This window comes from Stenotrophomonas sp. (genome assembly GCF_036662295.1).
GTDB lineage: Bacteria > Pseudomonadota > Gammaproteobacteria > Xanthomonadales > Xanthomonadaceae > Stenotrophomonas.
Genome location: NZ_JAVWXA010000010.1, coordinates 1 through 54,139, shown reverse-complemented (window position 1 = coordinate 54,139; position 54,139 = coordinate 1). Strand labels below are relative to the sequence as shown.

The following is a 54,139-nucleotide window of genomic DNA, read 5'->3' as shown; positions in this document are numbered from 1 at the left end:
AGGCCGGCGCAAGGCCAGCCGGCACGGCCCGTTGCAGACGGCCGCGCGCGACGTCAACGCCCATGGAAAGGCGGTGGATTCCCCGGGCCGGAATACGCGTTCCAGTGCCGTCCGGCCGGGCAGGGGTGCCGTGCGTCGGGTGGCCGTCCTAGCCGATGGCGCGCAGCACTTCTTCGATCAGGATCACGTAGCAGGCCACGAAGTAGAACTTCAGCAGGGCCGGGTGTTGCTTGGTGATAAGCGCGCGCATGGGCGTGTGCAAGTGGAGTGGACGCCTCGATTGTGACGGAGGTGTGAATTTGAGGCAATGGTCACAAAGTAAATGTACTTAGCGAAGTGATGGACGCTGATGTGGAGCCATCAAACCGTCAGTAAGTTGTTGATTTAACTGAAAAGGATGGATTGATGAATGCTCGATAAAGCCCCTTCCGAGGTGCTCCAAGGTGCTCGCATGACCGCTCCGATGCTTCCGACGCCCTCACCCCAGCCCACTCAGGCGCCGCAACAGGTCCCGCACCGGCACCGCCACCGCCGTGAGCGGCACGATGATCGGCCATTGCAGCAGGAACAGGCCCACGGTGATTTCGCCCTGGGTCCAGGTGGTCCCGAATACCTGCGCATCCGGCGGTCCGAGCCGGATCACCACCAGGGTGGCCAGCGCGAAGCACGCGGCCTGCAGGCGCGGCGACGCTTGCACGCGTGCGAGTCGTCCCATCAGCAGCAGGGCGGGCATGACCACCACGCTGGCCAACACGGCGTGCACCACCACATCAACGCGCGTGTAGTCGTAAGCAATCAACGGCCACATCCAGCCCAGGCGTTCGGCACTGAGCAGGGAAGTCAGCACACCTGCAAATGCGAATGAGGTGGCGCACAGCACGAGAAGATCAAGGCCGATGCAGCAGGCGCCACGCGCGGCGCGCACGGCACGGGAGGCAGGCGGAACAGCAGGAAGGGACATGGCGGGCAGTCTGATGCGGCCGGCCATCTCAGCAGATTCGGCCGGGCCTGTCGCCTGCGTCCGCGATCATCGCGTGGGCATCGTTTAGAGTGTTCTGTTAGGCGAGCGATCCACACAAGGAGAACCGGATGATCAGGACACTGCGCGACACCGACCTGGAGCAGGCCAGCGCGGTCTGCATGCGCGCGTTCCTGCAGGCGGTGGCACCGTCGCTGTCCACGCGTGGCGTGGAAACCTTCAGCGCGATCGCCGCGCCCGCCGCCTTTGCAGCGCGCGGCCAACAGGACAACCTGCAGCAGGTGTTCGACGTGGGCGGGGTGATCAAGGGCGTGGCCGAACTGAAGCAACGTCGCCACGTGGCGATGCTGTTCGTGGACCCGGACGGCCAGCGCGAAGGGATCGGCGAGGCCTTGCTGGCCGCACTGGTGCAACAGGCGCGCACCGAGGTGCTCACCGTGAGTGCGTCGTTGTCGTCGGTCGCGTTCTATGCGCGCCATGGCTTCCGCACCGACGGCGCGGTGGCCGAGTCGGCGGGGCTGGTTTACCAGCCGATGACACGCGCGTTGATCGCCAACGCAGGCTGATCTACTCCGTCAACGTTCACGTGCTTCACGCGCGCCGTTCACGAGCGCGGGACGGCGGCGCGACTATGTTCAATGCCTGTCAGTCATCCCGGTTGCGGGTAAGGATCAACATGATCAAGTGGGCCATCATCTTCGCCGTCATCGGCCTCATCGCCGGTGCGCTGGGCTTCGGCGGTATCGGCGGCGCCGCCATCGGCGTGGCCAAGTTCCTGTTCTGGGCGGGCATCATCATTGCGGTGGTGCTGTTCCTGCTTGGCATGACCATCGCCAAGAAAGTGACCTGACGCTCACAACCAACGACGGTTACTGACGAAGGCCTGCGCCGTGATGCGCAGGCCTTTGTCGTTACTGGAACAGGAACGACACGCCCAACCCGGCCTGCAGGTCGGGGCTGTCGTGGTCCAGGCCGAGGTCGAAGGATGCATCCAGCTGCAAAGCGCGCGACACGCGCCAGGTGAGGCCGGCACCGGCCAGGGCAGTGCCTGGCTCGCCGCGGGTGTGGGTGAAACCGGCTTCGAGGTAGCCGCTGACCCGCTCGGTCATGGCCAGGCTCAGGCTGGGCGACCAGGTGACGCTGTCCGGGCCGGCGCCGCGCGTGGCATTGGCGTACAAGGCGCCGCTCCAGCGATCGTCGAAGGCGTATTCGTAGCTGGCGCCGAGCGCGTACTGCGTGCCGCCTTCGCTGAAATCGCGTGACCCGGTGGCGAACGTGCTGCTGGCCAGCAGTGCGAGCGCGTGCCTGTCCGAGGCGGTGGGCAGCGCGATCTTTACTGCCAGTCCGCTGTCGCCGGCACCCTGCGTGCGTTGCGAGGGCGCGCCACGCGGGCGCACCCGCAGCTGGTTCCAGGGCGTGCTGAAGGCCTGCAGTTCGACCTGCTCGGCCAGGCCGATGCGCAGGGTGAGGTCGCTGCTGTACTGCTCGGTGCGGCTGCCTGCATCATCGCGGTCGCGCTCCAGGCTGGGCAGGCCCCATTCCAGCGCCACGCTGCCGCGCGGCAACGTGGTGGGCGCAAACCCGAGGCCGGGGCGGTCGAATGCGGGCGGTTCCCCGCCCTCGTCCTGGGCCAGGGCGGGCGCGGCAATCAACAGCAGGGCAAGCGTGGCAGGCAAACGCATCGTGCAATCTCCGGTCAGCGGCGCAGCTTGGGAGAGCGCGTGCCAAGGGATCGTGAGGGTGCGTGCGCGCCGGGCTCAGGGCTGCGGGTGGGTCAGGGCCAGCAGGCCATCCAGCAGGCGGTTGGCGCGGGGCCGGCCATCGGCATCGACCGGGTCGGCCAGTGACTGCAGCCAGAAGCCGTGCGCGGCGCGGCGTGCAGCGGTGAGGCGGGGGTCGCTGCCTTCGCCGGGATACTGCAGCAGCTGGCCCTGGATCCACTGCTTGAGCGCCTGGGCGATCTGCGGGTCCGGCCGGCCGCGCGGTGCGCCGGGGCCGGGGGCGGCCGGGGCGAGGCAGGCGCGGAAGATCGCGGTGACATAGGCGCGCGAGAAGCGCCCATGCACGCGCGGATCGGCGGCGATCAGGCCCTGCACCGCGCGGTCGAAATCCACCAGCGCCTCGGCCAGCAGGGGATCGTGCGGGCTGTCCTCGGTGCTCATCATCGGGAAGGGGCGGCTCATGCGGGCTCCGTGGGGCGGGCGAAAAGATCGCGCGGCGTGGCTCAGGCCATCGCCGCGACCGGGGGCTGCGGCAGCCGCGGCGCGCTGTTGCCGGGCTGCAGCAACAGGTCGTTCAACAAGGCGATGACCCGCTCGCCTTCGCCGTTGCAGGCCAGTTCGAAGGTGGTCTGCATGCCCAGCGACGGCAGCGGGGTGTGCAGGATCCAGGCCAGCACCGCGGCGCGGTCCGGCTCGATGCGCAGGGCCATCTCGGCAACACGGCGGACGATTCCCTGGCGCATGTCAGAACCCGTAGCTGAGCGAGAGCGCGGCCGAATCCATGTGGTCGCCGCGGGTCATCGGGCTGTCCTTGATCGCATCGGACAGGCGTGCGCGGCGCAGCGACGCCGTGGCGGTCCAGTGCGGACCCAGCGGCAGCACCGCCGTCGCCTCCAGGTAGGGCGACACGCCGCCGCCCGCGCGATAGCGGGCCAGGCCGCTGCGCTGGGCCTCGGCGCTGCGCACCCCGAAGTAGTAATCGTTGAGCGCGCGCCCGGCGTAGTTGGCGCCCACGGCGGGCACCAGCGTGACCTTGCCCACCGGCAACGGATAGGCGTATTTGGCATCGGCCGCCAGGCCACCGCCGTGGCCGCTGACCTCGGCCTGCACGTTGGCCTGCACCAGGCCCCAGCTGGCGCTGTGGCGGACCGCCACGCCGGCCATCGCCGAAAACCCCCGGTTGGACAGCTGCCGCATCTGCAGGTCGTCGCTGTCCTTGCGCTTGAAACGCATCATGTACGGCGAGGCCAGCAGCGAGACTTCGGTGGTGGGATTGTCGAGCAGCTTGAAGCCGAGGCTGCCGCCGCGCAGGTGGAACCGCTGCCCTTCGTAACTGATGATCGGCGCGCCGAGGGTATCGGTCTTGTAGCCGGCATACGGCGACTTCAGCGCCACCGCCGCCATGCCCAAGCTGCTGCGCGGCTTGGCGCCGGGCGCCTGGGCCATCGCGCTGCCGGCGGCCAGCCAGGCCACGGTGACCAGGGCCAGGGCCAGCAGATAGCGGCCGCTGGTGAAGGGGGCGCCGTCGATGGCGTCGGAACGGCAGCAGCCTGCCTGGGGGAAATCTTCCTTGGAACGCACGCGCATGTACCTGCCACACTGGGAATGCCAAGCAGGCATGGTGCCGTGGCTACATTGTCGGAACGTTGCGCCGGGCCGCGCGGTACCATCGGCAGCCGTTACCCCGCCTGCCACGCCCATGCGCATCCTGCTGCTCGAAGACGATCCGGAACTGGCCAACGCCATCCAGGCCAGCCTGGGCCGGCACGGCATGGTGGTGGACGTGGTGGGCAGCATGGCCCAGGCCGCGCAGGCGCTGAAGGCCGAGGTGCACCAGATCCTGCTGCTGGACCGGCAATTGCCCGACGGCGATGGCGCCAACTTCGTGCGCACCGCGCGCAGCCTGGTGCCCAACCTGCCGGTGATCATGCTGACCGCGCGCGATTCGGTGGCCGACCGCGTGGTCGGCCTGGACGTGGGCGCCGATGACTACCTGACCAAACCGTTCGCGGTGGAAGAGCTGCTGGCGCGGATCCGCGCGATCTCCCGGCGGCCGTCGCAGATTGCCTTGCCGGTGCTGCAGCTGGGGCGGCTGCAGTTCGATTTCGTGGCGCGCGAGGCCAGCGTGGAGGGCGTGCTGCTGGCGTTGCCGCGCCGCCAGTTGCTGGTGCTCGAAGCGCTGGCCGTGCGCCAGGGGCGTACCGTGGCGCGCGCGGCGCTGCTGGAGGCGGTGTACGGGTTCGACGATGCGATCCAGTCCAATGCGCTGGATGCGCACGTGTCCAAGCTGCGCAAGGCGCTGGCCGAGGCCGACGCGCGGGTGGAGATCCACGTCATGCGTGGCATCGGCTATCTGTTGAAGGAGGTGGCATGAAGTTCCTCAAGCCCGGGTCGCTGTCGTTCAGCCTGGCCTGGAAGATCATCCTCATCCAGGTGACCATGGTGGCGATGGGCCTGGTCGGCATGGTGCTGGTATATGGCGACAGCGGTGCGGGCTACATCGACTGGCAGATGAGCGAGTCGATCGCAAAGTCGATCCGTGTCGAGGGCGATACGCTGCAGGTGGACTGGGCCGCGCTGGACCAGGCCGCGCAGGATCGCCCGGCCACGTTCTGGTTTGCCGCCAGCGACGAGGACGGCCGCCAGGTGAGCCATGGCGCGGTGCCTGCGGTGTATCGCCCGCTGGTGGACCAGCTGCGGTACCTGGAGCCGACCGACATGCGCACGCGTTCGCGCGCGGCCGAGCTGGCGATGCGCATCTGGGTCAACGAGGTGGCCGAAGGCCGCGTGCACGTGATGATCGGCGGCATGCCGCACCGCGGCTTGTGGCGGCAGATGCTGGTCATCATCGGCTACCTCGGCGGCTGGATCACCGTGCCGCTGATCGTGATCACGCTGGTGGTGGCGCCGTGGGCGATCCATCGCTCGCTGCGCGGGGTGAACCGGGTGGCGGCGCAGGCGGCGGCGATCCAGATCAACGAGCGTGGTGGTGGCCTGGACACGCACGCGGTGCCGGCCGAAATCTTCCCGCTGGTGGATGCGTTCAACGCGGCGGTGCGCCGCATCGGCGAAAGCTACGATGCCCAGGACCGCTTCCTGGTCGGGGCCGCGCACGAGCTGCGCATGCCGATCGCGATCCTGGCCACGCGCATCGACGACCTGCCGCCGGGTCCGTCACGTTCGCGCCTGCAGCGCGACCTGAGCCGGCTCAGCAACATCGCCGAGCAGCTGCTGGACCTGCAGCGGCTGGACCACCATCGCAGCCAGAGCCAGCGCGTGGACCTGGCCGCCTTGACCCGCGAGGTGGCCGCCGACGTGGCGCCGCTGGTGCTCGATGCCGGCTACACCTTCTCGGTGGATGCACCGGACGCGCCGATCTGGGTGCGCGGCGATCCGCATGCGCTGCATCGGGTGGTGGCCAGCCTGCTGCAGAACGCCATCGCCCATGGCGGCGAGCGCGGCATGATCGCCGTGGCCTTGCAGCCCGACGGCGTGCTGGCGGTGACCGACGAAGGCTCCGGCGTGCCCGAGCAGGAACGGCAGGCGATCTTCGAGCCCTTCCATCGCCTGCGCCCCAGCGGCAGTGGCAGTGGCCTGGGCCTGTACCTGGCCCGCGAGATCATGCTGCGCCACGCCGGCAGCATCGCCGCCGAGAGTGCGCCCGGCGGCGGCGCGCGCTTCGTGGTGGCCTTGCCGGTGGACCGCGACGGCACGCCGGCCGGCTGAGCGGCGGCGTTCCCTGGCGCAGGGGTGCGCGTAAGGGGTGGTGCTGCGTGCTTGCAGCGCCGCGCTATCTGCCGGCAGGCGCTGCCGCGCAGTAGGCGTCGAAGGCGGCGGCGGTGTTCTCGAACTGCTGGGCCTTGGCCAGCTCCCAGGGGCGCTCGCACTGCTGCACACGCGCGCACCAGCGATACCCGGCCGAGCCGATGCAGCCGTGCGCATCGCGGTCGGCGCCCGGCAGGCTGGCGGGGGCTGGCACCGGGGCTGGAGCGGGAGCGGGGCTGCTGCACGCAGTCAGCAGGCCGATCAACATCACGGTGGGGATCGTTCGCCGCATTGCCGGATTCTCCTGTGCAGGAGCGGGCAGGGTAGCGCGAGGCCGTGGCAAGGGTGGGTGAGCGCAGCGCGGTCGCACTGCGGGATGCCCCGCAGCAGCAGGGGAGGCGGGCCGGGGCGGCCCGGCGGTTGGGCGAGGACGCCATCGGCAAACGCCGCCATTGGCGGTCGGCCAACCCCAGTTTCAGACGAATCCGATATCCCCCATCTGGCCGCGTCCGTATCGTGCAGGTCGAGCGCTGGCGCGCTTGCACGTTACTTTTTCCCACGCGGGAGGGTCGTTAGCCGTCTCCTCGCCGCCCCGTCCGCAGGCACGGCCTGCAGGAGCGATCCGCATGATGATCACCGTGAAATGCGAAGACCGCCGCTGGCGCGTCATCCATCCCACCCACCCCGAACCGATCGGCTTTGCCAACGGTGCGGTGGCCTTCGACTTCGCCGATGCCCTGGCCCGCGAGCACCATGCCGAGACCGGCCTGGCCAGCGCCGTGCGGGTGGAGGCACTGGATGCGTTCGTGGATGCGGTGCGTTACGACTGAGCGGGCTGCCCACCGGTGATGGCCGGTGGGCAGTGCCGTGCCGTTGATTACCGGCAGGGCTTGGGCAGCAGGTTATCGACGTCGTCATTGCCCAATGTGGCGCTGCATTCCCACAACAGGGAAGACGACAGCCGCGATACCACCAGCTCGCCACCGCCGTAGACAGAATCCTCGTTCAGGCTGCAGGTAATGCTGGCAGAACCGTCGCCGACATCCGTCTCCACCTCGATGGTGTTGCAGCGCTCGGTCCCCTGGGCCAGGCCGATGTCGATGGGATTGTCCACATCCACGCCTTCTGCGATGGCCGCTTCGACGCCGATCTTGCCCGCCGAAATTTCGGCGAACGCAGCAGACAGTTTCGATTTGGCGATGAACTTCTGGTACTGCGGAAACGAGACGGCCGCAAGGATGGAGACGATGGCGATCACGATCATCAGCTCGATCAGGGTGAAGCCACGCTGCGAGCGCCGTGTGCCGGCGTTGGTGGCGTGTCCGTGATGGGTAGTTTCCATGGGTAGGTGTCCTGCTTTTCATGAGTGGGTCGATGCATTGCGTCATCCCGCCGTGGTGTGTCGGGACTGCGTCCATGGAAACACCACGGCCACCGATGGGATATGCAAGGACTGGGAAAGTGCGGCCGCTTACATCGACAGCGACCCTTCCACTTCCAGCACCATGCGCCGTGCCAAGGCCAGATTGGCCTTCTGCCGGTCCAACACCACGTAGAAGAACAGACCTTTCTTGGCCGCCACCGGGCGCAGCACGTGGTACGCACGGCCGAGGGTGATCAGCACGTCTTCGATGACATCGTTGAGGTTGAGAGCTTCGGCGGTTTTCATCTTCGCCCGCAGCACTTCGGTGTTGCCGGCCGCGGCCAGTTCCATGTCAACGCCGGCCCCGGCCTGGCCCAGCAGCATGCCGCTTTCATAGTCGACCAGGGCAACGGCCTGGGCGCCGTTGATCTGCATCAGGGAGTCCAGGCAGCGGGTGATTGAGTTGTTCATGGCAGTCTCTCGAGGGGGAATGGGGCGGTTGAAGAATCGGCGCAGCAGGGCTGCTGCGTTCATTGCGGTGGTGCGTCGGCGATGGCGCGCACGCATTGTTTGGCGTGCCACAACACCGTGCCGATGACGCCGCGGGTATCGCAGGCCACCATCAGCAGGCGCACCGGGTCACCGGGGATGGCCAGCATCAGCACCTTGCCGTGCTCGGCATCGAGGATGAGGGTGTCCAGTTCGCCAAAGCGCAGCTCGCGGCCAAGGGCGCCGGCGAGGGCGAGCATCGAGCTGGTCATCGCGGCCAGGCGGTCCACCGTGTCGGCCTGGCGGCCGAGTTGGGCCAATGCAAAGCCGTCGGTGCTGGCCACCACCGCGCCCTGCAGGCCGGTGACCTCCTTTGCCAAGGCGGCCAGGGCGCGTGCCAGGTGCGGCGCTTCGGCCTGCGGTTGTGGGGCACTACTCATCGGCATGCACCAGCGCCTGGCATTCGATCTGGCTCATCAGCACATCCATGAGGGTGATTACCTGGCGCGGGCTGCGCGGATCGAGCGGGATCGCCGGCAGTGTCGGGGCATGGCGTTGCAGCCAGGCATCGCAGGTGTCGCGCATGAAGGCGCTGGTTGCATCGCAGCGGGTGATGCCGATGACCAGCGGCAGGGTGGGATTGCAGCGGTGGATCGCCTGCAGGTGGTGCAGGGCATCGTCGTGCGCGTCGCCGGCGCTGGCATCCACCAGCACGATGGCGCCGCGCGCGCCCTTGAGCAAAATCGGCCACAGGAAGGCGAACCGCGCCTGGCCGGGCGTGCCATACAGGCGCAGGCGGTCGCCGCCGGGCAGCCGGATGTCGGCGTAGTCCATGGCCACGGTGGTGAACTCCTTGGCGGCGGCCGGATCGGTGTTGCGCGCTTCGGTCACGATCGCCGTGCCTTGCGCCAGGGTCTGCACGAGCGTGGATTTGCCGGCGCCCATCGGGCCCAGTACCACCACTTTGTGTTCCTGCATGGTCAGTGACTCCAGTGCACGCGGATCTGCCGCCACAGGCCGGCCAGCCGACTCTGCGCGCCGGTGCGCACGGCGCGCGCGGTGTCGCGGGCAGGGAAGGCATAGCCGCTGAGATAGGCCGCGTTGAAGAACGCCTGCACGTGCTGCTGCGACAGACCAAGCACCGATCCGCAGGTCGCCACGTCCAGCCCGTGCTTGATCAGCAGCGCGCAGAGGCGGAAGTCGTCGTGGCGATTGCCCAGGATGCGGAAGTCCGGCCAACGGCTCAATTTCAGGCGCGTTTCCAGCGCCAGCGGCGGCAGCGGACTGCCCTCGACGCTGGCCTCCAGGCCCAGCGTCCACAGCGTCGGGCCAATGGACAGGGCACGGCCGGCCGCTACCTTCTGTTCGAAATCTTCGCGCGACAACGGGTGCAGCGAGACCGGTGCGTGGGTGTCCTGCAGCAACCTCCGCAGGCAGGCGACACTGCGACTGGCCGGTTCGGCATAGAGCATGCGGTTGCGGCTGGCGTCGAGCCAGCACAGCGCGTCCTGGCCCAGCAGCACGGCGATGCAGTATGGCCGGCCGCCCTGCTGCGTCTCCGCGCCGAGGTACAGGCGAAGTTGCTGCACGAAGGGGATGCGCCCGGGAATCGCCGCGTGCAGTTCGGCAACCGAGGCGACGGGGAACGGGGTAAATCGACCAGGCCGGTTCATGGATCGCACCTTGCAGTGAGGAGAGCGCCGGCGGCGTCCGTTGCGTGCACGCACGGCTGAACGATCGGGCGAGCGGATCGGAAGGGAGGAGGTGTCCATCGGGAATCGGGGGAGGGTTCGCGCCAGGCGTAGTGGCTACATAGAAGACCAGCGCGGTGCGCAGGCGTCCATGCAAGAACTGGAAAATGCCGCGTGTTTGCATCACTGCGTTTGCTGCGATTTCAACGCGGGAAACTGCGATCGCCTGCGAGGAACGCCGCAACTTCAAGCGCCTACGATGCCTGCATGCGATGCGCTGGCATCGCCCGTGCGACGTGGGCACGCATCCCATGAAGAAGGACTCCCGCAGGGAGTCCAACGCAAGGACGTTCAATGGAAATTCGAGTCGTGGTCGCCGACGATCACCCCGTGGTGCTGCAGGGCGTGCGCGCCATCCTGCACGCGGACAACCGCTATCGGGTGGTGGGCGAAGCCACCAGCCCCGGCGAACTGGCCGCGGTGCTGGAGCAGACCCCGGCCGACGTGCTGCTGACGGACTTCTCCATGCCCGGTGGCCCGCTGCCGGACGGACAGGCCATGCTCGCGGCGGTGCGCCGCCGCCACCCGGAGCTGCCGATCCTGGTCATGACCATGTTCAACAGCCTGCCATCGCTGCGCGCGGCGCTGCGCCTGGGCGTGCGCGGCATCCTGGACAAGTCCGCTGCGTTCGACCGGATCGCCCATGCGATTTCGCGGGTGAGTGCCGGCGGCACGCACATCGACGAGGGCCTGCGCCTCCAGCTGGAGGAGGTCGACGCGGCCCCGCATGCACTGCATGCCCTCACCCCGTGCGAGTTCGAGGTGCTGCGCCTGTACGTCTCGGGCCCGTCGCTGACCGAGATCGCGACCCGCTTCAACCGCACCATCAGCACGGTCAGCCGGCAGCGCGCCTCGGCCATGAAGAAGCTGGGCATCCGCACCGATGCGGAATTGTTCGTCTATTCCATCGCGCACGGCATCTGCCAGGTGCCCGGTGTGCCCCCTCCGTCCGACACGGGCTGATGTGACCGGCGGCGGGGCGGGTCAGTCAGCCGCGCGTCGGGAAGCTAAATAGGGGATGAAATCAGCGACTTTCGGCCTATGTCACCGGCGCCCGCTTTGCCACATCCTTGCCGCACCACCAACACAGGGTCGAGGCAGGCATGAGGAGCAAGGGAATGAAGCAGGGAACGCGGGCATGGGCGTGGGCGTTGTTGCCGTCGATGCTGGTGCTGGCGGCCTCGGTGCAGGCGCAGCATTACGATCGCGGTTATGACGACGGCTACAACAGTGGGCCGGTGCGCTGCGAGTCGAACAAGAATCGCACCCAGCAGTGCCCGCTGCAGGGCCGTGCGCGGCTGGTGCGGCAGCTCTCGGGCTCGCCGTGCGTGGAAGGCCAGACCTGGGGCCAGGCCCGTGACGGGGTGTGGGTGACCCAGGGCTGCCGCGCCGAATTCATTGCCGAAGGCGGTCGTCGCGGCGGCGGCCATGGCGGAAACGGGGGCGGCTGGGGTGGCGGACGGGGGCAGGTGATCACCTGCGACTCCAACGACCGTCGCCTGCGCCGCTGCAACGTGAGCATCCGGCGCGATGCGCGCCTGATCCGGCAGACCTCGCGCACCGCGTGCGTGGAAGGCAGCAGCTGGGGCTGGGACCGTGACGGCGTGTGGGTGAACGGCGGCTGCCGCGGCGAGTTCCAGGTCAACTGACCCGGTTCATCGGCGCGGCACGAGGCTCAGAAAAATCTGATACAGGTCACAGTTTGAATCGGGTACTGTCCGGGGCGGGAAGCCCCGGCTTTACCCGCCGGCCCGGCGTGACGGGCCTTCGCTGATCGACCGCCTCAAGGAGAGAGCGCCGCATGTTGATTCGCCTGCAACTGGAACACCGCCTGTGGCGGGTGCTGCACCCGGACAAGCTGGAATCCTTCCGCTTCCACGACAGCGCCAAGGCGTTCGATTTCGCCAACGCCCTGGCGCGCCTGCACCATACCGAAACCGGCCACCGCAGCTCGGTGCGGGTGGAGGCCAGCGGGGCCTATGTGGAAGCGGTGCGTTACGGCTAGCGCATGGCGGGCGCCGACCGTGGGTCGGCGCTCCGGATGCATCAGCCCGCGGCGCTCAGCGGGTGGTCGTTGCCGGCCAGCGCCGGCCAACGCTTCAACACGGCCGCGCGGATGCCGGCCGCATCGATGCCGGCCTCGGCCAGCAGGTCTTCGCGGCTGGCGTGGTGCTGGAAGCTGTCGGGCAGGCCCAGGTGCAGGATCGACTTGAGCACGTCTTCGGCATTGAACAGTTCGGCCACGCCCGAGCCGGCGCCGCCGGCCACCACGTTGTCCTCGATGGTGACAAACCCGTCGTGGGTGCGCGCCAGTTCCAGCAGCAGGGCACGATCCAGCGGCTTGATGAAACGCATGTTGACCACGCTCAGGCCCAGCTCGCGGCCCACCGCCTCGGCGGCCGGCACGGTGCTGCCAAAGGCCAGCAGGGCCACGCGGCTGCCCGGCACGCGCAGCTCGGCCTTGCCGATCTCCAGCGTGGCCAGATCGGTGCCGGCGGCCACGCCGGTGCCGCTGCCGCGCGGGTAGCGCACGGCGGCCGGGCCGGCATGGCGCAGGCCGGTGGTCAACATCTGGCGGCACTCGGCCTCGTCGGCCGGCGCCATCACCACCATGTGCGGCACGCAGCGCAGGAAGCTCAGGTCCAGGTTGCCGGCATGGGTGGCGCCGTCCGGGCCGACCACGCCGGCGCGGTCGATCGCAAACAGCACGTCCAGCTCCTGCACGGCCACGTCATGCACCAGCTGGTCGTAGGCGCGCTGCAGGAAGGTGGAGTAGATCGCCACCACCGGCTTGGCGCCCTGGGTGGCCATGCCGGCGGCCAGGGTCACCGCGTGCTGCTCGGCGATGGCCACGTCGAAGTAACGTTCCGGGTATTCCTTGCTGAAACGCACCAGCCCGGAGCCTTCGCGCATGGCCGGGGTAATGCCCAGCAGGCGCGGCTCGGCGGCGGCGGCATCGCACAGCCAGTCGCTGAACACGTCGGTGTAGGTGGGCTTCTTGGCGCCGCCCTTGGAGACCAGGCCCTTGTCCGGGTCGAAGGGGGCCACGGCGTGGTAGCCGATCTGGTCGCCCTCGGCGCGCTCGTAGCCCTTGCCCTTGGTGGTCATCACGTGCAGCAGCTTCAGGCCCTTGAGGCCCTTGAGCGTCTTCAGCGTGGCCACCAGCGCGGGGATGTCGTGCCCGTCGATCGGACCGGTGTAGTGGAAACCCATTTCCTCGAAGAACGTGGACGGCACGAACATGCCCTTCCAGTGTTCTTCCCAGCGCTTGACGAAGCGCGCCGACGGCGACTTCTTCTTGTCGCCCAGGATCTTCTTGCCCCCTTCGCGCAGCGCGTTGAGCGTGCGGCTGCCGGTGGCGCGGCCCAGCATCTTGGTCAGCCCGCCGACGGCCTCGGAGATGGACATGTTGTTGTCGTTGAGGATCACCAGCAGGTTCGGTTCGCTGTCCATGCCACCGGCATGGTTGAGCGCCTCGTAGGCCATGCCGGCGGTCATCGCGCCATCGCCGATGACGGCCACCACCTTGCGCTCATCGCCCTGCTGCTGGCGGGCGATGGCCATGCCGAGCGCGGCCGAGATCGAGGTGGAGGAATGGCCGACGCCGAAGGTGTCGAACTCGCTTTCCTCGCGCTTGGGGAACGGCGCCACGCCATCCTTCTGCTTGACCGTGTGGATCTCGTCGCGACGCCCGGTGAGGATCTTGTGCGGGTAGGTCTGGTGGCCCACGTCCCACACCAGCTGGTCCACCGGGGTCTGGTAGAGGTAGTGCAGGGCCACGGTCAGCTCGATCACGCCCAGCCCGGCCCCGAAGTGGCCGCCACTGCGGCCGACCGATTCGATCAGGTAGGCGCGCAGTTCATCGGCGATGGCAGGCAGTTCGGACTCGTCGAACCGACGCAGGTCATCCGGTGACTGGATGCGCGACAGGCGGGGATAGCGGGCGGAATCGATCATGTTTATCGCGCTTGTTCTGAGCGCCTATTTTCCCCCCCAAACACGGGTGGGGCAAGCAAACGGCTGCCATCCACGACAAACAGCGCCGATGCCTGCGACAGTGTGTCGCAGTTCAGGCGGCCAGCTTGGAGCGTTTGGGCAGCTGCGCCTTCAGGAACGCCATCTGGTCGGCCAGGATGTGGCGGTTGGACAGGATCATGTGTTCGATCCAGCTGGGCCGGTAGGGCACCGCCAGCAGGGGCATGCCGGCCTGCTGCGGGGTGCGGTCGCTCTTGCGCGAATTGCAGTGGAAGCAGGCGCTGACCACGTTTTCCCAGACATCCAGGCCGCCCTTGGAGATCGGCATGACGTGGTCGCGGGTCAGTTGCGGGCGGTTGAACTGCTGGCCGCAATACAGGCACAGGTGCGCGTCGCGCGCGAACAGCGCCTGGTTGGACAGGTTGGGCGTGGGGTCCAGCGCGCGCGAGCGGGCGTGGCCGCGGGCGGCGATGATCGGGTGCAGGTCCATGCCGCTGCGCAGGCCGGTCATGCGGCTGGTGCCGCCGTGGATGTGCAGGCACGGGTCGCCCAGGGTCCAGGCGACGGCATCACGGGCGTAGAGGCAGGCTGCGTCCTGCCAGTTGATCCAGTCCAGCACGCGGCCATGTGCGTCCAGCGACAGCAGGCGCACGCTGCCGGGGCGGTGCAGGGTGGCGATGGGCGACACTTCGTCGACCGGGGCGGACGAGGCTCCGGTATCGATCAGACCTAAGCGAGTAGTGTCTGTCTCCATCGGGAAAACAGCTTATACCGGAATGATGGCCATTTGGGTATCGCCAGCGACGGCGAGACCCAAATGGCCATCATTCCGGTTCGGGCACGCCTCGTGTACCCCGGCGTCCCGGGCGGCCGGGGGGGGGGGCGGTCAACACCGCCACCCGGTCGGTGCCGACCGTTGGTCGGCACGAATGCCAAGCCGACGCCCTGGGCGGCCTTATTCGCCGAAGTGCGCGTCTTCCATCGCCATCAACGATTCGGCACCGGCCTGGATCGCGGCGGCGTGGCTGAGGGTGCGCGGCAGCACACGGGCGAAATAGAAGCGCGCGGTCTCGCGCTTGGCCTGCTTGAAGGCCGCGCCCTGTGCCGAGGCCTCGGCCGCGGCAACACTGCGCGCCCACCAGTAGGCCAGCACCACGTAGCCGGAATAGAACAGGTAGTCGAAGCTGGCCGCGCCCAGTTCATCCGGGTTGCCGGCCGCGCGCTGCAGGGTGGCCATGGTCAGCTTGCCCCACTCGGCGGCCTTGGCGCGCAGCGGTGCGATGAACTCGGCCAGTGCCTCGTCGCCCTCGTGGGCCTGGGCGAAGGCCTCGATCTCGGCCAGCATCAGCTTCAGCCCGGCGCCCTGGCTGGAGGCGGTCTTGCGCCCGATCAGGTCCAGCGCCTGGATGCCGGTGGTGCCTTCATAGAGGGTGGTGATGCGGGCGTCGCGGGCCAGCTGCTCCATGCCGTGCTCGCGGATGTAGCCGTGGCCACCGAAGCACTGCAGGGCGTTGTAGGTGTTCTCGATGCCCCACTCGGTCTGGCAGGCCTTGGAGATCGGGGTGAGGAAGCTGACCAGGGTGTCGGCGCGCTCGCGCTCGGCGGCATCCTCGGCGTGGTGGGCCACGTCCACCAGGGTGGCCGCGTGCAGGGCCAGCAGGCGGCTGCCTTCCACCAGCGACTTGATGATCAGCAGCATGCGGCGCACGTCCGGATGGACCAGGATCGGGTCGGCCGGCTTCTCCGGGTTCTTCGGGCCGCTCAGCGAGCGCGACTGCAGGCGCTCGCGGGCGTAGTGGAGGGCATTCTGGTAGGCGCGCTCGGACAGGCCGATGCCCTGCAGGCCAACCCCCAGGCGCGCGGTGTTCATCATGGTGAACATCGCCTGCAGGCCCTTGTGCGGCTGGCCCACCAGGTAACCCTCGGCGCCGTCGAAGTTCATCACGCAGGTGACCGAGCCCTTGATGCCCATCTTGTGCTCGATCGAGCCGCAGCGCAGCGCGTTGCGCTCGCCGACCGCACCGCTGCGGTCCACCTTGAACTTGGGGGTGACAAACAGCGAGATGCCCTTGGCGCCGGCCGGGGCGTCGGGCAGCTTGGCCAGTACCAGGTGGACGATGTTGTCGGTGAGGTCGTGCTCGCCGGCGGTGATGAAGATCTTGGTGCCGGTGATGGCGTAGCTGCCGTCGGCGTTGGGTTCGGCCTTGGTCTTGAGCAGGCCCAGGTCGGTGCCGCAGTGCGGTTCGGTCAGGCACATGGTGCCGGTCCAGCGGCCTTCGATCAGCGGCTTGAGGAAGGCCTCCTGCTGCCAGGCTTCGCCGTGCTGCTTGAGCGCTTCGATGGCACCGTGGGAGAGCAGCGGGAAGTTGCCCCACGCCAGGTTGGCGGCATTGATCATCTCGTTGAGCGGCACGCCCAGGGTGTGCGGCAGGCCCTGGCCACCCAGCTCCGGTGCGGCGGTCAGGCCGGTCCAGCCGCCCTCGACGAACTGCGCATAGGCCTGCTTGAAGCCCGGCGGGGTGGTGACCTCGCCGCTGGCCTGGTCGAGCACGCAGCCGATCTCGTCGCCCACGCTGTTGAGCGGCGCCAGCACGGTGGCGCTGAAGCGGCCGGCTTCTTCCAGCACGGCATCGACCACGTCGGGGGTGGCGTCGGCAAAGCCGAGGCGGGCGAACAGCGGTTCGACCTTGAGCACGTCATGCAGGGCGAAACGGATATCGGAAAGCGGGGCGGTGTAGCGGCTCATCGTCAGGTCTCGATCAGGTGCAAAGGGGGGGCGGTGGGGCGGACGGTCAGCGCAGCACGCCGGGCAGGCCGGGGGCCTGGTTGAGGGTGCTGCGGCTGTCCACCTCGAAGCTGCGTTGTTTCTTTTCCTGCGGCGTGGCGCTGACCGTGCCCTTCAGCGCGTAGGCCAGGGTGCGGTTGCCGGCCAGCGCATCGGCCATGACCAGGCGCGCGCCGGAGGCCGGCTTGAGCTGCAGGGTGATCACGTCGGCGGAGACGCCGCCGATGGACAGGTCCGGCCGGGTGGCCAGCGTGCCTGCGGTTTCATCGCCCACGGTGAGGGTCAGGTTGACGTCCTCGAAGCGCATCGGCATCGAGCTGAAGTTCTGCAGGCGCAGCGCGATGTCCCAGCCGCCGTCGGCGCGCACGGTGAGCTGCTGGACGCTGGCCGCAGGCGGTGAGACGCGCTTGACCACGCCGCTGTTGCAGGCGGCCAGGGCCAGGGTGGTGCCGGCCACCAGGGCGATCATCAGGACGGTACGAAAACGGTGGTGCATAGGCGCAATCCTCGTGCGGGTGCTGCGTGGGCCAAAGCATACTACGGCGTATGGTGATTTGGCTGGGTTGGGATGGGTGCTGCAAGGGTAGTGCCTGGCGCGCCCCTGCCGCGCGCGCCGGACCGGTGCGGGGCCGGTGCGGGCGGCAGGTGGGCGAGGGTGTGCGGTGGGGTGCGAACCGCGTGCAGGATCGGGCGCGCAAGGGCAGGCCGGCGACGTGGTCAGTCTGGCGTGGCCTCAATCGACCGGGGCCATCACCCGCAGCGGCGCCAGGTCGTAGCCCATCGCTTCGGCACGCGCCTTGAGCTGGGCGAACAGGGCGCTGTCCATGCGCGGGGAGCGCGAGAGGATCCACAGGTACTTGTGCGCCGGATCGCCGACCACGGCCCATTGGTAATCCGGGTCGAGGGCGATCACCCAGTAGTCGGCCCACACCAGTGGCACCCAGCTCAGCCAGTCCGGCGCGAAGCGCACCTGCAGGCGACCGGGATGGCCCTCCACCGGGCGCGCCACGCCTTCGGCGGCGATGCGCTCGCCTTCGGCAACGCGGCAGGCGTTGTACACGCTGATGCGCCCGTCTCCGCGCAGCGCATAGGTGGCGGTGATATCGCCCACGCACTTTTTCTGGAACGACACCGGCAGGTGCGCGATCTCGTGCCATTGGCCGGCGTAGCGGCCCATGTCCAGGGCCGGCACGGAGGTGACCGGGGCCGCCCACGCACTGGCGCTGGCCGACAGGGCCAGCAACGCGGCAATCAAGGACTCACGGATACGCATCGACGGCACTCCCGGCAGGACCCGCCCGAGCTTAGGCGCGGGGCAGGGGCGGTGTGTGAAGTTTCCGTCATGCGCGCCGCCGCTGCCGCTACCGGCGTATTACGGCGCCAGGCGCAGGTGGCGGGCGTCGTCCACGCGCACCTGGGTCTGGAAGTAATACTTGCCGCTGGGCTGGCCGTCGTGGGTGAACTGGATCGTGTTCCGGCGCGCGGTGCCCTGGACCAGCAGGCGGCGGTTGACCAGGCGCTCCAAGGGCAGGCCCAGTTGCGCCTGCAGGGCCTCGGCCTGTGCTGCATCCAGCGATACGCTGAGCGCAACCTGGTGGCGATAGTCGCGCTCGCTGTTGAGGTAGATGCGGTGCTCGGTCTGGTCCACGTTCTGCACGGTCAGCACGAAGGTGCCGCTGATGCCGCGCTTGGGATCATCGTTGGCCGCCTGCACGGCTTCCACCGGAGTGATCCAGCCGGCGGTCGGCGGCGCGATCATGGCGGTGCGGTGCGCACAGCCCACGCTCAACAGCAGGGCAGGCAACAGCAAGGCAACACGCATGGGACATCCTTGTTCAATGGCGGTGTGCCAGTGTGCCTGCGGCGTGGTGCGCTGCCAACTTGGTGGCGCAGATGCACGCGGGTGATCGCGTTGACTTCTGTATTGCGGCGCATGAAGCCCTGCGCATGACAGCTTCGTCACCCCCGACAGTTGATCGGTGGCCGCCAGGAGATCTAAAGCCAAAGCACTGGCCGTTGGGAACAAGGGTAGCTGTGGGATGCCGGCCAGCGGCCGGCACTACCGCTTCGGTCTTTTTGGTGCGTGCCGATGGGTGAGGAACAAAAAAAAAGACCTGCATTTCTGCAGGTCTTTTCAAATAGTGGTGGCCGAGGACGGAATCGAACCGCCGACACGGGGATTTTCAATCCCCTGCTCTACCAACTGAGCTACTCGGCCACTTCATCGCTGCGTTGCCGCTGGCGAGGACGCGAATAATACGGAGGTATGCAGGGTTCGGCAAGGGTTTCGCGAAAAAAATTTCACATTTGTTGCTGCGCGGTGCGCAGGCAGCGGCAAGTGCTTGATCCAGCGTGCCTGCACGCCCGATGCGCGCGCGTGGCCATCGATGCGATCCGTGCGCGGCTCAGTGCGTGTCCTCGGGCATGGTCCACAGCAGCACGATGCCGATGGCCATGATCACCGCCGCCAACAGCAGCGATGCCTGGTAGGAGCCACTGTCGCGCGCGAGGGTGCCGGCCAGCGCCGGTGCCACGATCTGCGCCACGCCATAGCTGAGGGTGAGGTTGGCCATGGCCTTGGCCGGGTTGTGCGGATAGTGGCGGCCGACCACGGTCAGGGTGAGGCTGACGATGCCGGCGAAGGTCAGGCCGAACAGCAGCGCGCTGCCCAACCCCGCCGCCAACCCGTCATCCAGCAGCGGCAGCACGAAGGACAGCGCCTGCAGGGCGAAGGCCAGCATCAGTGCGCGGATCAGGCCGAGCCGCGCGGCCAGCCGGTCCCAGCCGAAGGTGGAGGGCACCGCGGCCAGCCCGACCAGCACCCACACCGCGCTGCCGTGGCCGGCAAAGGCCGGGGTCTGTTCGAGGATGGCCACGATGAAGGTGGCGCTGACCACGAAGCCGAAACCGGCGCAGAAGTACGCGGCCACCAGGTGCCGCCGCCAGCGAATGCCGGGGGGCGCGGGGGCAGTGGCGGCCGTCTGCGGGCTGGCCGCTGCCGGCGCCGGCATCCAGCGCCAGGCCGGCACCAGGAACAGCAGGCCCAGCCCGCCCAGCCACAGCCACTGGCCACTGGAGCTGGCGTGCCCGGCCAAGGCGGCCGTGGCCAGCCCGGAGACCGCGATGCCCAGCCCCAACCCGGCAAAATGCAGGCCCAGGCGCGGCCGCTGGTGGTGGGCCAGCAGCCAGTTGAGCACCAACCCCGAGGCCAGCAGCAGGCCGGCGGTGCTGGACAGCCCGGCCACGAAGCGCAACACGCTCCACAGCACGATGTGCGAGGTGACGCCCATCAGCGCGGTGGCCAGCACGGCCAGCACCAGCCCGACCCGGTAGAAACGGAACTTCTGCCGCATGTCGCCCACCCGTGCCACCAGCAGCGTGCCCAGCAGGTAGCCCAGGTAGTTGAAGGTGGCCAGCCAGCCACCCTGCGCCGCGCTGAGCCCGGCGTCCACGCGCATCAGCGGCAGCAGCGGGGTGTAGGCGAAGCGGGCCAGGCCCACGGTGAGCACCAGCGCGCCGATGCCGGCGGCAATGACCTGCCAGGGGCGCAGGGCGGACGGGGGAGGGCTGGCAGGCGGCATCAGGCGCGGCGAGGTGGTGGGAGGTCCGCTGATCCTGGGCGATCGGGGGCCGGCTGTCTTTCGATAGAATGACCCATCATGTCGACCACACGACAATCCCGCCCCCGCACGCTGGCCGCCCCGGGCCGCGAGCTGGTGGTGCCGCCGCTGTCCGGCCTGCCCTGGCCGGTGGTCGCGCACAGCCGGCAGATGGCCGCCGATGATCACTTCCCGCCGCACGTGCATGGCTGGAATCAACTGGCCTTCGCCACCGATGGCGTGCTGCAGGTGAGCGCGGCCAACGCGCGTTACGTGATCTCCCCGCAGCAGGCGTTGTGGGTGCCCACCGGCACGCTGCACCATACCCGCGCGCTGGGCGCGGCGGCGTTCCGCAATTTGTACGTGACCGACGCGGTGGCCACCGGCATGCCCGGCCACTGCACGGTGCTGGAGGTGTCGCCGCTGCTGCGCGCACTGATCATCGAGCTGGGGGCGATCCGCGCCGAGGACGATGCGCGTTACTACACCGACCTGTGCGCGGTGATCGCCGCGCAACTGCAGCGCCAGCCGCGCCATGCGCGGCACCTGCCGTGGCCGAAGGACGCGCGCCTGCAGCGCTGGTGCCAGGCGCTGTACGACCAGCCCGATGATGACCGTGACATGCGCGCCTGGGCCACCCAGATGGGCGCATCGGCACGCACGTTGGCCCGCCATTTCGAACGCGAGACCGGCATGAGCGTGCGCGCCTGGCGGACCCGGCTGCGCCTGCTGCGTGCGATCGAATGGCTGGCCCAGGGCCGCTCGCCGACGGTGGTCGCGCACGCGCTGGGCTATGCGTCGGCCTCGGCGTTCAACTACATGTTCCGCGTTGAAATGGGCGCCAGCCCGCTGCAATGGCGGCGCGCACGGCAGGCTACGGCGCGGCGGGACACGCCAGGCTGACCAGCCGGTCGCCGTCGAAGCGGGCCTGGATCATGCCCGCGCTGCTCTTGTGCAGCGGCCAGCGTGCAAGCGCGCCGGCACCGGGCAGTGGATTGCCGAGATGGAAGTAGACCTTGCCGCGCGAGTCGCCCGGTTGCACGTGGGCGCACCCGGCGACCGGCGCGGCCCGCTCGCCGCAGTCGCCCTGCAGCAGGCACAGCCGGGTATGGCACACCCCCGCGCCGGACCAGCGACCTTGCGCCAGCGTGCAGCCCGGCGCGGTGGCCAACATCGCCCAGCCGGCCAGGCCGAACACGGTGGTGGCCGACATCAGCACGAGCGCGGCGCGGCGCAGTCGCAGGGAAGGGCGGGGCTGGGGCTGGGGCGGGGTCATCGCGCGATGATGTCATGACCACTGCATCACGTCCGCGCCGCTAGCCTCGCGGTGAGCCGTCCGGCATCGACAGACACCAACGAGGCGCAGCATGGGCAGTACCGACAAAGAATCCACCAAGCAGCAGGGCGTCGACGAAACCCGGCAGGATCGCAAGCAGGAAGACGTCGCCCGGCAGCGCCCGGGGCAGGAAGACCAGAAGGTCCACGATGCCAACACCAGGCGGCCGCCCCGCAAGGACGACAATCCGGCCTGAGCCGGCCTGTGACGGCGCGGACTGGCCGCGCCGTGGCCGGATTCACGCCGGCCGCGCACAACAAAAAGCCCCGGACGATGCCGAGGCTTGATGGTATGGAATAGTGGTGGAGCCAAGGAGGATCGAACTCCTGACCTCGTCGATGCGAACGACGCGCTCTCCCAGCTGAGCTATGGCCCCACGGATGCTGCACTTACCCCGCAGGCACTGCCTCGCGTTGGACATAGTCTAGCGCTGTGAATGGGGCGCTGCCAAGCGCCGATGTGTCACGGCGCGCGCGCGCGCCGGGCAACGCTTCAGGCCGGGAGGCAGGGTCCGCCCTCGGCTGCAGCCGCCGATTCTGAACGCGGCCGTGGTTTTGTGAAGACGATTTTCACGAAGCCTCTTTGTAAAACAAGAACTTGGGCGATACATCCGCGCCTAAGGCAGTACGCGCATGAGGGTAAAGAGGACCAGAAAGGGTGCCGATAAGAAGTGTGACGAACATCCCACACTTTCTCCTTCGAGTACCAACGATGACGACACGTGCCGCCACCGTTTTCGCTTCCTCCATCGGCGCGCGCCTTGCGCTGCTGATCGGCCTCATCACCGCCGTGGCCTTTGCCATGCTGGCCGTGCTGATCTACCGCCAGTCCGCGAGCAGCTACCAGCAGCGCGTGGAGGCGGGGCTGCAGTCCTCCACGGCGCTGATGCGCGACTCGGTCGAACTTTACGACCGCAGCCTGAGCGACAGCACAGAGCGCATGGCCGGGACGTTCCGCGCGATGCTGCCCGAGGGCGAGGCGCGCGTGGAGGCGGCCCAGCCGGTGCAGGTGGGCGAGCGCGAGGTGCCGACGCTGCGCCTGGGCAACCAGGCGATCAACCTTGAGGCCGACGCGGTGGACCGCTTTGCCGCCGCCACCGGCGGGGTGGCCACGGTGTTCGTGCGCCAGGGCGAGGATTTCGTGCGCGTCTCCACCTCGCTGCGCAACGCCGAGGGCGCCCGCGCGCTGGGCACCGTGCTCGACCATGCCAACCCGGCCTACCGCATCGTGCTGGGCGGCGGCCGTTACACCGGGCCGGCGCACCTGTTCGGGGTGGACTACATGACCCACTACATGCCCATCACCGACGCCGACGGCCAGGTGGCGGGCATCGCCTTCGTCGGCCAGAACTACTCCCAGGGCCTGGCCGCGCTGAAGACGCGCCTGCGCACCGCGCAGCTGGGCAAGCAGGGGCATTTCCTGGCGGTGGACGTGCGCCCGGGCGAGCGCCTGGGCCAGCTCATCGCCGCGCCGGCGGGCGAAGGCCAGGCGCTGGCCGAACGCGTGGACGCGGCCGACCGGCCGGCGCTGGACGCATTGCTGGCGGGCACGCGCGAGCAGGCCATCCTGCATCTGCGCAGCGGTGACGATGGCCCGGCGCAGGCCTATTTCGTCTCTGCCCAGGCCTACGCGCCGTGGCAGTGGGCGGTGCTGGGGCTGGAGCCGGTGTCGGTGCTGCAGGGCGTGACGCACGCATTGATGCTGCGCATCGCGCTGGTGGCCGGGCTGGGGCTGCTGGCCGTGATCGTGGTGCTGCTGGTGGTGGTCAAGCGCCTGCTCACCACGCCGCTGGCCGAAGCCGGGCAGGTGGCGCGCGACGTGGCCGCCGGCCGCCTGGACCGCCAGATCGTGGTCGCCGGGCAGGACGAGGTGGGGCAGCTGATGGGCGCGCTGCGGCAGATGCAGGGCAAGCTGCGCGAGATCATCCAGGCGCAGAACGAAATGAGCCAGCGGCATGCCGAGGGGGCGATCAGCCACCGCATCGACAGCGCGCGCTTCGAGGGCGAGTTCGGCACGATGGTGACCGGCACCAACGACCTGGTGGACGCGCACATCCAGACCAAGATGCGCATGGTGACCCTGGTGCGGGCCTACGCCGATGGCGACCTGTCCGCCTCGATGGAGGACCTGCCGGGCGAGAAGGCGCTGATCACCGAAGCCGTCAACGGCGTGCGCGGCCGGCTGCTGGCGATCAACGGCGAGATCAAGCGCCTGGTCGCGGCGGCGGCGGCCGGCGATTTCAGCGCGCGCGGCGAGGCGGCGGCGTTCCAGTACGATTTCCGCGAGATGGTCGAAGGGCTCAACACCTTGATGATCACCGCCGATCGCAACCTGGCCGCGCTGTCCGGGCTGTTGCGGTCGCTGGCCGCCGGCGACCTGCGCGGCCGCATCGAGGGCCAGTTCCAGGGCGTGTTCGCCACCATGCGCGATGATGCCAACGCCACCGTGGCGCAGTTGACCGCCATCGTCGGTGACATCCAGCAGGCGGCGGTGTCGGTGTCCACCGCCTCGGCGGAAATCGCCGCCGGCAACGAAGACCTGTCGCGCCGGACCGAGCAGCAGGCGGCCAGCCTGGAGGAATCGGCGGCCTCGCTGGAAGAACTGACCGCCGCGGTGAAGCAGAACGCCGACCACGCCCGCCGTGCCGACCGCCTGGCCAACGATGCGGCGGCCGTGGCCGCGCAGGGCGGGGCCGCGGTGGCGCAGGTGGTGGAGACGATGGCGGGCATCGAGGCGTCCTCGCACCGCATCGCCGACATCACCTCGGTCATCGATGGCATCGCCTTCCAGACCAATATCCTGGCCCTCAACGCGGCCGTGGAAGCGGCCCGCGCGGGCGAGGAAGGGCGTGGCTTCGCGGTGGTGGCCTCGGAGGTGCGCGCGCTGGCGCAGCGTTCGGCGCAGGCCGCGCGCGAGATCAAGGACCTGATCGATGTGTCCACCCGCCAGGTCGCCGACGGCAGCCAGCTGGCCAGCCAGGCGGGGGACACGCTGCAGCGCGTGGTGGCCTCGGTGGGCGAACTGGGCGGCCTGATCGAAGACATCGCCAGCGCCAGCCAGGAGCAGGCCGCCGGCATCGAGCAGGTCAACCAGGGGATAGTGCAGATGGACGGAGTCACCCAGCAGAACGCGGCGCTGGTGGAAGAAGCCTCGGCGGCGGCGCGTGCGTTGAATGCGCAATCGGCGGACCTGCAGCACACCGTGGGGCGTTTCCGACTGGCCGAGCCGGCGCGACTGCCGCGCCGGGCCGAAGTGGCCTGAGCCCGCGCGAAGGGGCGCCTGCGGCACGTTGCGCAGGCGCCTTCTTCGCCCACGCGGGTACGTCAGGCCTACCGGGCCTCGCAGCGAGCGGGCATAATCCGCGCCAGACTCCCGGCGGCTCAGCCAGCAGATCAGGGAAGGGGATGGACGGCCGTCCCCCGCATCGCCCTGCAACCAGACTGCAACATCCACGCCATAACGTGCCCCATCGCTGCGAAAGCCGCGGTGTCGCTGTTGTTCATCCGCGTGCGCCGCACGCCACCCCGTTCTGCAATTCCCGAGACCCTGCATGCCTGCCAACCGCACCACCTCCGCGTCGATGCCGTCCCGTCGTTCCACCGCGCTGCCGCGCCGCCATGCACTGGCGCTGGCCTGTGCCACCACCGCGCTGTTCGGCTTGGCCGGCACCGCGCTGGCACAGGACGCCACGCCGACCTCGCTGGATGCCATCACCGTCAACGCCGACCACCGCGAGCGCAACCTGCAGGAAGTGCCGGTCTCGGTCGGCGTGGTCCAGGGCGAGAAGATCCGCGACTACACCGCCGGCGGCGATGACACCCTGCTGGCGCTGTCGGGCAAGGTGCCCAGCTTCTACGCCGAAACCACCACCGGGCGCATCTTCCCGCGCTTCTACATCCGTGGCCTGGGCAACATCGATTTCTACCTGGGGGCCTCCCAGCCGGTCTCGATCATCCAGGACGACGTGGTGCTCGAGCACGTGGTGCTCAAGTCCAACCCGGTCTACGACGTGGACCAGATCGAAGTGCTGCGTGGCCCGCAGGGCACGCTGTTCGGCCGCAACACCACCGCCGGCATCGTCAAGTTCGACACCATCAAGCCGAGCCAGGACAGCAGCGGTCGCGTGCAGGCCAGCTATGGCAGCTACGGCAGCGTGGCCATCGACGGCGGCGTGGGCGGGGCGATCAACGACATCGCCTCCTTCCGCGTGTCGGCGCTGTACCAGCACCGCGACGACTACGTGGACAACACCTACACCGGCCCCAGCGCCGATGGCACCGTGGCGCCGCGCAAGAACGCCATGGGCGGCTTCGACGACCGCAACCTGCGCGCCCAGCTGCTGCTGCAGCCCAGCGACAACTTCTCGTTGCTGGCTTCGGCCCATGCGCGCGACTACGACGGCACCTCGACGCTGTTCCTGCGTGGTGCGGTGACCAAGGGCTCCAACAAGACCGACGTGCCGCGCGACCGCGTGGCCTACGACGAGGCCGACAACAACCCGCAGGCTTACAAGACCTACGGCGGCTCGGTGAAGGCCGTGTACGACTTCGGCGACCTGTCGCTGACCTCCATCACTGCCTATGAGACCACCTCCGGCTACAGCCGTGGCGATACCGACGGTGGCGCGGCCGTGAATTTCCCGGTGAATGGCGTGCCCAACGGCTACGGCCAGTCGATGGGCCAGATCCGCGACCTGGACCAGTGGACCCAGGAAGTGCGCCTGGCCAACGGCGATGACAACCGCCTGAAGTGGCAGGTCGGCGCGTTCTACTTCGACGGCCGCGACACCACCGATTTCTACCAGCGCGCCTGGTTCCTGCAGGGCAACGCACGCAACCCGAACAACTGGGTGCGGCTGCGCAACGTCAACACGTCCTGGGCCGGGTTCGGCCAGGTCAGCTACGACGTCACCGACAAGTTCACCCTGACCGCCGGCCTGCGCCAGACCCGCGACGAAAAGCACACCCGCCTGCTCAAGACCGCCGACACCGCCGCCGGCGTGGTGACCTACAAGGGTCGCACCGACGTGGAGATGGCCGACACCACCCCGAGCTGGGACGTGAGCGCGATGTACGCGTTCAACCCGCAGTTCAGCGTGTATGCGCGCGTGGCGCGCGGCTTCCGTGGCCCGACCATCCAGGGCCGGTCGGCGGTGTTCAACGCCGACTTCACCACCGCCGATTCGGAGACGATCCTGTCCTGGGAAGCGGGCATCAAGAGCAGCCTGTGGGAAAACCGCCTGCGCGTGAATGCCGCCGCCTTCACCTACGTGGTCAACGACATCCAGCTCAACGGCAACGATTCGGACGGCAACGGCGTGCTGTTCAACGCCGACAAGGCCAAGGCCTACGGCCTGGAAGCGGACATGGAGCTGCGCCCGATCCCGAACCTGAGCCTGAGCGCCGGCGTGAGCCTGCTGCACAGCGAGATCCAGGACGACCGCGTGTACGCGCAGGTCTGCGCCCTCAATGGCGCGGTGGTGTGCACCGTGAACGACCCGACCATCAAGGTCGGTGCCAACACGTTCGCCCAGATCAACGGCAACCCGCTGCCGAACGCGCCGAAGTACAACATCAACCTGGCCGCCCGTTACGACGTGCCGGTCAACGACAGCGATGTGTTCTTCATCTCCACCGACTGGAACAAGCAGGGCTACACCAGCTTCGTGCTGTACGACTCGGCCGAGTTCAACTCCAAGGGCAGTTTCGAAGGCGGCCTGAAGCTGGGCTATTCGGGCAACTACGGTGCCTGGGAAGTGGCATTGTTCGCGCGCAACATCACCAACGAGAAGAACCTCAAGGGCGTGATCGAAAACTACATGGCCGCGGTGTACAACGAACCGCGCACCGTGGGCGTTTCGCTCAACCTCAACTGGCAGTAACCGCCGCCATGGCCGGCGTACCGCCCAGGCGGTAGGCCGGTGCGCGCGGTGCCTCGACAACGCCCTGCCTGTGCAGGGCGTTGTCGTTTGCGCGACGGCAACCGGCGGTTCTGGGCCTGCAGCCGGCCCACGCTCGGCGTCATGGGATGCGCTCGCTTTCAAGCCTCGAAGCATCAAAGGGTGCGTGCTAAGGTCTGGCGCTGCCACGGCCGCCACGATGGCGGCCCTGGGTTCCCTGAAATGGATGTCGACCATGCTCAAGACGTTGTACGAAAGGTATGCCACGCCCGCCGCCGCGCGTGCCCTGTTCAAGCAGACCCAGGCACAGGTGGTGCAGTGGCGCTGGGCCACCGAATCGATGACCCGCCCGACCCCGTTCGCGTGCGAACACTACGGTGGCAAGCCGCCACGTTGGCTGCCCGATGCCAAGGCCGATCCTGACCAGCACGTCCGCCACGGCTTCGATGCGCAGGGCAGGGTGGTGCTGACCTGCACGCCGGGGGGGCGATGGGAGGCCGTGTTGCACGCCGAGGGCGTGCAGCATGCGCTGGATTTCTACGATGAATTCCAACCCGGAACAGCCTGGGAATGGCGCGAGCAGGAGGGGCGCGTGCTCGGCCTGGACATGGTAACCCGCGACCGCGGCATCAACCGGACCTACCACTGGCAGGGCGCGCAGCTGCAGCGTGTGGTGGCCGAGAACTGGTCCAGCGACGGCGCCACCTGGTGGTGCCAGAACGTCTACCGTTATGACGACGACGGCGTGATGGTCCGCATCGACCTGGAATACCTCACCGCCGACGGCCAGCCCACGGGCGAACCCCGGTTGACCTACCTGCGGCCGCTGCCGGGGGAAACCCAGGCCACCGTGGCGGCCGAGGTGGAGCGGCTGCTGAAGGAGGCGATCGCGGCCCATCTGCCGCGCATTGGCGGCGACGCGCCGCTGTACTGCCTGCTGCTGTGCTACACCGACGGCGACATCGCCGCGGCCTGGCCGCCGTTTTTGCAATGGGCACGCCAGCCTTATCGCGAGCGCGTGGTGGCCGACGGCGAGGACGTGGCGTACTACCTGTGGGCCCCGGCGGAAATGGCGCCGGCCCCGGGGGGCGATGGCGAGCACTGGTTCGATGCGCCGGCGCTGGTGGCCGCGTGCACGCGCCATGCGCAGTTCATGGCGATGCGCGGCAACACCGCCTCGGCGCAGCGGGTATTGCGCAACGTGGCCGCGTGGCTGGACGCGCCGGAACAGCGGGCGATGTTGCCCATCACCGAGGATTTCGTGGTGGGCGTCGCCGACAACACCGGCGATGTCGATCCGTTGCCGGGCATCCGCAAGGCGATCGGCCCGGCGCGCTGGGCGGCATTGAAGGCGCAGGGCTACGTCTGAGCCCCGCGCGTTGTCGCGCCGACCACCGGTCGGCGCCACCGGGCGCGCCGCTCAGCGCGCGGGCAGCAACGGCTGCAGGTGCGGCTCCAGCACCGCCTGCCGCCAGCCGGCCAGCGCCGCCGGCCACTGGCGACGCTCCAGATAGCTTTCCAGGTGCTTGCGCGAGGCCAGTACGCCATCGGGCAGGCCCAGCTCGGCGGTGCGCGCGCTGACCGCATCCTGCAGCTTCTTCAGCGCCTGCTTGTTGCCATCGTTGGCCGGCAGCGCCAGCGGCGCCTCGGCTTCGTCGTCCAGCGGGGTGTTGAGCGCTTCCCACACCGCGGCGAGCAGCTTGCGCGGCGCCTTCGGGAAGCCTTCCATCACCCTGTCCAGTGCGGCGATGTCGGCCGGGGGCGTGCGCGCCAGCAACGCGGCCAGTTCGTTGTCCAGGATCCAGCTGCGCGGCTTGTCGCTGCTGCGTGCCTGCACGTCGCGCCAGCGCAGCAGGCGCAGCAGGCGCAACTGCGCGGGCGCGTCCATGAACTGGGCCGAGCGCATCGCCACGTGCGGCCAGCGGTCTTCGTCGTGCTCCACGCTGGCGAGCAGGCGCTCGGCATCGTCGGCCAGCCACTGCCGGCGATCCAGCTCGCCCAGCCTGGCCTCGATCGCATCGTGGATCGCAAACAGGTACTCCACGTCGTCGGCGGCATACTCCAGCTGCGCCTCCGACAGCGGCCGGCGCATCCAGTCCGAGCGGGTCTCGCCCTTGGCCAGGGTCACCCCGGTGATCGCATGGACCAGCTTCTGGTAGCCCATGCCGCCGCCGATGCCGGCCAGCGCGGCGCCGATCTGGGTGTCGAACAGCGGGCGCGGCAGCACGCCGCAGGCGACCTTGAAGGTGACCAGGTCTTCGCTGGCGCTGTGCATGATCTTCAGGATGCCGGTATCGGCCAGCCAGGGGGCCAGGGCCTCGGTCATGCCCGGGATCAACGGGTCGATCAGCAGGATCTCATCGCCGACGGCCATCTGTACCAGGGCCAGCTGCGGCCAGTAGGTGCGTTCGCGGATGAATTCGGTGTCCAGCCCGATCCGGGTGGGGCGCTGGCGGTAGCGCTCGTCCAGCTCCGCCGGGGTTTTGATCCAATAAGCCACGTGGGTTCCGTTTACTGCAGGGGTGCACAGGGAGAGCAGGATAACGCGCCGTGCCGGGCGCGCGCGCCGGTATCATGAACCGGTCGCCGCGCGGCTTGCCTGGCCCGTCCCGGTTCGGCGATGCTCGGCCCTGGTTGCAAGGAACCTGATGTTGCGCACACCCGCTCCCGTCCCATCGCTGCTGGCCCTGCTGCTCACGCTGGCGGCCTGCTCGGCCGATGCGCCCGCGCCCGCGGCCGCGCCGGCCAAGGCCGTGGCGCCGCGGGTGGCGGAGCGGCAGGCCGCGCAGGTGACCATCGGCGGTGAGGATGCCGCCGAAACCGTGCAGCGCTGGCAGCCGCCGGTGGTGCAGATCGACGAGGAGGACGTGGCGGCGGCGCGCCGGCAGGCCGCGCAGGCCTTCGAGCAGGATCACCTGTACGCCGACGCCGAGGCCGCGTTGCCGATCTGGCTGGCGCTGCTGCGGCGTGACGGCAACGACCGCCAGGCCCAGGCCGGCATCAAACGCGCGCGGCAGCGGCTGCTCGACCAGGCCGATGCCCTGCTGGCGCGCCCGCTCAAGCAGCGCGAGGCGCTGGCCCAGGCCAGCGAGCGGGCGCTGGTGCTGATGGCCATCGCCCCGGACGATGCGCGCGTGCGCCAGTTGCAGTCGAAGGTGGAGATCGCCCAGCGCGTGATCGCCTACAACCGCGCCGGCGAGGACGACCTGCGCGCGGATCGGGTGGGCGAAGACGGCGATGGCGCCATTCCCAATTTCCGCGAAGCGCTGGCCCTGGCGCCGGACGACGCGCGCGCGCGGCAGGGCTTGGCCGCTGCCGAGAGCACGCTGATCCGGCGTGCCGAAACCGCCGCGCGCAGCAGCGATTTCACCGCCGCCGGCACCTGGCTGGCCGAGGCGGCCAAGGTCCGTGATTCGTCGATCACCATTGCCGATGCCTTCGAACGCATCGAGCGTATCCGTGCCGATACGCTCACCCGGCTGCGCGATGAGGGCCTGCGTGACCTGACCACGCCGCAGGGGCTGAAGCCGGCGCGGCAGAAGCTGGAGGATGCGCTGCGCATCGCGCTGCCCGGCGACCCGGTGGTGGGCCAGTTGCGCGAACGCATCGACCTGGTCACCCATTACGGCAGCTTCCGACCGCGCCAGGTGTTCAGCGATGCGCTGCGCGACGGCGGGCGCGGCCCGCAGATGATCGTGGTGCCGCACGGCGGTTTCCAGATGGGCGCCGGCGACAGCGAGCGCGGCGCCAGCGACGCGGAGAAGCCCTCGCACTACGTGCGCTTCGAGCGCGGGTTCGCCATGTCGATCACCGAGGTCACCGTGGCCGACTTCCGTCGCTACGTGCAGGCCAGCAACGCACGGCCACGGGCGACCCGGCGCGGCCATTCCATCGTGTACGACGAGCGCAGCGGCAATTTCGTGCGCCACAGCGGGGTGGACTGGCAATCGGACTACAACGGGGCCGCGGCGATCGCCAATTCGCCGGTGATGCACGTCAGCGTGCGCGACGCCGAAAACTACGCCACCTGGCTGTCCGAGCAGACCGGGCGCGCCTATCGGCTGCCCAGCGAGGCGGAGTTCGAATACGTGCTGCGTGCCGGCAGCAGCGGCCGCTACCCGTGGGGCGATGAAGGCACGCCGCCGCCGCAGTCGGGCAATTTCACCGGTGCCGAGGATGTGTCGCCTTCAGGCCGGCGCTGGTACAACGCGTTCGTCGGCTACGGCGACGGCTGGTGGGGCCCGGCGCCGGTGGGCAGCTTCCAGGCCAATGCCTGGGGCGTGCACGACGTGGCCGGCAACCTCAGCGAGTGGGTGGCCGACTGCTGGCACGCCAGCTACCGGCGCGCGCCGGCCGATGGCGCGGCCTGGTTCAACCCGGGCTGCCGGCAGCGGGTGATCCGCGGCGGCAACTGGGCCAATGCCCCCGACCAGACCCGTGCGGCCTGGCGGCAGTCGCAGGATTCGGACACCACCAGCGCCCGTATCGGCTTCCGCCTGGTGCGCGGCATCTGAGCGGCCGGGCAGCGGCCGGCGCTCACCCCATCTCCCGCCCCAGCCACTAAGATGGCGCCGTACCGGCCAGGGTGCGCCGGTCCCCGCCAGGAACCTGCAACATGCGCAACGATCCATTCGGTGGTCAGCAACAGGGGCGCGCCCGCCGCCCGGGGCTGTTCGGCAACATCCGCTGGTGGGTGCTGCTGGCCTTCGCCGGTTACGCGGCCTACTACTGGTTCTCCAACCGCGCGGTGGATCCCTATACCGGGGAAAGCGTGCTGATCGACAGCTCGCTCGATGCCAGCCAGGAAAAGGCGCTGGGGCTGCAGGCCTACCAGGAGATCCTGGCCCAGGAGCGGCCGCTGGACCCCAACGCGCAGGTCTCGCGCGACGTGCGCGCCATTGCCCAGCGGCTGATCAGCAAGGTGGACGTGGTGGAGACCGCACTGGCCGAGGAACACGGGCTGAAGCCGGCGCATTTCGCCCGCGATTTCGAGTGGGAGGTCAACGTCATTCCGTCCGAGCAGGCCAATGCGTTCTGCCTGCCGGGCGGCAAGATGGCCGTCTATACCGGCTTGATTCCGGTGGCCCGCACCCAGGATGCGATGGCGGTGGTGATGGGCCATGAGATCGCCCACGCGCTGCTGCGCCACGGTGCCCAGCGCATGGCCCAGCAGAAGCTGACCCAGATCGGGCAGATGGCCGGCGCGGCCAGCGGCATGGACCCGCAGCAGCAACAGATGGTGATGTCGGCGATGGGCTACGGCTACCTGCTGCCGTACGCGCGCAGCCACGAGACGCAGGCCGATGAGGTGGGCCTGATGCTGGCTGCGGCGGCCTGCTACGACCCGCGCGAGGCGATCCCGTTGTGGGAACGCATGGGCCAGAGCAGCGGCGGGCAGGCCCCGCCGGAGTTTTCCTCCACCCATCCCAACCCGGGCACGCGGATCCAGAACCTGCAGGCGCTGATGCCCAAGGCCCTGGAGTACCGGCAGAAATACTGCGAAATCGCGGGCGGCTCGGCGTCGCGGTAACGGCGCCGGCTTACCTGTCCTTGACCACCACTTCGATGGTGCCGTCCTGCACGCGTGCATTCAGCGCCTCGCCGGGGCGCACCTGCAGTGGGGAACGCACCAGGCTGCCATCGTCCTGGCGGGTGAGGATGCTGTAGCCGCGCGCCACGGTGGCCAGCGGGCTCACCGCCTCCATCGAGCGGGCCAGCGCACGCAGGCGCACCTGGTCGCGCTGCAGCTGCCGGCCGATCGCCGCGTCGGCGCGCGGGGCGAGCCGCTGCAGGCGATCGCGCAACGCGTCCAGGCGGCGCTGCGGATGGCCATTGCGCAGTACCACGGCCGCGTGCCGCAGCTGCGCCTGGCGGCGCTCCTGCTGCTGCCGCCACACGCTGGCCAGCCGCCGCGCCAGGTCCTGCTGGCGGCGTTGCAGCAACTGCAGCCGCGCCTGCGGGCCTTGTGCGTTCAAGCGCAGCAGTGCGCGGTCGGCCCGCTGCATGGCCTGGCCCAGGCCATGCCGCTGCAACTGCACCATCCGCGCGGCCAGCCGGCGCACGTGCAGCTGCAGGTCGCGCCGGTCGGGCACCAGCAGCTCGGCGGCCACTGACGGGGTGGGTGCGCGCAGGTCGGCGGCGAAGTCGGCCAGGCTGAAGTCGGTTTCGTGGCCCACCGCCGACACCACCGGCGTGGCGCTGGCGGCGATCGCGCGCGCCAGCTGTTCGTCGTTGAACGCCCACAGATCTTCCAGCGAGCCGCCGCCGCGGGTGAGCAGGATCACGTCATAGCGGCCACTGGCATCGGCGGCGCGCAGCAGCGCGGTGATCTGCGCGGCCGCGCTGTCGCCCTGCACCAGGCTGGGCAGCAGGTCCACCTCCAGCAGCGGGAAGCGGCGCGCCAGCACGCTCAGCACGTCGCGCACGGCCGCACCGGTGGGCGAGGTGATCACCGCCAGGCGGCGCACGTGCGTGGGCAGGGCGCGCTTGCGTTCGGCCGCGAACAGGCCCTCGGCCTCCAGGCGCGCCTTGAGCTGTTCGTAGGCGCGGCGCAGCGCGCCTTCGCCGGCTTCTTCCATGTGGTCCAGCACCATCTGGTACTCGCCGCGCGCTTCGTACAGCGTGAGCCGCCCTCGCGCGAGCACGCGCATGCCATCGCGCGGCACGAACTTCAGCCATTGGCTCTTGGGCTTGAACAGGGCCGCGCGGATCTGCGCGCGCGCATCCTTCAGGGTGAAGTACATGTGGCCGGAGGCCGGGCGGGTCACGCTGCCCAGCTCGGCTTCCACCCAGATCAGCGGGAAGGCGCCTTCCAGCAGGTCGCGGGCCAGGATGTTGAGCTGGCTGGGCGTGAGGATCTGCGCACTGCGGTCCATGGACGGGTCAAACGGTACGAACGGGCGCCCATGGTCGCACAAGCGTCAGGGGGGCGCTTCGCGCGTGGCATGCTGCTGCAGCGCCCACGCCACGTGCTCGCACACGATCGGCGAGGCGTGCTGGGCACGGGCGTGCAGGGCGGCGAGGGTGTCGGCATGGGTGGGGGCGTTGCCCAACGCCACGGCGATGTTGCGCAGCCAGCGCTCATGCCCGCTGCGCCGGATCGGGCTGCCTTCGGTGCGGCGCAGGAACTCGTCTTCCTCCCAGGCGAACAGCTGGGCCAGCGTGGCGGTATCGAGATCGTTGCGCGCGCGGAAATCCGGCTCGTCGGTGCGCCGGGCGAACTTGTTCCAGGGGCACACCAGCTGGCAGTCGTCGCAGCCGTAGATGCGGTTGCCCATCGGCACGCGCATGTCCAGCGGGATGGCGCCGTCGTGCTCGATGGTGAGGTAGGAGATGCAGCGCCGGGCGTCCAGCCGCTGCGGGGCGATGATGGCCTGGGTCGGGCACACGTCGATGCAGCGCGTGCACGTGCCGCAGTGCGCGGTGGCCGGGGTATCCACCGGCAGTGGCAGGTCGATGTAGATCTCGCCGAGGAAGAACCACGAGCCGCCCTGGCGGTCGATCAGGCAGGTGTGCTTGCCGATCCAGCCCAGTCCGGCATTGCGCGCCAGGGCGCGTTCCAGCACCGGCGCCGAATCGACGAACACCCGGTAGCCGAACGCCCCGATCTCCGCGGCGATCGCATCGGCGAACTTCTGCAGCCGGTTGCGCATCAGCTTGTGGTAATCGCGGCCCAGCGCGTAGCGCGCCACGTAGGCACGGTCGCCATCGTGCAGCGTGGCCCAGGCCTGGGCATCGTCCTTGTGGCCGTAGTCCATGCCCACCGAAATCACCCGCACCGTGCCGGGCAGCAGGTCGGCCGGGCGCGCGCGCAGGGTGCCGTGCCGGGCCATCCATTCCATGGTGCCGTACAGGCCCTTGCCCAGCCAGTCGGCCAGGTGGGCTTCGTCCTCGCCCAGTTCGATGCCCGACACCCCGCAGCGCTGGAAGCCGTGGTCACGCGCGATCGCGCGCACGCGCTCGGTGGCGCGGGCCAGGTTGACGGGGGCGGGGAGCGGCACAGCAGACATGGCGACAAGTATAGAATCCCGGCATGCCCGAGCTTGCTGAACTGTTTGATGTCGCGGCCGCGCGTCGCATCGATGCGCAGGCCAGCGCCCGGCTGGGCGATGGCGGCGCTGGCCTGATGGCCCAGGCCGGGCAGGCGGCGTGGCAATGCCTGCTGGCGTGCTGGCCGCAGGCGCAGCGCCTGTGCGTGGTGGTCGGCCACGGCAACAACGGCGGCGACGGCTATGTGCTGGCCCGGCTGGCGCGGCAGGCCGGCCGCCAGGTGCAGGTGCTGCGGCTGCCCGGGGAGGGCGATGCCGCGCCGCTGGCCGCCGCCGCGCGCCAGGCCTGGCAGGACGACGGCGGCACGCTGGAGGTATTCGGCGGCAGCGTGCCGGCGGCCGAGGTCGTGGTGGACGCGCTCTATGGGCTGGGCCTGAACCGCGCGCCCGCCGGCCAGGCGCAGGCGCTGATCGAGGCGATCAACGCCGCGTCCGTGCCGGTGCTGGCCCTGGATGTTCCCAGCGGGGTGGACGCCGACACCGGCGCGGTGCCCGGCGTGGCCGTGCGCGCCAGCGTCACCCTGCAGTTCATCGTGGCCCACCGTGGCCTGTATACCGGCGAGGCGCTGGCGTATGTGGGCGAGCGCCGGCTGGCGCCGCTGCGCCTGCCTGAAGCCGCGGCCGACGGCGTGGCCCCGGCCGCCACGCGCTGGTTGCCGGCGCGGCTTGCCGGCCTGTTGCCGCCGCGCGGGGTCAACGCACACAAGGGCAGTTCCGGCCACGTGCTGTGCGTGGGCGGCAACCGCGGCAGTGGCGGGGCGGTGATGCTGGCCAGCGAAGCGGCGCTGCGCAGCGGCGCCGGGCTGGTCAGCGTGGCCACCCAGGCGGTGCACGTGGCGCCCTTGCTGGCCCGCCTGCCCGAGGCGATGGTGCATGCGGTGGAGGACGCCGGTGACCTGCAGGCGTTGCTGGCGCGGGCCACGGTGGTCGCGATCGGGCCGGGGCTGGGCCAGGAGGAGTGGGCGCGCGAACTGTGGCGGCAGGTGCTGGCCAGTGGCCTGCCGCAGGTGATCGATGCCGATGCGTTGAACCTGCTGGCCGCCGCGCACACCCCGCTGCACGACGCGATCCTGACCCCGCACCCCGGCGAAGCCGCGCGTCTGCTCGGCTGCAGCACCGCGCAGATCCAGGCCGATCGCCACGGCGCGGCCCGACGGTTGGCCGAGCGCTACGGCGCGGTGGTGGTGCTCAAGGGCGCCGGGACCCTCATCGCCGCGCCTGGTCAGCGCCCCCGCGTGATCGCGGCGGGCAATCCAGGCATGGCCGTCGGTGGCATGGGCGACCTGCTCACCGGCATCATTGCCGCCCTGCGCGCGCAGGGCCTGGACGCCTTCGACGCGGCCAGCACCGGCGCGCTGGTGCATGCACTGGCCGGCGACGCCGCCGCCGGGCAAGGCCAGCGTGGCCTGCTTCCCACCGACCTGCTGGCGCCGCTGCGGCGCCTGGTCAATCCGCAACCGGACATCGCATGATCACGTTTTTCCTGGCCCAGACCGAAGACACCGACCTGCTGGGGCATTGGCTGGCCGCCACCCGTCCGCCACAGGCGGTGATGCAGCTGCAGGGCGACCTCGGCGCCGGCAAATCCACCCTGGCCCGGGCGCTGCTGCGGGCGCTGGGCGTCACCGGCCCGATCCGCAGCCCCACCTACACCCTGGTGGAGCGTTATCCGCTGGCCGATGGCCACGAGGCCTGGCACCTGGACCTGTACCGCATCGGCCAGGCCGAAGAGCTGGATTTCCTGGGGCTGGACGAAGGCAGCGCCTCGCTCTGGCTGGTCGAATGGCCCGAGCGCGGCGCCGGTGCGCTGCCGCCCAATGACCTGTTGGTGGCGCTGGAGATCGAAGGGCAGGGCCGCCGCGCCCGGCTCACCGCCGCCAGCGAAGCCGGTCGTGAATGGCTCGCGCGGCTGCCGCAAGGGGGCGACTTGCAGGCCCTTTCTGTCGGCTGACACTAGGAAACTCCGGCAGGTTACGGATTATTAAGGGAAAAGGTGTTGCATTTCGTTCAGGGCGGTGATTGAATCCTGAGCTATGCCAATGGGGAAACCACTCACCGCCCTCTGTGCCGCCGTCGGACTGTGTCTGGCGAGCGCGTTTGCGTGGGCGGGCGAAGTCCGCCAGGTCGGGCTGGAGACCGGCGCCACCGGCACCCGCGCGGAGATCGCGCTGGCCGGCAGCGGCGGTTACAAGACGCTGACCCTGTCCGGGCCGAACCGCCTGGTGGTCGATTTCCCCGACTCCAGCGCCGTGCGCAACCTCAAGCTGCCCGCGCCCAAGGGCGTGGTCACGGCCGTGCGCACCGGCCAGCCGGTGCCGGGCACGTTCCGGGTGGTGTTCGACCTGGCCGAATCGGTGGCCCCGTTCCGCCCGCAGATGATCAAGCAGGGCGATCAATCGCGGCTGGTGATCGAGTGGCCGGGCGATGCGCCGGCCAGCGTGGCCAGCAGCACGCCGCCGCCGGCGGCGGTGCCGACACCGGCAGCGGGCGCTACGCCGCCCACATCTGCCAGCCAGAACCCGAACCCGAACCCGACCGCCGATGCCGCCCAGGCGCGCAGCGATGCCGCGCGCGCCACCGCGCTGCTGACCGCCTCGGTGCGCCAGCAGGCCAGTGCCACGGCGGCCACGCCGGTGCCGAGCCCGGCCACGCCGACGGCCACCGCCGCCAACGTGGCCGCCGCCGGCAACGCCAATGCCGCCAGCAACTCGGCCACGCCGGCCGCGATCCTGGCCGGCCAGGCCACGGCCGCGGTGGTGCCGGCGCCCACGCCGGCCCCGGTGGTGACCCCGCCTGCCGAGCTGCCGCGCCCGGCGATGCCCAGTGATGCCTCGCGCATCAAGATGCGCGCGGGCATGCGCCCGCTGGTGGTGGCGATCGATCCCGGCCACGGCGGCCAGGACCCCGGCGCGGTCGGCCCGACCGGCAAGCGCGAAAAAGACATCACCCTGGCGGTGGCACGCGAACTGGCCCGCCAGGTCAACGCGACGCCCGGCCTGAAGGCCTACCTGACCCGCGACACCGACGTGTTCATTCCGCTGCCGATGCGCGCGCAGAAGGCACGCTCGGCCAAGGCCGACATCTTCATCTCGATCCACGCCGATGCGGCCGAGAACCGCGCCGCGACGGGTTCGTCGGTGTATGTGCTGTCGACCAAGGGCGCGTCCTCGCAGCGTGCGCGCTGGCTGGCGGACAAGGAAAACGCGGCCGACCTGGTGGGCGGGGTGCGGCTGCAGCAGACCGAAGGCACGCTGGCCAGCGTGTTGCTGGATCTGGCCCAGAGCGGCTACATGAAGGCGTCCGAAGACGCGGCCGGGCACGTGCTGGGCGGGCTGAAGCGGATCGGCAAGAATCACAAGCCGAACATCGAGCGCGCGAACTTCGCGGTGCTGCGCACCTCGGACATGCCGGCGATGCTGGTGGAAACGGCCTTCATCTCCAACCCGGACGAAGAGCGCCGCCTGATGGACCCGGCCTACCAGCGGCAGATTGCCGGTGCGGTGCTGGATGGCGTGCATACGTTCTTCAGCCGGCAGCCGCCGCCGGGCACGCTGTATGCGGCCCGCGCCGAAGCGGAGATCGAAGCGGCCAGCACCGTGGCCGGCGGCAGCAAGTAAGCCGCGCGGGCCGCTGACGCACGCGTGGCGCTGACCACGGGCAGCTGACCGTTGTTCTGCACGAGGTGCTGCGCGGTGCGGGTCCATGCCCAGTCTTCGATCGGCGGCGAGGCGCGCCTGCGGGGCCCCTTGGCGGCCGGCAGACCCTTGTGCAGTGTCCCCCGGCCGCCTGCGGCGACCTCCTCCTTTACTTTGCCAAGGGCCTGCCGGCCGCCAAGGGGCGCGGCTTGCGGTGCGCAACAGCGCCTCACCGATTGGAGTGATGCCTGTTGCGGCGCTTTGAACGGCGCGGCAGCGGTAGGTCATGCCCGTTGGTGGTGGCGGTTTTCCCCGCCGCAGAAAGACCGGGCGATCCAGGTCGGCGTGGCCCATGGGCGGCCGCAGGCCGGCGCTACGCTATCATCTGCCGATGACGTACAGCCCCCGATTCCCCCTTCCCCGCGCCGGCGCATCTGCTGATGGCGGGCGCCGCGCATGAGCATCCGCCAGCTGCCCGAGATCCTGATCAACCAGATCGCTGCCGGCGAGGTGGTCGAGCGCCCGGCCTCGGTGGTGAAGGAACTGGTCGAGAACGCGCTCGATGCCGGCGCCACCCGCGTGGACATCGATCTGGAGGAGGGCGGCGTGCGCCTGATCCGGATCCGCGATGACGGTGGCGGGATCGCGCCGGAGGAGCTGCCGCTGGCGGTATCGCGGCATGCCACCAGCAAGATCGCCAGCCTGGACGACCTGGAGGCGGTGGCCACGCTGGGCTTCCGCGGCGAGGCGTTGCCGTCGATCGCCTCGGTCAGCCGGTTCACCCTGGCCTCGCGCCGGGCCAGCGATGCCCATGGGTCGGCGCTGCAGATCGAAGGCGGCAAGGTGGGCGAAGTGACCCCGCGTGCGCACGCGCCCGGCACCACGGTGGAAGTGCGCGAGCTGTTCTACAACGTGCCGGCGCGGCGCAAGTTCCTGCGCGCCGAACGGACCGAACTGGGCCACATCGAAGAATGGCTGCGTTCGCTGGCGCTGGCACGGCCGGACGTGGAGCTGCGGGTGTCGCACAACGGCAAGCCGTCGCGCCGCTACAAGCCCGGCGACCTGTATTCGGACGCGCGCCTGGGCGAAACGCTGGGCGAGGATTTCGCCGCGCAGGCCCTGCGGGTGGACCACAGCGGGGCCGGCCTGCGCCTGCACGGGTGGGTGGCGCAGCCGCATTACTCGCGCGCCAGCACCGACCAGCAGTACCTCTACGTCAACGGCCGCTCGGTGCGTGATCGCAGCGTGGCCCACGCGGTGAAGATGGCCTACGGCGACGTGCTGTTCCATGGCCGCCAACCGGCCTACGTGCTGTTCCTGGAGCTGGACCCGACCCGGGTGGATGTCAACGTGCACCCGGCCAAGCACGAGGTGCGTTTCCGTGATTCGCGGCTGATCCATGATTTCGTCTACCGCACGCTGAAGGAAGCGCTGGCCGAGACGCGCGCCGGGATGACCCACGCCGGTGCCGAGGCGGGCGGCCTGCCCGCCACGGCGCTGCCGGGCGCGGGCCAGGCCGTGCCGGCCGGCGGTTACGCGCTGGGTGGCGGCGGTGGCGGCGGTGGGATGTCCGCGCAATGGCGGCCGCAGCAGTCGCCGCTGGGCCTGCAGGTGGCCGATGCGCCGTCGGCCTATGCGGCGCTGTACGCCACGCCCGGCGGCGCCGGCATGACGGCCGCGCTGCCGCCGATGCCGGCCGAAAACGGCCTGCCGCAGACCGCCGCCGACAGTGGCGTGCCACCGCTGGGCTATGCGGTGGCGCAGTTGCACGGCATCTACATCCTGGCCGAGAACGCCGAAGGCCTGATCGTGGTGGACATGCACGCCGCGCACGAACGCATCGGCTATGAGCGGCTCAAGACCGCGCACGATGGCATGGGCCTGCACGCCCAGCCGTTGCTGGTGCCGATCACCCTGGCGGTGGGCGAGCGCGATGCCGATACGGCCGAGCGCGAAGCCGACACGCTGGTGGCGCTGGGTTTCGAGATCACCCGCTCGGGCCCCGGTTCGCTGCACGTGCGCAGCATTCCGGCGCTGCTGGCCAATGCCGAACCCGAAGGCCTGCTGCGCGACGTGCTCACCGACCTGCGCGAACACGGGCAGAGCCGGCGCATCGCCACCGCGCGCGACGAGCTGCTCTCGACCATGGCCTGCCACGGTGCGGTGCGCGCCAACCGGCGCCTCACGGTGCCGGAAATGAACGCGCTGCTGCGCGACATGGAAATCACCGAACGCTCGGGTCAGTGCAATCATGGCCGACCGACCTGGGCGCGTTTTTCGCTGGCGGACATCGACCGCTGGTTCCTGCGCGGACGTTGAAGGGGACAGGCATGGGGATGGGGAGATACACACTGGGCGCGGTGCTGCTCGCGCTGGGGCTGGCCGCGTGCGCGGACAAGCCCGAGGCGCCGGCCGTGGTGGCCGAGGACCCGGCGTTTGCCGCGGCCCAGCAGCAGTGGCGCCTGCAACGCTATGAAGAACTGCACGCCGCCGATGGCTGGACCAGCCTGGTGGGCCTGCATTGGCTGGAATACAAGGCGCACTACATCGGCAGTGGCCCGGGCAGCGGCATCCGCCTGGCGGTCGGGCCGGACAAGCTGGGCATGGTGACGCGCCAGGGCGACACCGTCTGGTTCACCCCCGAGCGCGGGGTGGCGTTGAACGTGGCCGACAAGCCGGTGGGCGGCCGCATCCGCTTCTACAGCGATCGCGATGCCGCGCCCACCCTGATCAGCTTCGATGACGGCAAGGGCCAGCTCAGCCTGATCCACCGGGGCGAGCGCTACGCGCTGCGGGTCAAGCACGCCGATGCGCCCGCCCGCGCCAACTTCGCCGGGCTGCAGTACTGGCCGGGCGGTGCGTCCTGGCAGGTCCGCGCGCGCTTCGTGCCGCACCCGCCGGGCAAGACGCTGCCGATCGTGGACATCACCGGTCTGACCACGGCGATGCCCAACGCCGGCGCGCTGGAGTTCGAGCGCGACGGTCGCACCTGGCGGCTGGAGGCGCTGGGCGAACCGGGGCGCGCGCTGTTCGTGATCTTCTCCGATCGCACCAGTGGCCATGGCAGTTATCCGGCCGGGCGCTATCTGGACCTGGCCGCGCCGGACGCCAACGGCCAGGTGCTGATCGACTTCAACCACGCCTACAATCCCCCGTGTGCCTTCACTCCGTTTGCGACCTGTCCGTTGTCGCCGCCGGAAAACCGCCTGGACCTGCGCGTTGACGCGGGCGAGCAGGCTTATCACGCCCCTCAAGGAGAGCCCTGACCCATGTCGATGCTGTCGCGCGCGTTGTCCACGTTGTTGATCGCCGGCGGCCTGCTGCTGGCCACCGGTCCGGTGCAGGCGCGCAATGACGCGCCCGCGGCCAAGGCGACCCCGCCGGTGCCGCTGCTGTGGAAGGTGACCGGGCCCGGCGACAGCCGCGTGTACCTGCTGGGCTCCTTCCACATGCTGCGCGCCCAGGATTATCCGCTGGCCGCCGACGTGGACCAGGCCTTCGCCGCGTCCTCGCGCGTGGTGTTCGAGTTGTCGCCGCAGGACATGGAATCCCCGCAGCTGGTGCAGAAAATGGTGCAGGCGGCCGTGCGCACCGATGGCACCGAGCTCAAGCGCGACCTCGACGCGGCCACCTGGACCAAGCTGCAGGCCTACGCGACCGAGAACAAGATGCCGCTGGCCCAGCTGCAGGGCATGAAGCCGTGGTTCGTGGGGCTGACCATCACCCTGGGCCAGTTCGCCAAGATGGGGCTGGACCCCAACCTGGGCCTGGACCGGCATTTCATGGACCGCGCGGCCAAGGCCGGCAAGCCCACCGCCGGCCTGGAAGACATCGATACCCAGATCGCGGTGCTGGCGGGCATGTCGATGCAGGAACAGCAGCAGATGGTGGCCGAGGCGCTGGACCAGGTCGACAAGGCCGACGTCGAGGGCCGGCGCCTGCACGATGCCTGGCGGCGTGGCGATGACAAGCTGCTGTGGACCTCGATGGCCGCGCAGATGCGGGGCCAGTACCCGCAGCTGTACAAGCGCATCAACACCGACCGCAACGATGCCTGGGTGCCCAAGCTGCAGCAGTACCTGCAGGCCGGGCAGGGCGGCACGCTGGTGGTGGTGGGGGCCTTGCACCTGCTCGGCAACGACGGGGTGGTGGACAAGCTCAAGGCCAAGGGCTTCACCGTCGAGCGCGTCTGCACCGGCTGCGCCAAGCCCAGGCGCTGATCCGGGCCGGCGGCACACACGAAAAAGGCGCGGCCGGTGGGCTGCGCCTTTTTTCGTATCGGCCCGCTGGCGGGTTCAGCGGCGGGTCTTGCCGCCTGCGCCGGACGCCGGGGTCTCCGGCTTGCCGGTCCCGGTGGAGGTGCCGCCGGGGCGTGGGCCGAAGCCGGAGCCCATGTTGCGCTGGAAGTCCTGCCACAGCTCCAGGTTGCGCTCGGTCAGCTGGTTCATCATCGCCCAAGGGGTCTGCCCGAGCAGGTTGCCCATCTGCTGGCGGAACTGCTGCTGCTGGTCCAGGAAGACCTGCATGCTGCGCTCCAGGTAGTTGCCCATGAAGCCCTGCAGCGAATCGCCGTAGAAGCGGATCAACTGGCTCAGCAGCTGGGTGGACAGCATCGGTTCGCCGTCCTGTTCCTGGTCGGCGATGATCTGCAGCAGCACCGAGCGGGTCAGGTCGTCGCCGCTCTTGGCGTCACGGACTTCGAAGTCTTCACCGTCCAGGATCAGCTGGCGCACGTCCTCGATGGTGATATAGCTGGAAATCTCGGTGTCGTAGAGCCGGCGGTTCGGGTACTTCTTGATAATGCGGTTCGCAGCCATGAAGCGGTCACTCATCACACAGTAGGCGCGCAGCATGGCGCAGTGCAGCAGCACATGCAACCGCCGCAAGGCCCTTGCGACGGGGCCCGGGGCCGGTTTCATGTTGCGCAGCATGGATTTGCGCGACGTGCAGCATTTTTCGTGGACACGTGTCGTGCAGCGGTGGAACCTCCTGCAAACGTTTTCTCGACATCGGCAGCGCCGGCGGCGCGGCCCGGTTACCAGCCCATGTGGTGGCCGCCGTTGATATCCAGGTTGGAGCCGGTGATCCACGACGCTTCCTCGTTGACCAGGAAGGCGACGGCATAGGCGATCTCCTCCGGCTTGCCGAGGCGGCCGGTGGGGATGTCGGCGATGATCTTGGCGCGCACTTCATCGGGCACGGCCATCACCATGTCGGTGGCCACGTAGCCGGGCGAGATCGTATTGACGGTAATGCCGAACCCGGCGTTCTCGCGGGCCAGGGAGATGGTGAACCCGTGCATGCCGGCCTTGGCCGCGGCGTAGTTGGCCTGGCCGTACTGGCCCTTCAGGCCGTTGATCGAGCTGATCTGGATGACCCGGCCCCAGCCACGGCGGCGCATGCCTTCGATCACCGGGCGGGTGACGTTGAACACCGAATTGAGGTTGGTGTTGATCACATCGTGCCACTGGTCGGCGCGCATGCGATGGAAGGTGGTGTCGCGGGTGATGCCGGCGTTGTTGACCAGGATCTCGATCGGGCCAAGCGCGGCCTCCACCGCCTGCACCATGGCCTCGGCCGTGCCCGGGTCGGCCACGTCGCCGGGGAAGATCGCCACCTCGCAACCGCGCGCCAACATCCTTTCGCGCCAGGCCACGGCCTTGGCCTCGTCGCGGTAGTTGGTGGCCACCCGATGGCCCTGGTCGGCCAGGCGTTGGCAGATGGCGGTGCCGATGCCGCCGGTACCGCCGGTGACCAGTGCGACGCGAGATGTCATGAGCGGCTACTCCAAAAGGCAGGGCCAACAAGGGGAAGGCGATTCTGCAACATCACCGCGGCGTTGGGTATCAGCCGGGCGATGGACAGGGCGCGATGTCCTGGCGCGGCAGCCGCGACGGGTCGAAATGCGCGCGCGCCCGGGCCAGCAGCGCCGCCGGGCCGGTGGCACCGAGCAGGCAGGCGCGATCCTGGCCGAGGTCGGCCCAGGCCTGGCGCAGCGCGGGCAGCGGCTGCGAGGGGTCGAGCGGGTGGGCGGCTTCGGATTTGGACAGCTTGCGGCCGTTGGCATCCAGCAGCAGCGGCAGGTGCAGGTAGGCCGGGGTGGGCAGGCCGAGCGCGCGCTGCAGCAGGATCTGGCGCGGGGTGGAATCGAGCAGGTCCGCGCCGCGCACCACGTCGGTGATGCGCTGCTGGCCGTCGTCCACGACCACGGCCAGCTGGTAGGCCCAGAAGCCGTCGGCACGGCGCAGGACGAAATCACCGACCTCGGCGTGCACGTCCTGCGCGATCCGGCCGCGCAGGCCATCCTCGAAGGCGACCGTGCTGCCCGGGGGCACGCGCAGGCGGATGGCCGGTTGTGCCCGTTCGCTGCGTGCCACGCAGTGATGGTGGATGCCGTGCTGGGTGGCCAGATCGCGGCGGCTGCAGTGGCAGGCAAACGCCTGGCCGGTCGCCAACAGACGATCCAGGGCCCGCTGGTACAGGCCATCGCGCCGGCTCTGGTGCACCACCGGGCCGTCGCTGGCCAGGCCCATGGCCGCCAGCGTCGCCAATTGCTGGTCGATGGCCCCGGCCACGGTGCGCGGCGGGTCCACGTCTTCCACGCGCACCAGCCACTGGCCGCCGGCGTGGCGGGCCAGCAGCCAGCTGCCCAGGGCGGCCAGCAGCGAGCCGGGGTGCAGGGGGCCGGTAGGCGAGGGCGCGAAGCGGCCGCGGTAGGGAGGCGTGGACATGAACTATGAATCGTCGGTCAGTTTGCGACTTGAATTCAACCGGCACTCCCCGCAGATTTGCATTCATCAACCCCCAATGAGCGTTATTTCCCCATGTTCAGTCGTATTGGCCTGTTCCTTCTGACCAACCTTGCCGTGCTGGCCTTGGCGGGCATCGTGATGTCGGTGCTGGGCGTCAATCCCAACCAGATGAGCGGTCTGCTGGTGATGGCGGCCATCTTCGGCTTCGGCGGTTCGATCATTTCGCTGCTGCTGTCCAAGTGGATGGCCAAGCGTTCGACGGGCGCGGTGGTGATCACCGAGCCGCGCAACCCGACCGAGCGCTGGCTGCTGGCGACGGTGGAGCGCCAGGCGCGCGAGGCCGGCATCGGCATGCCGGAAGTGGCGGTGTATGACGGCCCGGAGATCAACGCGTTCGCGACCGGCGCCAACCGCAACAACGCGCTGGTGGCGGTGTCCACCGGGCTGCTGCACAACATGAGCGAGGACGAGGCCGAGGCGGTGCTGGGCCACGAGATCGCACACGTGGCCAACGGCGACATGATCACGATGGCGCTGCTGCAGGGCGTGCTCAACACGTTCGTGATCGTGCTGGCCCGGGTCGTGGGCGGGTTCATCGACAGCGTAATCTCCGGCAACCGCGAGGGTGGCGGCCGCGGGTTTGCGTACTACATCATCGTGTTCGTGCTGGAGATGATCTTCGGGCTGGGCGCGACGGTGATCTCGATGTGGTTCTCGCGCCACCGCGAGTTCCGCGCCGACGCGGGCGGTGCCCACCTGGCCGGCCGCCAGAAGATGATCGCCGCGCTGGAGCGGCTGAAGCTCAACCACGGCCAGAGCACGCTGCCCACGCAGATCGCCGCGTTCGGCATCGCCGGCTCGGCCGCCAGGAAGCTGTTCATGAGCCACCCGCCGCTGGAAGAGCGCATCGCCGCGCTGAAGGCCGCCGGCAACACCGTGGCCTGATTCCCCATCCCCTGATCGCCCCAACGCCCGGCCTTGGCCGGGCGTTTTTTTGGGCGCTTCGCCCTTTTGTGGGCCAATGCGTTGTGAAGCCGCGCGAGTGCATTGCCTTGTCGCTTGGGGCGGTAGGGTTGGCCGGTGCGCACCGAAGAAGCCGATAGTGCCGGCCGCTGGCCGGCTTCCCACAGCCCCCTTGCTCCCAACGACCACCGACCAATCGCCAGTGCTGCGGCCGTTGATCTTCTGACGGCCACCCCCACCCCGCGCGACCAGGCCGGCACTCGCAAGGCCCAATGCGCCGCAAGGGAGCAAAACCCCGCCGAAGCGGGCAATCAGGCGGTTGCCCTCCCAAACGAAAACGGCGCCCGAAGGCGCCGTTCCGTGGTGTTGCCGCCGCCGCCAATCAGAACTTGGCGTCGAACTCGGCCGCGTAGCCGGTGTTGACCAGCACCTTCTGCAGCACGTCGGTGTTCTTCACGTTGCCCGCCACGATCTGCTGCGTCTCCGGGCCGCGGCTGTCCATGCGCGCCGGGGTGGCGCCCTTGAAATCGCACACCCGGCCACCGGCCTCGCGGACCAGCAGCACGCCCGCGGCGATGTCCCAGGCCTTCACGCCCGCCTCGAAGTACGCATCGGCCCGGCCGCAGGCCACATAGGCCAGGTCCAGTGCCGCCGACCCCGTGCGGCGCACGTCTTCGGCGTGCACCAGCAGCGCGTCGACCGCCTTCAGCTGCGCGCTCGTGCGCTGGCGCTCGCGCGGGGCGAACCCGGTGTGGATCATCGCACCGGCCATGTCCTTGCGGTCGGCCACGCGGATCCGGCGGTCGTTCAGCACCGCGCCGGCACCGCGGCTGGCCGTGAACAGTTCATTGCGGAGCGGGTCGAAGATCACCGCGTCGATCGGCTCGCCGTTCTCCACCAGCGCAATGGACACGCAGTAGTGCGGGAAGCCGCGCAGGTAGTTGCTGGTGCCGTCCAGCGGGTCGATCACCCACATGTAACGGTTCACCGCCTGCACGCCACCTTCCTCGGCCATGATCCCGTACTCGGGATAGGCGCGCTTGAGTTCCTTGATGATGACCTTTTCCGCATCCGCATCGACTTCACTGGCATAGTCCATGCGCCCCTTCTGCACGACGTTCAACGCCTCCAGCTTGTTGATGTTGCGCAACAGGACGTTGCCGGCGAGGCGGGCGGCCTTGACCATGACGGTGACGGCGGGTTTCTGCATGGCGAAAAGCTCCCGGAAAGGCAGAGTAGGGGGGGACTGGCGGGGGAAAAGAGCGGTCCCGGCGCAGAGGCCGGCCGCACAGTTTACCATCTGTCGCTTGTCTGCTCGCGTTTGGCCTGTTCATGTCCATTGAAACCGCTCCGTCCCGCATCCGATTCGTCCTCGTCGGCACCCAGCACCCCGGCAACATGGGCGCTGCGGCGCGCGCCATGAAGACCATGGGCCTGGGCCGGCTGGTCCTGGTGGCCCCGGAAAAGCCCCTGGATGAAGAAGCGTTCAGGCGCTCGGCCGGGGCCGAGGACGTGCTCGGCGATGCCCCGATGGTGGCCACCCTGGCCGAGGCCGTGGCCGACTGCACCCTGGTGCTGGGCTGCACCGCCCGCGCCCGTCGCGTGCAGCTGGAAGAGCTGCTGCCCACCCTGGCCGCCCAGCGCGCCCTGGCCAAGGCCGCCGAACCGGCCGCCGAAGTCGCCTTCGTGTTCGGGCGCGAGCGCACCGGCCTGACCAACGAGGAGCTGCAGCTCTGCCACCTGGCCGTGCACATCCCCTCCAATCCGGAGTTCAGCTCGCTCAACCTGGCCGCCGCCGTGCAGGTGCTCGCCTATGAAGTGCGCATGGCCGTGCTCGGCGGCGTGCAGGGCGCGGCCCCGGCCGATCCGGAGCATCGCGAGCAGCCGGCCAGCCATGCCCAGGTCGAAGGCCTGTTCGGCCAGCTCGGCCAGACCCTGGACGAGATCGACTTCCACAAGGGCCGCGCCCCCGATTCGGCCATGCGCAAGCTGCGCCGCCTGTTCCTGCGCACCGAACTGAGCGAGCAGGAAGTGCGCCTGCTGCGCGGCATCCTCGCCGACGCCCAGCGAATGGCGCGATTGGCCAACGAACGGCCCCAATGAGCTGACGCAGTTCTCACTTTTTCGGGTAGGCTGTCGGCATTCCTTGGGGGGAGCGAATGGGATTGCCGGGTCTGCGATGGCTGTTGCAGGGAGGTCTGCTGTGTCTGGTCATCGCCATGATGGCCGGGCCCGCCACGGCCGGTCCCGACAACGTGCTGGTGCTGGGCCGGATCAGCGACAACCCCAAGTCACACTATGCGCAACTGCAACCCCTGCTCGATTACGTGGTGCCGCGCATGCGCGATGTGGGCATCACCGAGGGCCGCATCCTGATGGCGCCCGATGCCCAGCAGATGGCCAGCTACCTGCGCCGTGGCCGCGTGGACTGGGTCACCGAGACCTCCGGCACCGCCGTGGCGCTGGGCCTGCGCAGTGGCGCCCAGCCGCTGCTGTTGACCGAGCGCAACGGCGTGCGTGACTACCACACGCTGATCTTCGTCCGCCGCAGCAGTCCGATCCGGTCGCTGGCCGACCTCAAGGGGCACACCCTGGCCTTGCAGAACACCGCCTCCACCAGTGCCTACCTGGTGCCGGTGATGACCCTGCTGCAGCACGGCCTGACTCCCGAAATCCTGCTCTCGGCCCACGATGCGGCCGCCCCGGATACGGTCGGCTACGTGTTCGCGCGCAGCGAGGCCAACATCGCCACCCTGGTCCACAAGGGTGTGGTCGATGCCGGCGCGGTGAGCAGCGTGGACTGGGCCGACGGGCACCGGCTGCCGGCCAATTTCGTGCGCGACTTCCGCATCATCCACCGCAGCGAGCCGTACCCGCGTGCGGTGGAAGTGGTGCGCGCCGGCCTGGATCCCAAGGTGCGCGACCGCCTGCAGCAGGTGTTGCTGGAGGCCGCCGCCGACCCCGAGGCGCAGGATGCGCTGCAGAAATTTTTTGGTACGTCCGGTTTCCATCGGGTGGATGCGCAGATGCAACACCGGTTGGATGAACTCAAACAAGGGCTGGCTCGCGTGCGGATGGAAGTGGAATGAGGCTGTTGGGTTCCGGAATGCAGGCACGTTTCGTGCTGGCGATGAGTGGGGCGATGCTGGTGGTGATCGCCATCGTGGCGGTGGTCCTGGGCCGCCAGGCGACGATGCAGGATGAGGTCAAGCACCTCAGCGGCAACGTCATCCACGACCTGTTCGACCGCAGCGTGCGCAGTCGCGGCGAGGCCCTGGCACGCGAGCTGTCCGACGCGCTGGCCAACCCGCTGTATTACAACGACCTGGAGCAGGTGGGCGCGCTGGTGCGCAATACCTCCCGCCAGCAGGTGGTGCGCTATGTGCTGGTGTTCGACGAGGACGGCAAGCTGATCCACGACGGCTCCACCGAAGTGATCGACTTCGGCCGGCCGATGAGCGACCCGCTGGCCGCCGGCGCGGTGGCCGCCCGCACGCTGGTGGTGCAGCAGTCGCCCAAGGTGCTGGACAACGCCATGCCGATCCTGGTCGGCAACCAGCGCATCGGCGGGGTCCGGGTGGGCATGGCCCTGGACGACGTGCAGGCGATGGAGCACCGCGCCAACCAGACCCTGGGCGAGCGCCTGCAGCAGGTGGGCAAGCGCCACCTGGGCTGGCTGCTGCTGATGCTGGGCCTGCTGATCGGCATCGGCGTGGGGGTGATCGTCTATGTCCAGCGCACCCTGGTCACCCCGATCCGCTGGCTGGCCGCGGCCGCGCGCCAGATCGAGGCCGGCGACTACCGCCCGCAGCTGCAGCAGAGCAAGCGCCAGGACGAAGTGGGCGAGCTGGTGCGGGCGTTCGGGCGGATGAGCGAGTCCATCGCCCGGCATGACCGCGAAGTGCGCCACATGGCCTACACCGATGCCCTGACCGGGCTGACCAACCGGCTGGCTTTCCGCGAGGCGCTGGACCACCGGCTGATGGCCGCCCGCGCCTCCAGCCACCGGCTGGCACTGCTGTTTGCCGACATGGACGATTTCAAGCGGGTCAACGACACCCTCGGCCACGAGGCCGGCGACGAGGCGCTGCTGCAGTTCGCCCAGCGCATCAGCACCGCGGTGGCCCAGGCCGGCGGCGACGAGGCCCTGCTGGCGCGCTTTGGCGGCGATGAGTTCGTGATCCTGCTGGGCGATGGCGACGTGGCCGCGCACGCGCGGCAGCTGGCCGAGATCCTGGTCCGCGAACTGGGCAAGCCGCTGTTCGTGCAGGGCCGGGAGCTGTTCCTGGGCACCTCGATCGGCGTGACCCTGTTCCCCGACGATGCCGCGGATGCAACCACGCTGCTCAAGAACGGCGACATCGCCATGTATCAGGCCAAGGTGGCCGGCAAGAACTGCTACCGCTACTACAGCCGGGCCATGGACCATGCGGTGGAGCGCCGCGTGCACATGGAGCAGGAGCTGCGCGGCGCCTGGGAGCGCGGCGAGCTGCGCCTGGTGTACCAGCCGATCTTCCGCACCCGCGACCGGCGCATGGTCGGGGTGGAGGTGCTGCTGCGCTGGCAGCACCCCACGCTGGGCACGATCCCGCCGTCGGTGTTCATCGAAGTGGCCGAGCAGAGCGGACTGATCGAAGTGATCGGGCCCAAGGTGCTGCGCGCGGCCTGCATGGAGGCGGTGCAGTGGCCGCACGGCGTGGACAGCGAAGGCCTGTTCGTGTCGGTCAACGTGTCCCCGCGCCAGCTGCGTGGCGGCGAGCTGCCCAGCCTGGTGGCCGACTGCCTGCGCGACACCGGCCTGCCGGCCTCGCGCCTGCACCTGGAACTGACCGAAACGGCGGTGATCGGCGATGAGATGCTGGCCGCGGCCCTGCTGGACAAGCTGCATCGCACCGGGGTGAAGGTGTGGCTGGACGACTTCGGGACCGGCTTCTCCGGCCTGAGCCACCTGCGCCAGGTGCCGGTGGACGGGGTCAAGATCGACAAGAGCTTCGTGGCCGACATGCAGCGCGATCCCGACGACCTGGCCCTGACCACGGCGATCATCGCCATGGCCCACGCGCTGGGGATCACGGTGGTGGCCGAGGGCATCGAGCAGGAAGTGCAGTTCGACCTGCTGTGCCAGCGGGGCTGCGACCTCGGCCAGGGCTACTGGCTGAGCCATCCGGTGAGCGCCACCGACGTGGTGCAGATGATCGAGGCCGGGGTGTAGCGCGCAGCGACCAACGGTCGTTGCCTGCCGCCGCCCATCGTAGGCGACCCCCGTGGGTGGTCGCCTGCCTCAGACCGGGCGCTTGCTGCCCTCGCCGGCAATCTCGCGGACCAGCTTGGGCACCAGGTAGCCCGACAGCTGCGTGGTCAGCTGCGCGTGCAGGGCCTTGGCCGTCTCGTCGCTGACCTCGAAGTGGGCCACGCCCTCCACCCGGTCCACCTGGTACAGGTAATAGGGCAGCACGCCGGCGGCGAAGCTGCGCTCGCTCAGGTCCTGCAGCGCCTGCAGCGAGTCGTTGACCCCGCGCAGCAGCACCGCCTGGTTGAGCAGGGTGGCGCCGGCACCGCGCAGGCGCGCCATGGCCGCATCCACCGCGGCGTCGAACTCGTTGGCGTGGTTGGCATGGATCACGAACGCCACCGGCCAGGGCAGGCTGGCCAGCCATTGCACCAGTTCCTCGTCCACCCGCTCGGGCAGCACCACCGGCAGCCGGCTGTGGATGCGCAGGCGGCGCAGGTGCGGGATCTGCTTCAGCGCCTGGGTCAGCTCGACCAGCTTGTGGGTGGCCAGCGACAGCGGGTCGCCCCCGGAGAGGATCACCTCGTCGATGTCCGGGTCCTGGGCAATGGCCTCCACCGCCTCGCGCCAGCCCTCCCGGGCGGCATTCTCGGTGCCGTAATCGAAATGCCGGCGGAAGCAGTAGCGGCAGTTGATCGCGCAGCTGCCAGTGGTCACCAGCAGGGCCCGGCCGCGGTACTTCTGGATGACCCCGGTGGCCTTCCTGGCCAGGCCGTCGCCCACCGCGTCCAGGCTGAAGCCCGGCACCACCTGCATTTCATCGTTGATCGGCAGCACCTGGCGCAGCAGCGGGTCGTGCGCGTCACCCGGGCGCATGCGGGCGATGAAGCCCTGCGGTACGCGCACGGCGAACTGGCCGGCGGCCGCGTCCGAGACGGGCAGGGTGTCCGGGTCCAGGCCCAGCTGCGCCAGCAGCACGCGCGGGTCGCGGACCGCCTGGCGCCACAGCTGTTGCCAGCGCACGGGGGTGGGCAGGGGCGTGGCGGAAAGCTGCATGGAATGGGGGCCTGCGGTTATCATGTCGGTCAGAAAAACGAGTCACCCCACCGCTGCCGGTGGGTTTTCCATTCTATCCGGCTCGCCGCGCCTGCGCGGCGTTTGCCCATTCAGGAGCTTCAGCATGGCCACTGTTGGCATGAACGATGTCAAGAACGGGATGAAGATCCTGATCAACAATGAACCGGCGGTCATCACCGAGACCGAGTACGTCAAGCCGGGCAAGGGCCAGGCCTTCACCCGCATGAAGTACCGCTTCATCAAGTCCGGTCGCGTGGTCGAAATGACCATGAAGGCCACCGATGACGTGGAAAAGGCCGACGTCGTCGATACCAACATGGACTTCATGTACAGCGACGGCGAGTTCTGGCACTTCATGGACCCCGAATCGTTCGAGCAGTTCCAGGCCACCAAGTCGGGCATGGGCGGCGCCGAAAAGTGGCTGAAGGGCGAAGAGTCCTGCATCGTCACCCTGTGGAACGGCGAGCCGATCTTCGTGCAGCCGCCGAACTTCGTCGACCTGAAGATCACCGAGACCGATCCGGGCGTCCGTGGCGACACCTCCGGCGGCGGCGGCAAGCCGGCCACCCTGGAAACCGGCGCCGTGGTCCGCGTGCCGCTGTTCGTCAACCAGGATGAAATCATCAAGGTCGACACCCGCTCGGGCGAATACTCCGCGCGCGTCAAGTAATCCGACCATAGGTCGGATGACGGGTAGAGCCGGCCGCTGGCCGGCTGGCACCTACGGGTAGCGCCGAGCCATGCTCGGCTGTCTGCCGGACCGCGCAGCCGA

At 69.4% G+C, this 54,139-nt stretch carries 53 protein-coding genes and 2 tRNA genes; 26 read left to right on the top strand and 29 right to left on the bottom strand.

Annotation, left to right across the window (positions count from 1 at the left end; all coding sequences use genetic code 11):
* Positions 1 to 478: 478 nt before the first annotated feature.
* Positions 479 to 961: a hypothetical protein gene (locus RSA25_RS03665; RefSeq protein ID WP_332807557.1), complete on the bottom strand. Its 483-nt coding sequence runs from the start codon at positions 959 to 961 to the stop codon at positions 479 to 481.
* 128 nt (positions 962 to 1,089) lie between these two features.
* On the opposite strand from RSA25_RS03665, the gene RSA25_RS03660 reads away from it, so the two are divergent.
* Positions 1,090 to 1,545, top strand: coding sequence for a GNAT family N-acetyltransferase (locus RSA25_RS03660; protein ID WP_332807556.1), 456 nt, complete (start codon positions 1,090 to 1,092; stop codon positions 1,543 to 1,545).
* 110 nt (positions 1,546 to 1,655) lie between these two features.
* Complete coding sequence (locus tag RSA25_RS03655) at positions 1,656 to 1,829, top strand: DUF1328 family protein (RefSeq protein WP_332807555.1); 174 nt, start codon at positions 1,656 to 1,658, stop codon at positions 1,827 to 1,829.
* A 61-nt stretch (positions 1,830 to 1,890) separates the two neighbouring features.
* Here the strand turns inward: RSA25_RS03655 and RSA25_RS03650 are convergent, their stop codons facing one another.
* The 4 genes from RSA25_RS03650 to RSA25_RS03635 form a co-directional block, all read right to left on the bottom strand.
* Positions 1,891 to 2,661: a transporter gene (locus RSA25_RS03650; protein WP_332807554.1), complete on the bottom strand. Its 771-nt coding sequence runs from the start codon at positions 2,659 to 2,661 to the stop codon at positions 1,891 to 1,893.
* Positions 2,662 to 2,736: 75 nt separating this feature from the next.
* Positions 2,737 to 3,162 (bottom strand): hypothetical protein, encoded by a 426-nt coding sequence (locus tag RSA25_RS03645; protein ID WP_332807553.1) that lies wholly within the window; start codon positions 3,160 to 3,162, stop codon positions 2,737 to 2,739.
* Between the two features lie 41 nt (positions 3,163 to 3,203).
* Positions 3,204 to 3,443, bottom strand: a complete 240-nt coding sequence (locus RSA25_RS03640; RefSeq protein WP_332807552.1) for a hypothetical protein — start codon at positions 3,441 to 3,443, stop codon at positions 3,204 to 3,206.
* A gap of 1 nt (position 3,444) precedes the next feature.
* Entirely contained in the window at positions 3,445 to 4,281 is an 837-nt protein-coding gene (locus RSA25_RS03635; RefSeq protein WP_332807551.1) for a MipA/OmpV family protein, read from the bottom strand.
* Positions 4,282 to 4,399: 118 nt separating this feature from the next.
* Between RSA25_RS03635 and RSA25_RS03630 the strand changes: the two genes are divergently transcribed.
* Together RSA25_RS03630 and RSA25_RS03625 are read left to right on the top strand one after the other, a co-directional pair.
* Complete coding sequence (locus tag RSA25_RS03630; protein ID WP_332807550.1) at positions 4,400 to 5,074, top strand: response regulator transcription factor; 675 nt, start codon at positions 4,400 to 4,402, stop codon at positions 5,072 to 5,074.
* Complete coding sequence (locus RSA25_RS03625) at positions 5,071 to 6,426, top strand: HAMP domain-containing sensor histidine kinase (RefSeq protein WP_332807549.1); 1,356 nt, start codon at positions 5,071 to 5,073, stop codon at positions 6,424 to 6,426. Before RSA25_RS03630 ends, RSA25_RS03625 begins: the two co-directional genes overlap by 4 nt.
* 64 nt (positions 6,427 to 6,490) lie before the next feature.
* On the opposite strand, the gene RSA25_RS03620 is transcribed toward RSA25_RS03625, so the two are convergent.
* The gene (locus RSA25_RS03620) at positions 6,491 to 6,733 is read right to left on the bottom strand and encodes a peptidase (RefSeq protein WP_332807565.1); all 243 of its coding nucleotides are present in this window, start codon (positions 6,731 to 6,733) and stop codon (positions 6,491 to 6,493) included.
* A gap of 358 nt (positions 6,734 to 7,091) precedes the next feature.
* On the opposite strand from RSA25_RS03620, the gene RSA25_RS03615 reads away from it, so the two are divergent.
* A complete protein-coding gene (locus RSA25_RS03615) occupies positions 7,092 to 7,295 on the top strand; it encodes a hypothetical protein (RefSeq protein ID WP_332807548.1) in 204 nt (67 codons plus the stop codon).
* A gap of 47 nt (positions 7,296 to 7,342) precedes the next feature.
* Here the strand turns inward: RSA25_RS03615 and RSA25_RS03610 are convergent, their stop codons facing one another.
* The 5 genes from RSA25_RS03610 to RSA25_RS03590 form a co-directional block, all read right to left on the bottom strand.
* Positions 7,343 to 7,807, bottom strand: a complete 465-nt coding sequence (locus RSA25_RS03610; RefSeq protein ID WP_332807547.1) for a pilin — start codon at positions 7,805 to 7,807, stop codon at positions 7,343 to 7,345.
* A gap of 129 nt (positions 7,808 to 7,936) precedes the next feature.
* A complete protein-coding gene (locus RSA25_RS03605) occupies positions 7,937 to 8,263 on the bottom strand; it encodes a hypothetical protein (protein ID WP_332807564.1) in 327 nt (108 codons plus the stop codon).
* A 95-nt stretch (positions 8,264 to 8,358) separates the two neighbouring features.
* A complete protein-coding gene (locus tag RSA25_RS03600; RefSeq protein WP_332807546.1) occupies positions 8,359 to 8,757 on the bottom strand; it encodes a roadblock/LC7 domain-containing protein in 399 nt (132 codons plus the stop codon).
* Positions 8,750 to 9,295, bottom strand: coding sequence for an ATP/GTP-binding protein (locus RSA25_RS03595; protein WP_332807545.1), 546 nt, complete (start codon positions 9,293 to 9,295; stop codon positions 8,750 to 8,752). Before RSA25_RS03595 ends, RSA25_RS03600 begins: the two co-directional genes overlap by 8 nt.
* 2 nt (positions 9,296 to 9,297) lie before the next feature.
* Positions 9,298 to 9,990: a hypothetical protein gene (locus RSA25_RS03590; protein WP_332807544.1), complete on the bottom strand. Its 693-nt coding sequence runs from the start codon at positions 9,988 to 9,990 to the stop codon at positions 9,298 to 9,300.
* Between the two features lie 372 nt (positions 9,991 to 10,362).
* Between RSA25_RS03590 and RSA25_RS03585 the strand changes: the two genes are divergently transcribed.
* From RSA25_RS03585 to RSA25_RS03575, 3 genes are all read left to right on the top strand, one after another.
* Positions 10,363 to 11,031 (top strand): response regulator transcription factor, encoded by a 669-nt coding sequence (locus tag RSA25_RS03585; protein WP_332807543.1) that lies wholly within the window; start codon positions 10,363 to 10,365, stop codon positions 11,029 to 11,031.
* A gap of 155 nt (positions 11,032 to 11,186) precedes the next feature.
* Positions 11,187 to 11,717: a DUF3011 domain-containing protein gene (locus RSA25_RS03580; protein WP_332807542.1), complete on the top strand. Its 531-nt coding sequence runs from the start codon at positions 11,187 to 11,189 to the stop codon at positions 11,715 to 11,717.
* Positions 11,718 to 11,869: 152 nt separating this feature from the next.
* On the top strand, positions 11,870 to 12,073 hold the full coding sequence (locus RSA25_RS03575; RefSeq protein ID WP_332807541.1) for a hypothetical protein: 204 nt from the start codon (positions 11,870 to 11,872) through the stop codon (positions 12,071 to 12,073).
* Positions 12,074 to 12,114: 41 nt separating this feature from the next.
* Here RSA25_RS03575 and dxs read toward each other — a convergent pair whose 3' ends face one another.
* The 8 genes from dxs to RSA25_RS03535 all read right to left on the bottom strand — a co-directional run bounded on the left by dxs (position 12,115) and on the right by RSA25_RS03535 (position 20,409).
* Complete coding sequence (dxs, locus tag RSA25_RS03570) at positions 12,115 to 14,025, bottom strand: 1-deoxy-D-xylulose-5-phosphate synthase (protein WP_332807540.1); 1,911 nt, start codon at positions 14,023 to 14,025, stop codon at positions 12,115 to 12,117.
* A 112-nt stretch (positions 14,026 to 14,137) separates the two neighbouring features.
* Entirely contained in the window at positions 14,138 to 14,797 is a 660-nt protein-coding gene (locus RSA25_RS03565) for an HNH endonuclease (protein WP_332807539.1), read from the bottom strand.
* Between the two features lie 201 nt (positions 14,798 to 14,998).
* The gene (locus RSA25_RS03560; RefSeq protein WP_332807538.1) at positions 14,999 to 16,789 is read right to left on the bottom strand and encodes an acyl-CoA dehydrogenase C-terminal domain-containing protein; all 1,791 of its coding nucleotides are present in this window, start codon (positions 16,787 to 16,789) and stop codon (positions 14,999 to 15,001) included.
* Between the two features lie 46 nt (positions 16,790 to 16,835).
* Complete coding sequence (locus RSA25_RS03555) at positions 16,836 to 17,324, bottom strand: hypothetical protein (protein ID WP_332807537.1); 489 nt, start codon at positions 17,322 to 17,324, stop codon at positions 16,836 to 16,838.
* Between the two features lie 237 nt (positions 17,325 to 17,561).
* Positions 17,562 to 18,101, bottom strand: a complete 540-nt coding sequence (locus tag RSA25_RS03550) for a lipocalin family protein (RefSeq protein ID WP_332807536.1) — start codon at positions 18,099 to 18,101, stop codon at positions 17,562 to 17,564.
* Between the two features lie 99 nt (positions 18,102 to 18,200).
* Entirely contained in the window at positions 18,201 to 18,650 is a 450-nt protein-coding gene (locus RSA25_RS03545; protein ID WP_332807535.1) for a hypothetical protein, read from the bottom strand.
* Between the two features lie 320 nt (positions 18,651 to 18,970).
* A tRNA-Phe gene (locus RSA25_RS03540) sits at positions 18,971 to 19,046 on the bottom strand.
* A 187-nt stretch (positions 19,047 to 19,233) separates the two neighbouring features.
* Entirely contained in the window at positions 19,234 to 20,409 is a 1,176-nt protein-coding gene (locus RSA25_RS03535) for a YbfB/YjiJ family MFS transporter (protein WP_332807534.1), read from the bottom strand.
* A 78-nt stretch (positions 20,410 to 20,487) separates the two neighbouring features.
* On the opposite strand from RSA25_RS03535, the gene RSA25_RS03530 reads away from it, so the two are divergent.
* Complete coding sequence (locus tag RSA25_RS03530; protein WP_332807533.1) at positions 20,488 to 21,330, top strand: helix-turn-helix transcriptional regulator; 843 nt, start codon at positions 20,488 to 20,490, stop codon at positions 21,328 to 21,330.
* Here the strand turns inward: RSA25_RS03530 and RSA25_RS03525 are convergent.
* Entirely contained in the window at positions 21,302 to 21,703 is a 402-nt protein-coding gene (locus RSA25_RS03525) for a hypothetical protein (RefSeq protein WP_332807532.1), read from the bottom strand. The genes RSA25_RS03530 and RSA25_RS03525 overlap by 29 nt on opposite strands.
* Positions 21,704 to 21,794: 91 nt before the next feature.
* Between RSA25_RS03525 and RSA25_RS03520 the strand changes: the two genes are divergently transcribed.
* Positions 21,795 to 21,959, top strand: a complete 165-nt coding sequence (locus RSA25_RS03520; RefSeq protein WP_332807531.1) for a hypothetical protein — start codon at positions 21,795 to 21,797, stop codon at positions 21,957 to 21,959.
* A 104-nt stretch (positions 21,960 to 22,063) separates the two neighbouring features.
* Here the strand turns inward: RSA25_RS03520 and RSA25_RS03515 are convergent.
* Positions 22,064 to 22,139 (bottom strand) — tRNA-Ala (locus RSA25_RS03515).
* A 335-nt stretch (positions 22,140 to 22,474) separates the two neighbouring features.
* Here RSA25_RS03515 and RSA25_RS03510 point away from each other — a divergent pair.
* The 3 genes from RSA25_RS03510 (at position 22,475) to RSA25_RS03500 (ending at position 29,031) form a co-directional block, all read left to right on the top strand.
* Complete coding sequence (locus RSA25_RS03510) at positions 22,475 to 25,024, top strand: Cache 3/Cache 2 fusion domain-containing protein (RefSeq protein ID WP_332807530.1); 2,550 nt, start codon at positions 22,475 to 22,477, stop codon at positions 25,022 to 25,024.
* Between the two features lie 289 nt (positions 25,025 to 25,313).
* Positions 25,314 to 27,644, top strand: coding sequence for a TonB-dependent receptor (locus tag RSA25_RS03505; RefSeq protein ID WP_332807529.1), 2,331 nt, complete (start codon positions 25,314 to 25,316; stop codon positions 27,642 to 27,644).
* Positions 27,645 to 27,897: 253 nt separating this feature from the next.
* The gene (locus tag RSA25_RS03500; protein ID WP_332807528.1) at positions 27,898 to 29,031 is read left to right on the top strand and encodes a hypothetical protein; all 1,134 of its coding nucleotides are present in this window, start codon (positions 27,898 to 27,900) and stop codon (positions 29,029 to 29,031) included.
* Between the two features lie 51 nt (positions 29,032 to 29,082).
* On the opposite strand, the gene rnd is transcribed toward RSA25_RS03500, so the two are convergent.
* Positions 29,083 to 30,162 (bottom strand): ribonuclease D, encoded by a 1,080-nt coding sequence (gene rnd, locus RSA25_RS03495; protein WP_332807527.1) that lies wholly within the window; start codon positions 30,160 to 30,162, stop codon positions 29,083 to 29,085.
* Positions 30,163 to 30,310: 148 nt separating this feature from the next.
* Here rnd and RSA25_RS03490 point away from each other — a divergent pair, with 148 nt between their 5' ends.
* Together RSA25_RS03490 and RSA25_RS03485 are read left to right on the top strand one after the other, a co-directional pair.
* Positions 30,311 to 32,176: a formylglycine-generating enzyme family protein gene (locus tag RSA25_RS03490; protein WP_332807526.1), complete on the top strand. Its 1,866-nt coding sequence runs from the start codon at positions 30,311 to 30,313 to the stop codon at positions 32,174 to 32,176.
* A gap of 101 nt (positions 32,177 to 32,277) precedes the next feature.
* Positions 32,278 to 33,192, top strand: a complete 915-nt coding sequence (locus tag RSA25_RS03485) for a M48 family metallopeptidase (RefSeq protein ID WP_332807525.1) — start codon at positions 32,278 to 32,280, stop codon at positions 33,190 to 33,192.
* Between the two features lie 10 nt (positions 33,193 to 33,202).
* Here the strand turns inward: RSA25_RS03485 and xseA are convergent, their stop codons facing one another.
* Both xseA and queG read right to left on the bottom strand, forming a co-directional pair.
* Positions 33,203 to 34,537, bottom strand: coding sequence for an exodeoxyribonuclease VII large subunit (xseA, locus tag RSA25_RS03480; protein WP_332807524.1), 1,335 nt, complete (start codon positions 34,535 to 34,537; stop codon positions 33,203 to 33,205).
* Between the two features lie 45 nt (positions 34,538 to 34,582).
* Positions 34,583 to 35,671: a tRNA epoxyqueuosine(34) reductase QueG gene (gene queG, locus RSA25_RS03475; RefSeq protein ID WP_332807523.1), complete on the bottom strand. Its 1,089-nt coding sequence runs from the start codon at positions 35,669 to 35,671 to the stop codon at positions 34,583 to 34,585.
* A gap of 23 nt (positions 35,672 to 35,694) precedes the next feature.
* On the opposite strand from queG, the gene RSA25_RS03470 reads away from it, so the two are divergent.
* From RSA25_RS03470 to RSA25_RS03445, 6 genes are all read left to right on the top strand, one after another.
* Positions 35,695 to 37,182 (top strand): NAD(P)H-hydrate dehydratase, encoded by a 1,488-nt coding sequence (locus RSA25_RS03470; RefSeq protein WP_332807522.1) that lies wholly within the window; start codon positions 35,695 to 35,697, stop codon positions 37,180 to 37,182.
* Positions 37,179 to 37,661, top strand: a complete 483-nt coding sequence (tsaE, locus tag RSA25_RS03465) for a tRNA (adenosine(37)-N6)-threonylcarbamoyltransferase complex ATPase subunit type 1 TsaE (protein WP_332807521.1) — start codon at positions 37,179 to 37,181, stop codon at positions 37,659 to 37,661. The genes RSA25_RS03470 and tsaE overlap by 4 nt, the downstream gene beginning before the upstream one ends.
* Positions 37,662 to 37,749: 88 nt before the next feature.
* A complete protein-coding gene (locus RSA25_RS03460; RefSeq protein ID WP_332807520.1) occupies positions 37,750 to 39,327 on the top strand; it encodes an N-acetylmuramoyl-L-alanine amidase in 1,578 nt (525 codons plus the stop codon).
* Between the two features lie 474 nt (positions 39,328 to 39,801).
* A complete protein-coding gene (mutL, locus tag RSA25_RS03455) occupies positions 39,802 to 41,664 on the top strand; it encodes a DNA mismatch repair endonuclease MutL (protein WP_332807519.1) in 1,863 nt (620 codons plus the stop codon).
* Positions 41,665 to 41,681: 17 nt separating this feature from the next.
* Positions 41,682 to 42,611: a DUF1684 domain-containing protein gene (locus tag RSA25_RS03450; RefSeq protein ID WP_332807518.1), complete on the top strand. Its 930-nt coding sequence runs from the start codon at positions 41,682 to 41,684 to the stop codon at positions 42,609 to 42,611.
* Positions 42,612 to 42,614: 3 nt separating this feature from the next.
* Positions 42,615 to 43,565: a TraB/GumN family protein gene (locus RSA25_RS03445; protein WP_332807517.1), complete on the top strand. Its 951-nt coding sequence runs from the start codon at positions 42,615 to 42,617 to the stop codon at positions 43,563 to 43,565.
* A 75-nt stretch (positions 43,566 to 43,640) separates the two neighbouring features.
* On the opposite strand, the gene phaR is transcribed toward RSA25_RS03445, so the two are convergent.
* The 3 genes from phaR to gluQRS all read right to left on the bottom strand — a co-directional run bounded on the left by phaR (position 43,641) and on the right by gluQRS (position 46,076).
* Positions 43,641 to 44,162, bottom strand: a complete 522-nt coding sequence (phaR, locus tag RSA25_RS03440; RefSeq protein ID WP_332807516.1) for a polyhydroxyalkanoate synthesis repressor PhaR — start codon at positions 44,160 to 44,162, stop codon at positions 43,641 to 43,643.
* A 218-nt stretch (positions 44,163 to 44,380) separates the two neighbouring features.
* Complete coding sequence (gene phbB, locus RSA25_RS03435) at positions 44,381 to 45,121, bottom strand: acetoacetyl-CoA reductase (RefSeq protein ID WP_332807515.1); 741 nt, start codon at positions 45,119 to 45,121, stop codon at positions 44,381 to 44,383.
* A 70-nt stretch (positions 45,122 to 45,191) separates the two neighbouring features.
* A complete protein-coding gene (gene gluQRS / locus RSA25_RS03430) occupies positions 45,192 to 46,076 on the bottom strand; it encodes a tRNA glutamyl-Q(34) synthetase GluQRS (RefSeq protein WP_332807514.1) in 885 nt (294 codons plus the stop codon).
* Between the two features lie 93 nt (positions 46,077 to 46,169).
* On the opposite strand from gluQRS, the gene htpX reads away from it, so the two are divergent.
* Positions 46,170 to 47,042, top strand: a complete 873-nt coding sequence (gene htpX, locus RSA25_RS03425; RefSeq protein WP_332807513.1) for a protease HtpX — start codon at positions 46,170 to 46,172, stop codon at positions 47,040 to 47,042.
* A 400-nt stretch (positions 47,043 to 47,442) separates the two neighbouring features.
* Here the strand turns inward: htpX and RSA25_RS03420 are convergent, their stop codons facing one another.
* Positions 47,443 to 48,270 (bottom strand): inositol monophosphatase family protein, encoded by an 828-nt coding sequence (locus RSA25_RS03420; RefSeq protein ID WP_259203467.1) that lies wholly within the window; start codon positions 48,268 to 48,270, stop codon positions 47,443 to 47,445.
* 122 nt (positions 48,271 to 48,392) lie between these two features.
* Between RSA25_RS03420 and RSA25_RS03415 the strand changes: the two genes are divergently transcribed.
* From RSA25_RS03415 to RSA25_RS03405, 3 genes are read left to right on the top strand one after another with little or no spacing between them, the layout of a single operon-like run.
* The gene (locus RSA25_RS03415) at positions 48,393 to 49,163 is read left to right on the top strand and encodes an RNA methyltransferase (RefSeq protein WP_332807512.1); all 771 of its coding nucleotides are present in this window, start codon (positions 48,393 to 48,395) and stop codon (positions 49,161 to 49,163) included.
* Between the two features lie 56 nt (positions 49,164 to 49,219).
* Positions 49,220 to 50,149, top strand: coding sequence for a phosphate/phosphite/phosphonate ABC transporter substrate-binding protein (locus RSA25_RS03410; RefSeq protein WP_332807511.1), 930 nt, complete (start codon positions 49,220 to 49,222; stop codon positions 50,147 to 50,149).
* Positions 50,146 to 52,272, top strand: coding sequence for an EAL domain-containing protein (locus RSA25_RS03405; RefSeq protein WP_332807510.1), 2,127 nt, complete (start codon positions 50,146 to 50,148; stop codon positions 52,270 to 52,272). The genes RSA25_RS03410 and RSA25_RS03405 overlap by 4 nt, the downstream gene beginning before the upstream one ends.
* Positions 52,273 to 52,341: 69 nt before the next feature.
* On the opposite strand, the gene epmB is transcribed toward RSA25_RS03405, so the two are convergent.
* On the bottom strand, positions 52,342 to 53,346 hold the full coding sequence (gene epmB, locus RSA25_RS03400; RefSeq protein ID WP_332807509.1) for an EF-P beta-lysylation protein EpmB: 1,005 nt from the start codon (positions 53,344 to 53,346) through the stop codon (positions 52,342 to 52,344).
* Between the two features lie 124 nt (positions 53,347 to 53,470).
* Here epmB and efp point away from each other — a divergent pair, with 124 nt between their 5' ends.
* A complete protein-coding gene (gene efp / locus RSA25_RS03395) occupies positions 53,471 to 54,037 on the top strand; it encodes an elongation factor P (protein ID WP_332807508.1) in 567 nt (188 codons plus the stop codon).
* Positions 54,038 to 54,139 lie beyond the last annotated feature (102 nt).

Bases quoted from the DNA above. Each gene is read 5' to 3' on its own strand.
- RSA25_RS03665 (WP_332807557.1), bottom strand. From the start codon at position 961: ATGTCCCTTCCTGCTGTTCCGCCTGCCTCCCGTGCCGTGCGCGCCGCG.
- RSA25_RS03660 (WP_332807556.1), top strand. From the start codon at position 1,090: ATGATCAGGACACTGCGCGACACCGACCTGGAGCAGGCCAGCGCGGTC.
- RSA25_RS03655 (WP_332807555.1), top strand. From the start codon at position 1,656: ATGATCAAGTGGGCCATCATCTTCGCCGTCATCGGCCTCATCGCCGGT.
- RSA25_RS03650 (WP_332807554.1), bottom strand. From the start codon at position 2,661: ATGCGTTTGCCTGCCACGCTTGCCCTGCTGTTGATTGCCGCGCCCGCC.
- RSA25_RS03645 (WP_332807553.1), bottom strand. From the start codon at position 3,162: ATGAGCCGCCCCTTCCCGATGATGAGCACCGAGGACAGCCCGCACGAT.
- RSA25_RS03640 (WP_332807552.1), bottom strand. From the start codon at position 3,443: ATGCGCCAGGGAATCGTCCGCCGTGTTGCCGAGATGGCCCTGCGCATC.
- RSA25_RS03630 (WP_332807550.1), top strand. From the start codon at position 4,400: ATGCGCATCCTGCTGCTCGAAGACGATCCGGAACTGGCCAACGCCATC.
- RSA25_RS03625 (WP_332807549.1), top strand. From the start codon at position 5,071: ATGAAGTTCCTCAAGCCCGGGTCGCTGTCGTTCAGCCTGGCCTGGAAG.
- RSA25_RS03620 (WP_332807565.1), bottom strand. From the start codon at position 6,733: ATGTTGATCGGCCTGCTGACTGCGTGCAGCAGCCCCGCTCCCGCTCCA.
- RSA25_RS03615 (WP_332807548.1), top strand. From the start codon at position 7,092: ATGATGATCACCGTGAAATGCGAAGACCGCCGCTGGCGCGTCATCCAT.
- RSA25_RS03610 (WP_332807547.1), bottom strand. From the start codon at position 7,807: ATGGAAACTACCCATCACGGACACGCCACCAACGCCGGCACACGGCGC.
- RSA25_RS03605 (WP_332807564.1), bottom strand. From the start codon at position 8,263: ATGCAGATCAACGGCGCCCAGGCCGTTGCCCTGGTCGACTATGAAAGC.
- RSA25_RS03600 (WP_332807546.1), bottom strand. From the start codon at position 8,757: ATGAGTAGTGCCCCACAACCGCAGGCCGAAGCGCCGCACCTGGCACGC.
- RSA25_RS03595 (WP_332807545.1), bottom strand. From the start codon at position 9,295: ATGCAGGAACACAAAGTGGTGGTACTGGGCCCGATGGGCGCCGGCAAA.
- RSA25_RS03590 (WP_332807544.1), bottom strand. From the start codon at position 9,990: ATGAACCGGCCTGGTCGATTTACCCCGTTCCCCGTCGCCTCGGTTGCC.
- RSA25_RS03585 (WP_332807543.1), top strand. From the start codon at position 10,363: ATGGAAATTCGAGTCGTGGTCGCCGACGATCACCCCGTGGTGCTGCAG.
- RSA25_RS03580 (WP_332807542.1), top strand. From the start codon at position 11,187: ATGAAGCAGGGAACGCGGGCATGGGCGTGGGCGTTGTTGCCGTCGATG.
- RSA25_RS03575 (WP_332807541.1), top strand. From the start codon at position 11,870: ATGTTGATTCGCCTGCAACTGGAACACCGCCTGTGGCGGGTGCTGCAC.
- dxs (WP_332807540.1), bottom strand. From the start codon at position 14,025: ATGATCGATTCCGCCCGCTATCCCCGCCTGTCGCGCATCCAGTCACCG.
- RSA25_RS03565 (WP_332807539.1), bottom strand. From the start codon at position 14,797: ATGGAGACAGACACTACTCGCTTAGGTCTGATCGATACCGGAGCCTCG.
- RSA25_RS03560 (WP_332807538.1), bottom strand. From the start codon at position 16,789: ATGAGCCGCTACACCGCCCCGCTTTCCGATATCCGTTTCGCCCTGCAT.
- RSA25_RS03555 (WP_332807537.1), bottom strand. From the start codon at position 17,324: ATGCACCACCGTTTTCGTACCGTCCTGATGATCGCCCTGGTGGCCGGC.
- RSA25_RS03550 (WP_332807536.1), bottom strand. From the start codon at position 18,101: ATGCGTATCCGTGAGTCCTTGATTGCCGCGTTGCTGGCCCTGTCGGCC.
- RSA25_RS03545 (WP_332807535.1), bottom strand. From the start codon at position 18,650: ATGCGTGTTGCCTTGCTGTTGCCTGCCCTGCTGTTGAGCGTGGGCTGT.
- RSA25_RS03535 (WP_332807534.1), bottom strand. From the start codon at position 20,409: ATGCCGCCTGCCAGCCCTCCCCCGTCCGCCCTGCGCCCCTGGCAGGTC.
- RSA25_RS03530 (WP_332807533.1), top strand. From the start codon at position 20,488: ATGTCGACCACACGACAATCCCGCCCCCGCACGCTGGCCGCCCCGGGC.
- RSA25_RS03525 (WP_332807532.1), bottom strand. From the start codon at position 21,703: ATGACCCCGCCCCAGCCCCAGCCCCGCCCTTCCCTGCGACTGCGCCGC.
- RSA25_RS03520 (WP_332807531.1), top strand. From the start codon at position 21,795: ATGGGCAGTACCGACAAAGAATCCACCAAGCAGCAGGGCGTCGACGAA.
- RSA25_RS03510 (WP_332807530.1), top strand. From the start codon at position 22,475: ATGACGACACGTGCCGCCACCGTTTTCGCTTCCTCCATCGGCGCGCGC.
- RSA25_RS03505 (WP_332807529.1), top strand. From the start codon at position 25,314: ATGCCTGCCAACCGCACCACCTCCGCGTCGATGCCGTCCCGTCGTTCC.
- RSA25_RS03500 (WP_332807528.1), top strand. From the start codon at position 27,898: ATGCTCAAGACGTTGTACGAAAGGTATGCCACGCCCGCCGCCGCGCGT.
- RSA25_RS03490 (WP_332807526.1), top strand. From the start codon at position 30,311: ATGTTGCGCACACCCGCTCCCGTCCCATCGCTGCTGGCCCTGCTGCTC.
- RSA25_RS03485 (WP_332807525.1), top strand. From the start codon at position 32,278: ATGCGCAACGATCCATTCGGTGGTCAGCAACAGGGGCGCGCCCGCCGC.
- xseA (WP_332807524.1), bottom strand. From the start codon at position 34,537: ATGGACCGCAGTGCGCAGATCCTCACGCCCAGCCAGCTCAACATCCTG.
- queG (WP_332807523.1), bottom strand. From the start codon at position 35,671: ATGTCTGCTGTGCCGCTCCCCGCCCCCGTCAACCTGGCCCGCGCCACC.
- RSA25_RS03470 (WP_332807522.1), top strand. From the start codon at position 35,695: ATGCCCGAGCTTGCTGAACTGTTTGATGTCGCGGCCGCGCGTCGCATC.
- tsaE (WP_332807521.1), top strand. From the start codon at position 37,179: ATGATCACGTTTTTCCTGGCCCAGACCGAAGACACCGACCTGCTGGGG.
- RSA25_RS03460 (WP_332807520.1), top strand. From the start codon at position 37,750: ATGGGGAAACCACTCACCGCCCTCTGTGCCGCCGTCGGACTGTGTCTG.
- mutL (WP_332807519.1), top strand. From the start codon at position 39,802: ATGAGCATCCGCCAGCTGCCCGAGATCCTGATCAACCAGATCGCTGCC.
- RSA25_RS03450 (WP_332807518.1), top strand. From the start codon at position 41,682: ATGGGGAGATACACACTGGGCGCGGTGCTGCTCGCGCTGGGGCTGGCC.
- RSA25_RS03445 (WP_332807517.1), top strand. From the start codon at position 42,615: ATGTCGATGCTGTCGCGCGCGTTGTCCACGTTGTTGATCGCCGGCGGC.
- phaR (WP_332807516.1), bottom strand. From the start codon at position 44,162: ATGGCTGCGAACCGCATTATCAAGAAGTACCCGAACCGCCGGCTCTAC.
- phbB (WP_332807515.1), bottom strand. From the start codon at position 45,121: ATGACATCTCGCGTCGCACTGGTCACCGGCGGTACCGGCGGCATCGGC.
- gluQRS (WP_332807514.1), bottom strand. From the start codon at position 46,076: ATGTCCACGCCTCCCTACCGCGGCCGCTTCGCGCCCTCGCCTACCGGC.
- htpX (WP_332807513.1), top strand. From the start codon at position 46,170: ATGTTCAGTCGTATTGGCCTGTTCCTTCTGACCAACCTTGCCGTGCTG.
- RSA25_RS03420 (WP_259203467.1), bottom strand. From the start codon at position 48,270: ATGCAGAAACCCGCCGTCACCGTCATGGTCAAGGCCGCCCGCCTCGCC.
- RSA25_RS03415 (WP_332807512.1), top strand. From the start codon at position 48,393: ATGTCCATTGAAACCGCTCCGTCCCGCATCCGATTCGTCCTCGTCGGC.
- RSA25_RS03410 (WP_332807511.1), top strand. From the start codon at position 49,220: ATGGGATTGCCGGGTCTGCGATGGCTGTTGCAGGGAGGTCTGCTGTGT.
- RSA25_RS03405 (WP_332807510.1), top strand. From the start codon at position 50,146: ATGAGGCTGTTGGGTTCCGGAATGCAGGCACGTTTCGTGCTGGCGATG.
- epmB (WP_332807509.1), bottom strand. From the start codon at position 53,346: ATGCAGCTTTCCGCCACGCCCCTGCCCACCCCCGTGCGCTGGCAACAG.
- efp (WP_332807508.1), top strand. From the start codon at position 53,471: ATGGCCACTGTTGGCATGAACGATGTCAAGAACGGGATGAAGATCCTG.